Annotated in this window: 59 protein-coding genes and 1 tRNA gene; 32 read left to right on the forward strand and 28 right to left on the reverse strand. The window is 68.5% G+C overall.

Translation table 11 applies throughout. From position 1 onward, the window contains the following. Positions 1-451 precede the first annotated feature (451 nt). Entirely contained in the window at positions 452-772 is a 321-nt protein-coding gene (gene cutA, locus ACFPJ1_RS38065) for a divalent-cation tolerance protein CutA (RefSeq protein ID WP_380111182.1), read from the forward strand. Here cutA and ACFPJ1_RS38070 read toward each other — a convergent pair. Continuing rightward, positions 769-1944 (reverse strand): helix-turn-helix transcriptional regulator, encoded by a 1176-nt coding sequence (locus ACFPJ1_RS38070; protein ID WP_380111183.1) that lies wholly within the window; start codon positions 1942-1944, stop codon positions 769-771. The genes cutA and ACFPJ1_RS38070 overlap by 4 nt on opposite strands. Positions 1945-2710: 766 nt before the next feature. On the opposite strand from ACFPJ1_RS38070, the gene ACFPJ1_RS38075 reads away from it, so the two are divergent. Beyond that, a complete protein-coding gene (locus ACFPJ1_RS38075) occupies positions 2711-3178 on the forward strand; it encodes a hypothetical protein (protein ID WP_380111185.1) in 468 nt (155 codons plus the stop codon). A 319-nt stretch (positions 3179-3497) separates the two neighbouring features. Here the strand turns inward: ACFPJ1_RS38075 and ACFPJ1_RS38080 are convergent, their stop codons facing one another. Both ACFPJ1_RS38080 and ACFPJ1_RS38085 read right to left on the reverse strand, forming a co-directional pair. After that, positions 3498-4073 carry an HD domain-containing protein gene (locus tag ACFPJ1_RS38080; protein ID WP_380111186.1) on the reverse strand — a complete coding sequence of 192 codons (576 nt, stop codon included), beginning with the start codon at positions 4071-4073 and terminating at the stop codon, positions 3498-3500. Between the two features lie 114 nt (positions 4074-4187). Continuing rightward, positions 4188-4556, reverse strand: a complete 369-nt coding sequence (locus ACFPJ1_RS38085) for a DUF2750 domain-containing protein (protein ID WP_380111187.1) — start codon at positions 4554-4556, stop codon at positions 4188-4190. A 58-nt stretch (positions 4557-4614) separates the two neighbouring features. Between ACFPJ1_RS38085 and ACFPJ1_RS38090 the strand changes: the two genes are divergently transcribed. Further along, positions 4615-5157 (forward strand): YciI family protein, encoded by a 543-nt coding sequence (locus ACFPJ1_RS38090; RefSeq protein WP_380111189.1) that lies wholly within the window; start codon positions 4615-4617, stop codon positions 5155-5157. Here the strand turns inward: ACFPJ1_RS38090 and ACFPJ1_RS38095 are convergent. Beyond that, positions 5154-5528 (reverse strand): hypothetical protein, encoded by a 375-nt coding sequence (locus tag ACFPJ1_RS38095; protein ID WP_380111190.1) that lies wholly within the window; start codon positions 5526-5528, stop codon positions 5154-5156. The two genes, ACFPJ1_RS38090 and ACFPJ1_RS38095, sit on opposite strands and share 4 nt — an antisense overlap. Before the next feature lie 300 nt (positions 5529-5828). Between ACFPJ1_RS38095 and ACFPJ1_RS38100 the strand changes: the two genes are divergently transcribed. Next, entirely contained in the window at positions 5829-6719 is an 891-nt protein-coding gene (locus tag ACFPJ1_RS38100) for a DUF72 domain-containing protein (protein ID WP_380111191.1), read from the forward strand. A gap of 41 nt (positions 6720-6760) precedes the next feature. Here ACFPJ1_RS38100 and ACFPJ1_RS38105 read toward each other — a convergent pair whose 3' ends face one another. Continuing rightward, positions 6761-7762 carry a carbon-nitrogen hydrolase family protein gene (locus tag ACFPJ1_RS38105; protein ID WP_380111192.1) on the reverse strand — a complete coding sequence of 334 codons (1002 nt, stop codon included), beginning with the start codon at positions 7760-7762 and terminating at the stop codon, positions 6761-6763. Between the two features lie 357 nt (positions 7763-8119). Between ACFPJ1_RS38105 and fgd the strand changes: the two genes are divergently transcribed. Together fgd and ACFPJ1_RS38115 are read left to right on the forward strand one after the other, a co-directional pair. Next, positions 8120-9124 carry a glucose-6-phosphate dehydrogenase (coenzyme-F420) gene (fgd, locus tag ACFPJ1_RS38110; RefSeq protein ID WP_380111193.1) on the forward strand — a complete coding sequence of 335 codons (1005 nt, stop codon included), beginning with the start codon at positions 8120-8122 and terminating at the stop codon, positions 9122-9124. A 270-nt stretch (positions 9125-9394) separates the two neighbouring features. Beyond that, positions 9395-9796 (forward strand): VOC family protein, encoded by a 402-nt coding sequence (locus ACFPJ1_RS38115; RefSeq protein ID WP_380111195.1) that lies wholly within the window; start codon positions 9395-9397, stop codon positions 9794-9796. A 6-nt stretch (positions 9797-9802) separates the two neighbouring features. On the opposite strand, the gene ACFPJ1_RS38120 is transcribed toward ACFPJ1_RS38115, so the two are convergent. Continuing rightward, positions 9803-10342 (reverse strand): GNAT family N-acetyltransferase, encoded by a 540-nt coding sequence (locus ACFPJ1_RS38120; protein ID WP_132288341.1) that lies wholly within the window; start codon positions 10340-10342, stop codon positions 9803-9805. Between the two features lie 87 nt (positions 10343-10429). On the opposite strand from ACFPJ1_RS38120, the gene ACFPJ1_RS38125 reads away from it, so the two are divergent. After that, entirely contained in the window at positions 10430-11197 is a 768-nt protein-coding gene (locus tag ACFPJ1_RS38125) for an SDR family NAD(P)-dependent oxidoreductase (protein ID WP_380111197.1), read from the forward strand. Positions 11198-11276: 79 nt separating this feature from the next. On the opposite strand, the gene ACFPJ1_RS38130 is transcribed toward ACFPJ1_RS38125, so the two are convergent. Then, entirely contained in the window at positions 11277-11879 is a 603-nt protein-coding gene (locus ACFPJ1_RS38130; RefSeq protein ID WP_380111198.1) for an FMN reductase, read from the reverse strand. Then, positions 11876-13006: an LLM class flavin-dependent oxidoreductase gene (locus ACFPJ1_RS38135; protein ID WP_380111199.1), complete on the reverse strand. Its 1131-nt coding sequence runs from the start codon at positions 13004-13006 to the stop codon at positions 11876-11878. The genes ACFPJ1_RS38130 and ACFPJ1_RS38135 overlap by 4 nt, the downstream gene beginning before the upstream one ends. A gap of 191 nt (positions 13007-13197) precedes the next feature. On the opposite strand from ACFPJ1_RS38135, the gene ACFPJ1_RS38140 reads away from it, so the two are divergent. Next, on the forward strand, positions 13198-13626 hold the full coding sequence (locus ACFPJ1_RS38140) for a hypothetical protein (RefSeq protein WP_380111200.1): 429 nt from the start codon (positions 13198-13200) through the stop codon (positions 13624-13626). After that, complete coding sequence (locus ACFPJ1_RS38145) at positions 13601-14428, forward strand: hypothetical protein (protein WP_380111201.1); 828 nt, start codon at positions 13601-13603, stop codon at positions 14426-14428. Before ACFPJ1_RS38140 ends, ACFPJ1_RS38145 begins: the two co-directional genes overlap by 26 nt. 10 nt (positions 14429-14438) lie before the next feature. On the opposite strand, the gene ACFPJ1_RS38150 is transcribed toward ACFPJ1_RS38145, so the two are convergent. The 3 genes from ACFPJ1_RS38150 to ACFPJ1_RS38160 form a co-directional block, all read right to left on the reverse strand. Beyond that, positions 14439-14783: a tetratricopeptide repeat protein gene (locus tag ACFPJ1_RS38150; RefSeq protein WP_380111202.1), complete on the reverse strand. Its 345-nt coding sequence runs from the start codon at positions 14781-14783 to the stop codon at positions 14439-14441. Between the two features lie 97 nt (positions 14784-14880). Next, positions 14881-15756 (reverse strand): aldo/keto reductase, encoded by an 876-nt coding sequence (locus ACFPJ1_RS38155; protein WP_380111203.1) that lies wholly within the window; start codon positions 15754-15756, stop codon positions 14881-14883. A 55-nt stretch (positions 15757-15811) separates the two neighbouring features. Then, a complete protein-coding gene (locus ACFPJ1_RS38160) occupies positions 15812-16006 on the reverse strand; it encodes a hypothetical protein (protein WP_380111204.1) in 195 nt (64 codons plus the stop codon). Between the two features lie 181 nt (positions 16007-16187). On the opposite strand from ACFPJ1_RS38160, the gene ACFPJ1_RS38165 reads away from it, so the two are divergent. After that, positions 16188-16670, forward strand: coding sequence for a GNAT family N-acetyltransferase (locus ACFPJ1_RS38165; protein WP_380111205.1), 483 nt, complete (start codon positions 16188-16190; stop codon positions 16668-16670). On the opposite strand, the gene ACFPJ1_RS38170 is transcribed toward ACFPJ1_RS38165, so the two are convergent. Then, the gene (locus ACFPJ1_RS38170; RefSeq protein ID WP_380111206.1) at positions 16635-17363 is read right to left on the reverse strand and encodes a phosphotransferase family protein; all 729 of its coding nucleotides are present in this window, start codon (positions 17361-17363) and stop codon (positions 16635-16637) included. The genes ACFPJ1_RS38165 and ACFPJ1_RS38170 overlap by 36 nt on opposite strands. An 89-nt stretch (positions 17364-17452) precedes the next feature. On the opposite strand from ACFPJ1_RS38170, the gene ACFPJ1_RS38175 reads away from it, so the two are divergent. Continuing rightward, positions 17453-17944, forward strand: coding sequence for a hypothetical protein (locus ACFPJ1_RS38175; protein ID WP_380111207.1), 492 nt, complete (start codon positions 17453-17455; stop codon positions 17942-17944). 26 nt (positions 17945-17970) lie between these two features. Here the strand turns inward: ACFPJ1_RS38175 and ACFPJ1_RS38180 are convergent, their stop codons facing one another. The 6 genes from ACFPJ1_RS38180 to ACFPJ1_RS38205 form a co-directional block, all read right to left on the reverse strand. Continuing rightward, entirely contained in the window at positions 17971-19413 is a 1443-nt protein-coding gene (locus tag ACFPJ1_RS38180; RefSeq protein ID WP_380111208.1) for a diguanylate cyclase domain-containing protein, read from the reverse strand. A 196-nt stretch (positions 19414-19609) separates the two neighbouring features. After that, a complete protein-coding gene (locus ACFPJ1_RS38185; RefSeq protein WP_380111209.1) occupies positions 19610-20368 on the reverse strand; it encodes a sugar phosphate isomerase/epimerase family protein in 759 nt (252 codons plus the stop codon). A 79-nt stretch (positions 20369-20447) separates the two neighbouring features. Beyond that, positions 20448-21263 (reverse strand): sugar phosphate isomerase/epimerase family protein, encoded by an 816-nt coding sequence (locus ACFPJ1_RS38190; RefSeq protein ID WP_380111210.1) that lies wholly within the window; start codon positions 21261-21263, stop codon positions 20448-20450. Beyond that, positions 21260-22438: a dihydrodipicolinate synthase family protein gene (locus ACFPJ1_RS38195; RefSeq protein ID WP_380111211.1), complete on the reverse strand. Its 1179-nt coding sequence runs from the start codon at positions 22436-22438 to the stop codon at positions 21260-21262. Before ACFPJ1_RS38195 ends, ACFPJ1_RS38190 begins: the two co-directional genes overlap by 4 nt. Then, the gene (locus ACFPJ1_RS38200) at positions 22435-23598 is read right to left on the reverse strand and encodes a Gfo/Idh/MocA family protein (protein WP_380111212.1); all 1164 of its coding nucleotides are present in this window, start codon (positions 23596-23598) and stop codon (positions 22435-22437) included. Before ACFPJ1_RS38200 ends, ACFPJ1_RS38195 begins: the two co-directional genes overlap by 4 nt. A gap of 73 nt (positions 23599-23671) precedes the next feature. Beyond that, positions 23672-24412, reverse strand: coding sequence for a cupin domain-containing protein (locus ACFPJ1_RS38205; RefSeq protein ID WP_380111213.1), 741 nt, complete (start codon positions 24410-24412; stop codon positions 23672-23674). Between the two features lie 240 nt (positions 24413-24652). Between ACFPJ1_RS38205 and ACFPJ1_RS38210 the strand changes: the two genes are divergently transcribed. Further along, entirely contained in the window at positions 24653-26113 is a 1461-nt protein-coding gene (locus tag ACFPJ1_RS38210; protein ID WP_380111214.1) for a threonine/serine exporter family protein, read from the forward strand. A gap of 65 nt (positions 26114-26178) precedes the next feature. Here ACFPJ1_RS38210 and ACFPJ1_RS38215 read toward each other — a convergent pair whose 3' ends face one another. Continuing rightward, a complete protein-coding gene (locus ACFPJ1_RS38215; RefSeq protein ID WP_380111216.1) occupies positions 26179-27705 on the reverse strand; it encodes a DUF4185 domain-containing protein in 1527 nt (508 codons plus the stop codon). Between the two features lie 293 nt (positions 27706-27998). On the opposite strand from ACFPJ1_RS38215, the gene ACFPJ1_RS38220 reads away from it, so the two are divergent. From ACFPJ1_RS38220 to ACFPJ1_RS38230, 3 genes are all read left to right on the forward strand, one after another. After that, positions 27999-29207, forward strand: coding sequence for a riboflavin synthase (locus ACFPJ1_RS38220; protein WP_380111217.1), 1209 nt, complete (start codon positions 27999-28001; stop codon positions 29205-29207). Between the two features lie 149 nt (positions 29208-29356). After that, positions 29357-29764, forward strand: a complete 408-nt coding sequence (locus ACFPJ1_RS38225; protein ID WP_380111218.1) for a cyclic nucleotide-binding domain-containing protein — start codon at positions 29357-29359, stop codon at positions 29762-29764. Next, a complete protein-coding gene (locus ACFPJ1_RS38230; protein WP_380111219.1) occupies positions 29745-30746 on the forward strand; it encodes an adenylate/guanylate cyclase domain-containing protein in 1002 nt (333 codons plus the stop codon). The genes ACFPJ1_RS38225 and ACFPJ1_RS38230 overlap by 20 nt, the downstream gene beginning before the upstream one ends. A gap of 3 nt (positions 30747-30749) precedes the next feature. On the opposite strand, the gene ACFPJ1_RS38235 is transcribed toward ACFPJ1_RS38230, so the two are convergent. Next, positions 30750-31199, reverse strand: coding sequence for a MarR family winged helix-turn-helix transcriptional regulator (locus ACFPJ1_RS38235; RefSeq protein ID WP_380111220.1), 450 nt, complete (start codon positions 31197-31199; stop codon positions 30750-30752). A gap of 53 nt (positions 31200-31252) precedes the next feature. Between ACFPJ1_RS38235 and ACFPJ1_RS38240 the strand changes: the two genes are divergently transcribed. Continuing rightward, positions 31253-32272: a GNAT family N-acetyltransferase gene (locus tag ACFPJ1_RS38240; RefSeq protein ID WP_380111221.1), complete on the forward strand. Its 1020-nt coding sequence runs from the start codon at positions 31253-31255 to the stop codon at positions 32270-32272. 9 nt (positions 32273-32281) lie between these two features. Then, positions 32282-33001 (forward strand): GNAT family N-acetyltransferase, encoded by a 720-nt coding sequence (locus ACFPJ1_RS38245; protein WP_380111222.1) that lies wholly within the window; start codon positions 32282-32284, stop codon positions 32999-33001. Positions 33002-33017: 16 nt separating this feature from the next. On the opposite strand, the gene ACFPJ1_RS38250 is transcribed toward ACFPJ1_RS38245, so the two are convergent. Then, positions 33018-34253, reverse strand: coding sequence for a DUF1700 domain-containing protein (locus tag ACFPJ1_RS38250; RefSeq protein ID WP_380111223.1), 1236 nt, complete (start codon positions 34251-34253; stop codon positions 33018-33020). Continuing rightward, the gene (locus ACFPJ1_RS38255; protein WP_380111224.1) at positions 34250-34576 is read right to left on the reverse strand and encodes a PadR family transcriptional regulator; all 327 of its coding nucleotides are present in this window, start codon (positions 34574-34576) and stop codon (positions 34250-34252) included. Before ACFPJ1_RS38255 ends, ACFPJ1_RS38250 begins: the two co-directional genes overlap by 4 nt. A 195-nt stretch (positions 34577-34771) precedes the next feature. On the opposite strand from ACFPJ1_RS38255, the gene ACFPJ1_RS38260 reads away from it, so the two are divergent. Then, positions 34772-35704, forward strand: coding sequence for a helix-turn-helix domain-containing protein (locus ACFPJ1_RS38260; protein WP_380111225.1), 933 nt, complete (start codon positions 34772-34774; stop codon positions 35702-35704). 178 nt (positions 35705-35882) lie between these two features. Here the strand turns inward: ACFPJ1_RS38260 and ACFPJ1_RS38265 are convergent, their stop codons facing one another. Together ACFPJ1_RS38265 and ACFPJ1_RS38270 are read right to left on the reverse strand one after the other, a co-directional pair. Further along, complete coding sequence (locus tag ACFPJ1_RS38265; protein WP_380111226.1) at positions 35883-38210, reverse strand: glycoside hydrolase family 95 protein; 2328 nt, start codon at positions 38208-38210, stop codon at positions 35883-35885. Positions 38211-38264: 54 nt separating this feature from the next. After that, entirely contained in the window at positions 38265-40235 is a 1971-nt protein-coding gene (locus tag ACFPJ1_RS38270; RefSeq protein ID WP_380111227.1) for a Xaa-Pro dipeptidyl-peptidase, read from the reverse strand. A gap of 148 nt (positions 40236-40383) precedes the next feature. Here ACFPJ1_RS38270 and ACFPJ1_RS38275 point away from each other — a divergent pair, with 148 nt between their 5' ends. Together ACFPJ1_RS38275 and ACFPJ1_RS38280 are read left to right on the forward strand one after the other, a co-directional pair. Beyond that, on the forward strand, positions 40384-41397 hold the full coding sequence (locus ACFPJ1_RS38275; RefSeq protein ID WP_380111228.1) for a LacI family DNA-binding transcriptional regulator: 1014 nt from the start codon (positions 40384-40386) through the stop codon (positions 41395-41397). Between the two features lie 33 nt (positions 41398-41430). Further along, on the forward strand, positions 41431-42345 hold the full coding sequence (locus ACFPJ1_RS38280; RefSeq protein WP_380111229.1) for a 1,4-dihydroxy-2-naphthoyl-CoA synthase: 915 nt from the start codon (positions 41431-41433) through the stop codon (positions 42343-42345). 12 nt (positions 42346-42357) lie between these two features. Here the strand turns inward: ACFPJ1_RS38280 and ACFPJ1_RS38285 are convergent, their stop codons facing one another. Beyond that, positions 42358-42816: a ricin-type beta-trefoil lectin domain protein gene (locus ACFPJ1_RS38285; RefSeq protein ID WP_380111230.1), complete on the reverse strand. Its 459-nt coding sequence runs from the start codon at positions 42814-42816 to the stop codon at positions 42358-42360. Between the two features lie 98 nt (positions 42817-42914). Here ACFPJ1_RS38285 and ACFPJ1_RS38290 point away from each other — a divergent pair, with 98 nt between their 5' ends. Next, positions 42915-43538 carry a right-handed parallel beta-helix repeat-containing protein gene (locus ACFPJ1_RS38290; protein WP_380111231.1) on the forward strand — a complete coding sequence of 208 codons (624 nt, stop codon included), beginning with the start codon at positions 42915-42917 and terminating at the stop codon, positions 43536-43538. Continuing rightward, entirely contained in the window at positions 43427-44137 is a 711-nt protein-coding gene (locus ACFPJ1_RS38295) for an AAA family ATPase (RefSeq protein WP_380111232.1), read from the forward strand. Before ACFPJ1_RS38290 ends, ACFPJ1_RS38295 begins: the two co-directional genes overlap by 112 nt. Positions 44138-44193: 56 nt before the next feature. On the opposite strand, the gene upp is transcribed toward ACFPJ1_RS38295, so the two are convergent. Beyond that, positions 44194-44835, reverse strand: a complete 642-nt coding sequence (upp, locus tag ACFPJ1_RS38300) for a uracil phosphoribosyltransferase (protein ID WP_380111234.1) — start codon at positions 44833-44835, stop codon at positions 44194-44196. A 189-nt stretch (positions 44836-45024) separates the two neighbouring features. Here upp and ACFPJ1_RS38305 point away from each other — a divergent pair, with 189 nt between their 5' ends. From ACFPJ1_RS38305 to ACFPJ1_RS38325, 5 genes are all read left to right on the forward strand, one after another. Then, positions 45025-45195 (forward strand): hypothetical protein, encoded by a 171-nt coding sequence (locus ACFPJ1_RS38305; RefSeq protein WP_380111235.1) that lies wholly within the window; start codon positions 45025-45027, stop codon positions 45193-45195. A 103-nt stretch (positions 45196-45298) separates the two neighbouring features. Next, positions 45299-45802: a tRNA adenosine deaminase-associated protein gene (locus ACFPJ1_RS38310; protein WP_380111236.1), complete on the forward strand. Its 504-nt coding sequence runs from the start codon at positions 45299-45301 to the stop codon at positions 45800-45802. Between the two features lie 28 nt (positions 45803-45830). Beyond that, on the forward strand, positions 45831-46265 hold the full coding sequence (gene tadA, locus ACFPJ1_RS38315) for a tRNA adenosine(34) deaminase TadA (RefSeq protein ID WP_380111254.1): 435 nt from the start codon (positions 45831-45833) through the stop codon (positions 46263-46265). 13 nt (positions 46266-46278) lie between these two features. After that, positions 46279-46369: transfer RNA gene (locus tag ACFPJ1_RS38320), tRNA-Ser, on the forward strand. Between the two features lie 182 nt (positions 46370-46551). After that, positions 46552-48060, forward strand: coding sequence for a potassium/proton antiporter (locus ACFPJ1_RS38325; protein WP_380111238.1), 1509 nt, complete (start codon positions 46552-46554; stop codon positions 48058-48060). A 33-nt stretch (positions 48061-48093) separates the two neighbouring features. Here ACFPJ1_RS38325 and ACFPJ1_RS38330 read toward each other — a convergent pair whose 3' ends face one another. Further along, positions 48094-48657, reverse strand: coding sequence for a LytR C-terminal domain-containing protein (locus ACFPJ1_RS38330; protein ID WP_380111239.1), 564 nt, complete (start codon positions 48655-48657; stop codon positions 48094-48096). 22 nt (positions 48658-48679) lie between these two features. Continuing rightward, positions 48680-48973: a type II toxin-antitoxin system VapB family antitoxin gene (locus ACFPJ1_RS38335; protein ID WP_020388608.1), complete on the reverse strand. Its 294-nt coding sequence runs from the start codon at positions 48971-48973 to the stop codon at positions 48680-48682. Positions 48974-49104: 131 nt separating this feature from the next. On the opposite strand from ACFPJ1_RS38335, the gene ACFPJ1_RS38340 reads away from it, so the two are divergent. The 5 genes from ACFPJ1_RS38340 to ACFPJ1_RS38360 all read left to right on the forward strand — a co-directional run bounded on the left by ACFPJ1_RS38340 (position 49105) and on the right by ACFPJ1_RS38360 (position 54545). Then, the gene (locus ACFPJ1_RS38340; RefSeq protein ID WP_380111240.1) at positions 49105-49809 is read left to right on the forward strand and encodes a L,D-transpeptidase family protein; all 705 of its coding nucleotides are present in this window, start codon (positions 49105-49107) and stop codon (positions 49807-49809) included. 141 nt (positions 49810-49950) lie between these two features. Then, a complete protein-coding gene (locus tag ACFPJ1_RS38345) occupies positions 49951-51486 on the forward strand; it encodes a helicase HerA-like domain-containing protein (RefSeq protein ID WP_380111241.1) in 1536 nt (511 codons plus the stop codon). A 206-nt stretch (positions 51487-51692) separates the two neighbouring features. Continuing rightward, positions 51693-53015, forward strand: coding sequence for a GGDEF domain-containing protein (locus ACFPJ1_RS38350; protein WP_380111242.1), 1323 nt, complete (start codon positions 51693-51695; stop codon positions 53013-53015). Between the two features lie 145 nt (positions 53016-53160). Continuing rightward, complete coding sequence (locus ACFPJ1_RS38355) at positions 53161-53694, forward strand: SigE family RNA polymerase sigma factor (protein ID WP_380111243.1); 534 nt, start codon at positions 53161-53163, stop codon at positions 53692-53694. Then, entirely contained in the window at positions 53691-54545 is an 855-nt protein-coding gene (locus tag ACFPJ1_RS38360) for a hypothetical protein (RefSeq protein WP_380111244.1), read from the forward strand. The genes ACFPJ1_RS38355 and ACFPJ1_RS38360 overlap by 4 nt, the downstream gene beginning before the upstream one ends. Positions 54546-54579: the final 34 nt, after the last annotated feature.

Raw genomic sequence — 54579 nt, forward strand, 5'->3', positions numbered from 1 at the left:
AATCTCAACCCCGCCCGCGCACAGCAAGCAGCGCACCCACTCCACACGCGAACAGACTGCTCAGCCCGGTAGATGCCGTGCAATTAGATGAGGTCAACGACGGTTACTCGGCGGGCCGAGACAGACCACCGATCGTGCTCGGGCTGGCCGGCTCCTGGTCCTCGCTCAATGCTTCCAAGCCGGTTATGCGGCAGCTTGCCGGCTGACCCCAGTCTGACCCCAACAGGTCCACACCAACCGCCATCGGGACAACCTCGGACCCATGCTTCACCCTGCGCCCAGGAGCTAACCGTCTGTTGCTCGCTCCTACGGACCAGAAGGTTGGGGGTTCGAATCCCTCCGAGCGCGCCAACAAAACCCCAGGTCACCAGGTGGATGACCTGGGGTTTTGTCATGTCCAGCAGCCAATCAGGCCTCAACTCCCCGGCACCGCGGACCTAGACTCAGCGGCATGTCTGGCTACTTGCAGGTCTCGACGGCGACGGCGACTCGCGAAGAGGCGGTCCGGCTCGGTGGGTCGGCGGTTGAAGCGGGTCTTGCGGCCGGCGCGCAGGTAGTAGGGCCGGTCGTCTCGGTCTTCTGGCATGAAGGCCAGTACGGCGAAGGCGAGGAGTGGCAGCTCTTGCTGAAGACGACTGAGCGCAGCTACGCGAAGTTGGAGGCCCACCTCCTGCTGGCGCACTCCTGGAGCAATCCCGAGGTCTGCGCCGTGCCGATCACGATGGGCTCTGCGGGTTACCTGGACTGGCTGGATCGAACGACCAAGGGCTAGCCGCGCGCTCGCTCCAGTACGGCTGCCACCTCGGGGCCACCGTGGTGGGAGAGGCGGCGGAGTACGCCCCGAAGTCGTTCGCCAGGGCGGATGGAGCCGACTCCCGAGGCGAGGTCGAGGGCTTGTTCGGTGACGGTTGCGGCGCGCTCGGGTTCGTTGGCGTCAAGGAGCGCGTGAGCAAGCCAGGTGCTGTAGAGGGCCTTGTCCCGGGCGTGGGTGTCGTCGTACCGGGACAGGGCGTCTTCTAGCACCGGTATGGCGCGGGCGGGCCGGCGCAGTTCGGTGAAGCAGCGCCCGGTCATGATGTCTATCTCCAGCGGGTCGACCCAGAAGACCCAGTCCGGCTCAGGGGCGTGCGACGGTTCGTTGACTGCGGCAACGGCATGGTCGAGTGCCCGCGCCGCGGCCGAGGCCTGCCCGGCCACTGCGTAGGCCCACGCGAGGCGCTCGTGCAGCAATGCGCGGACGCGGGGCGTCGTTCCAGCCCCAGCCTCTGCAACCCTCGTGGACTCGGCGGCGACTTGGCTATCGGCGTTCTCGTAAGCGATAAAAGCCAGAGAGTTGCCTTCAAGGCCGGGGTCGCCGGATTCCCGAGCAGCCGACAGAGCAGACCGGTAATGCCGCCGAGAGTCGGTGTAGCGGCCGGCGTCGAATGCCGCCCAGCCAGCCATCTGTGCTTGTTCGGCGAGGACGCCGGTCAGCGCGCGGGCGGTCGCACTGCTGTAACTGGCGGTCTTGATCAGCTTCTCCGTCGCCGCCATCTCGCTCAGATAGACCTGATAGGTGTCCATGCCGCCGAGATGGTCGTCCAATCGACGCAAGCGAGCCGTGCGTTTATGCAGTTGGAGCACCTGGATAGCGCCGATCTGACTGCCCATGCGCGCCCGAGCGATCGGTGCGAGAGCCAGCGCAGTAGCAAGACCTGCGAAGGCGCGGCGATCCACGGATTCCCCCTCCTCGTCATCAGGTCGGAGTAGGTCGTCAAGCTGTTCATCAGAGACTTGGAGCTTCTGTGCGAGCACCGGCCGTACCCACGGCTGCGGGGCGGTCTTCCCAGCCTCCCAGCGCAACACGGTCGACCGCTCGACACCTAGCGCTTGCGCGAGTCCATCCTGACTGAGGCCGACGGCTCTGCGGCGCACAGCGAGAGGGGTACGTCGAACCGGCCCCACGGATGCCTCATTTCTGCCTCATCCGGCCGCAACTACTTGGTGTTACCTGGGCCGTGCGGCGAGTCAATGCCGAGATCACGAAGGTACCAGCGGGAGGAGGGGTAACCAGCTGATGGTCGAAACGACGACGCGCGATGGTTTCGAGTGGGCCGGGGACAGCCACCAGCCAGTAAAGCGGGACTCGCGCGGCTGGCCGATCTTGAGGCCCTCACGGTCAGGCCCCTGCGACGGCCTGAATCCGGTGACTGGCCGAGGCTGCCTTCTTGGCGACCACCAGGGTCACCACCGAGACGATTCCGGCGCGGAGTGGCTAGACGAGGAGTAGCCCGCACAATCGAGCGGAGCGCGCGTGTCGATCCCTGCATCCGCGTGCGCTCCGCTTCACCATCTCGTCCGCGTGTCGCAATGCGGACGCCGTACCCGGCGCGCCAGCGAACAGCCTGCTCGGACGCGGCCTCCCAGCCGGGCCATTCGCCCGAATCCATTCCCTCCGCTGCTCTGCCGAGTTGACCTTTAAGAATCAAGGCGCCAACGGGACGAACGCTTCCTGTGGTCACTCGTTTGTCCGGCCATCACGACACCGGTCAAGAGTGTGGTGCGTTATTACGGTTTCGAACAAGTTCGGCGCTTGACCTGCGCCGCGCTGGTCCTGGTTTCCGGCTATCAGGGGAGCGGGGCAGATGCGGGGTCTTGCGAACTTATTGTTCACGGGCCAACCTATGGCATGACATTGCCCGAGCCTGACGCGGAGTCATCTTCGAAGTCCTTGGAACTCGCCTACGAGGCGGCCAAACAGACGCTTGCTCATCAGGACAGCACGTTGACTAACATCCGGAACAGGGTCACCGCACTGTTTACGGCGGCAGCCCTAGCCGTTTCGTTCACTGCAGGGGTCGGGCTGATAAGTGGCGATGGCAGGGTTGGCAAGCAGTATCCGGTATGGGCTGGCCTGCTCCTCTTTGTTGTTCTCGTTCTGATGTCGGCGGCCGTCCTGATCGTCCATTGGCCTTCGAAGGGGTGGCACTTCGGGCCAAGTTCCTCAGTCATCCGGGAGAAGTGCGATGCTGGCTGGACTGAGTTGGAGGTCCGTCGGCACGTCCTTGATGCGATGATCGTCGGTTGTCAGGAGAACCGGCCAAAGCTCAAGTTCCGACAGCAGGCGTTCCGTGCGGTAATCCTTCTTCTGTCGTTCGAAGTTCTCCTGATAATGGTTGCGATAACGGCTACGTGGTGAGTGGAGGGGACAGATGACAGAGCAGTGGGACAACTATCGGAACAAGGGTGACAAGGCAGGGAAAGGAAAAGATAGGCCTGAGAAGAAGGACCCGCCCAAGGCTGAGAAACCCAAGGATCGTCCGAGGGGCGACGAGCGGAAGTCGCGCGGCGAGTAGGGGATGCAACCCGGTCAATAGGCATCTGTTACGAGTAGAGATCCAGTTGGATCGCGGAAGAGGATGCCGAGGACTCCGTCGTCAGGGCATGAATGATTCGCCTCGCCCAGTGCGGGCGCTCGGGGCGACCCTTGCCTCTTGCCGGCTATGCCTGGCTCGTCGTCAGCGGTCGCGCCAGGCTAGTGGGGAGACTTGGAGGGCGGCGTCCGCCAGGCGGCGGCCGAAGTCGGTCTTGATTCGGGCGCGGGATGACTCGATCCAGCCGTCGACGCGCTGGTAGCCGGCTTCGCGGTACTCGACTGCCTGCATGAGGCACTCGAGGCGGTCGGCGTCCTTGGCGCAGCGCGCTTCGATGGTCTCCTCGGTCTCGTACTCCAGGACGGCGTCGCGGATGCTCTTGGCCGCGTTGTCGGGAAGCGCGGCTGTCTGGTCAGCCGTGATGCGCTCGTTGCCTGCGACCTCGACGTACGGCCGTGCGCTGTGGGGAATGTCGCCGATGCGGGTTTCCTGCGAGTCATGCCACATGCCTAGGTAGGCAGCACGGGCCGGATCGCCGCCCTCTTCGCTCGCGATCAGTGCAGCGAGTTGAGCCATTCTGAGGCTGTGCTCAGCGACCGACTCGGGGTCGCGCACGCCGACATGCCACCATCCGGCCCGCCGCAGCCGCTTGAGCACGCCCATCTCGTAGGCAAAGGCCACGACACTGGTTGCATCGCGATCGGTGGTCTCGTCGGCCACAGTGGTTCACCTCTCTGTCATCGGCTCGCCAGTTGCAAGCCTGGGGCTAATCCTGCAGGCCGTCGGCTCGGCGTTGCCGCTGAGGTCGAGGTTGGGTCTGGGGCAGCTTCGATGTCAGCCCGGGGACGTTGGGACCGTCGTGGCGTTTAGGCGGGCGATTACCTCGTTGGGGGTGAAGTCGTAGCCCTTTGCGTGGGGGCCGGTCCAGTTCAGGCCGATTAGTAGGCCGTCCTGGCGTAGGGAAGGGAGCCAGCGGTCGCGCCAGCGAGACAGGTCAAGCTCTTCTGAGGCGAGGGTGGAGTAGGTGGGGACTGTCTTGATGATGCGGCGGACGCGGGCCTCGGTGGACCAGAAGGGTTGGGAGCGTTGGCCTTGGGAGTTCATGGGGGCGGGGTAGCCGTCGGCGTCGCGGACGGTCCAGAGGCGGCCGGTGCGGGTGACGTCACGGAAGAAGGCGGCGGCTTGGGCGGCGCTTTGGCTCATGGCTCCATCTTGGCGGAGGACCGCTTCTGCGCCATGTAGTCATCTAGGCTGCGGGGCTGTGGAGTTCTTTGTGTATGGGCGGGATTGGGTTGGGGCGGGCGGGCTCAAGGGGAGGTTGACCGGGGAGCACTGGGATTTTATGGATGGGTATGGGGAGGTGTTGGTTGCTCGGGGGCCGACGTTGACTGGGCAGGGGGATGAGGCTGAGTCGACGGGGAGCATGCACATCGTCGAGTTGCCGGATGTGGGGGCTGCTCGGGCGTTTGCCTATGAGGAGCCCTATTACCTGGGCGGTGTGTTTGAGTCGGTGTTGTTGTGCGGGTTTCGCAACTTGTCGGAGCGGACCATGTGGGACTTTGCCGACGCGGTTGATGGGTATGGGCGGTTTCTGGTGATCAGGATGGACACAGCAGAGATCGCGTCAGTCGTGTCGAAGCACGTGGTTTTGTACGGCGAGTTGCTCGAGCTTGAGGGTGAGGCGCGGCTTGGGTGGGCGGCGCTTGTGGAGGCGCCGGACATGGAAGCTGCGGCCGCGGTGCTGCCGGGCGGTGACGGTCGTACGGAGGTCCATCACTGGTGCTTTGGGGGTAGGTCCTCTTAGGTGGGGATCCAGGTGGGCCACCAGGGTGGGACGTTGCCAGGGCAGATGCCGGGGGACGAGGCCGGCGTACCGGCCCAGGAGTAGAGGGCCAGGTCGGCGATCGTGATCGCGATGACGGCGGCCAGGAACGGGCTGAAGAAGCCCTTGCCGCCTCTGGTGAGCCGGTAGACGAGGGTGAAGAGGACGACGTTCACCACCACCGAGACGGGAAGTCCGACGAAGAGCAGGGTGGAGCCGTTGGCGACCTTGCCGATGTCGACGTTGCACGTGTCCCAGCTCCGCCGCGTCAGCGTCAGCAGCGCGATCGCCGCGCCGCCGCCGATCACCCAGGCCAGGAACGTCTCGCCGCGGCTGCCCTTCGAAATCGCCATGCCGTCACGGTAAGTGCTCGCGGGTCCGACGGCGCACATGAGCGCGCCGGACGGTCGACCTTCGAGCTGGTCGAAGGCCGAGCATCGAGGCGTGACGGACACACCGACGTTGAGGCGCGCCATCATCTCCACCTCGCGCGGGAGCGGCTCGCAGTACTGGGGCCGGATGCGTACGGCGACCCGATCCGAGGTGCCGTTGATCGGATGGGTGAAGCGCTGGACGCAGGATCGACCGAGCCTCTACCGACAAATCCGTCCACCGTCGGCTGATATACGGGCGGGCACTGGCAGAGTGTGCGCATGGATCGTTGGGCCGCCTCGCCGTTCCGGATCGGGATCTCCGGGTGGAGGTACCCGCCCTGGCGCAAGGTGTTCTACCCGGACGGCTTGCCGCAGCGCGCGGAGCTCGAGTACGCCTCGCACCGGTTGAACTCGATCGAGATCAACGGGTCGTTCTACTCGCTGCAGCGGCCGTCGTCGTACCAGAAGTGGTACGACGAAACGCCGCCCGGGTTCATCTTCACCGCCAAGGGTCCGCGGTTCGTCTCGCACATGAAGAAGCTCGCCGACGTGGACGCCCCGCTGGCCAACTTCTTCGCCTCCGGAGTGCTTGCGCTCGGCGAGAAGCTCGGGCCGATCCTCTGGCAGCTGCCGCCCACCCTGGGCTACGACCCGGACCGGCTCGCCGCGTTCTTCCAGTTGTTGCCCAGGACAACGGCCGAGGCCGGCGAGCTGGCCGCCAAGCACGACGACCGGATGAACGATCGCGCCTTGCTCCACAGCACTGTGGACATCCCCATGCGCCATGCGATCGAAGTACGGCATCCTTCCTATGAGAAGGCGGAGTTCGTCGAGCTACTGCGGGAACACGACATCGCGCTGGTCTGCGCAGACACCGCAGGCAAGTGGCCGATGCTCGACGACGTCACCTCGGACTTCGTCTACGTCAGGTTGCACGGCGCCGACGAGTTGTACGTCAGCGGCTACACCGACGACGAGCTCGACCGCTGGGCGGCGAAGGTCCAGACCTGGCAGAAAGGCGGTACGCCGACCGACGGCCGCACGGTGGCTCCGCGCGCGCCGCGCAAGCGCCGCGATGTCTACGTGTACTTCGACAACGACGTGAAGGTCCACTCGCCGTACGACGCCGAGGCGCTCGCCGCCAGGCTCGGCGTCAACCCACTGACCTGAGCGGGGAACCCGGACTGCCCGGATTCCCCGCCCCCGACGGATCAGAAGCCGGTGCGGACCGTACTGCGGTCGTCGGCCAGCGGTACGTCGCTCATACCCGCGCGGGTCTTGTTGCGATACGTCCGGGCCAGTGGTGAGAACGGGTGGTCAGCCGTGCGCTCCATATCGAGCACCGCGATGGACGAACTGCCGTCCGGGACGCACTGCGCGGCCCATTCGCCGTAGGGGTTGATCACGCCGGACGGTATCGCCGGGCTGTGATTGGCGATCACGGCGTAGCTGATCCAGTAGGTGTTGGTGGAAGCGTGCCCCCTGGCCTCGGTGGGGGTCCCTGTGTTGGGCTCGGTCCCGGCGGTGTTGTGCGACACCAGGACACAGTCGACGTCGAGGCGCTCGTACTGGTGGAACAGCTCCGGGAAATGCACGTCCATCCCCAGCGCGCAGCCGAACCGGAACCCGTCGACCTCGAAGGTCACCGGAGCCGAGCCCGGGGTGTACATGTAGGTGATCTTCGTGCTCGACAAGGTGCGCTCGTCGTACCGCGTCGCGACCGCGCCCTGGTCGGAGATCACGTAGTGGCTGTTGTGCGGCCGGGTCGGTTCGGTCAGGCGGTGGACCGAGCCGAGCACGGTCCACAGTTTGAGCTCACCGGCCAGCGCCGCGATCGAGGCGAGCTCTTCGCGGAGCACGTCCCATTCGAAGCGGCTCCAGTCGGCGTCACCGACCTGGTCGGGGCCGTCGACGGACATCACGTACTTGTTGGGGAAACAGGTCGCTCCTTCGGTGAAGTGCACGACCCGGGCACCGGCGGCGCGTGCCTGCCGCATGAGGTGCCGCAGTTCGTTGCCGCTGGCGCGGAGTTGGTCGATGTCGCGCGGGTCGTCGTAGCTGCTCGTCTGAGCGACGGCCAGGCGCAGGGTGGATTCCGGCATCACGTCTCCTGGTGGAGTCGGGCGGAAGTGCCTCAGAGCAGTCGTGTAGGACTCGCCGGTCTTGGCGGCGCGGGCCCGAACCCGACGCTTGAAGTTCCCGTTGGCTGTCATCTGGCCTTCCACGTCCCGAACGGCAGCTCCCCAGCAACCACGCCCGAGACGATCGGACCAGGACAACGACCTGAGACGGTGGTCCCTTTGCCTCCCGATGGACCGTGCTGGGGACGATCGCCGGAGGTGACGCGGAGGACACGCGCGCGACCATGCTGCCCACGCCCCCACCCCGCCGTCAAACCAACACGCCCACCACCCTGGTACTCCGAACCCCGCGTCCCGCAGTACAGGCGGGGATTCCTTTCAGGGCGGATGGGAGTCTCAATCGGGGGTGGTCGGGTGGAACATCCGCAGGCGTGATCGGGTTGGCCTGAGAGAGTGGGGTTGACGGTTCGTGACGAGTTGGGAGTTCAGGTGAGCATTCGCGTCGGGTACAAGGCGTCCGCGGAGCAGTTCGGGCCGCGGGAGCTGGTGGAGTACGCGGTCCGGGCCGAGGAGCTCGGGCTCGACAGTGTGACGGTGTCGGACCACTTCCTGCCATGGCGGCACGAGGGCGGGCACGCTCCGTTCGCGCTGGCATGGATGGCGGCCGTCGGGGAGCGGACCAGCCGGGTGCTGATCGGCACGTCCGTGCTGACGCCGACGTTCCGGTACAACCCGGCCGTGATCGCGCAGGCGTTCGCGACCATGGGCGTGCTCTACCCGGACCGGATCATGCTCGGTGTCGGCACCGGTGAGGCGCTGAACGAGATCGCCGTCTCTGGGCGTGAGTGGCCCGAGTTCAAGGAGCGGTTCGCGCGGCTGCGGGAGGCGGTCGACCTGATCCGCAACCTGTGGACGGAGGAGGGCGTCAGCTCCGACGGGCCGTTCTACAAGACGGTCGACGCGTTCATCTACGACCGGCCCGAGACCCCGCTGAAGATCTACGTGGCCGCCGGCGGACCGCTGGTCGCGAAGTACGCGGGCCGTGTGGGCGACGGGTTCATCGCGACCTCCGGCAAGGGCATGGACCTGTACACCGAGAAGCTGATCCCGGCGGTCAAGGAAGGCGCCGAGAAGGCCGGGCGCACCTTCGACCAGGTCGACAGGATGCTCGAGGTGAAGCTGTCGTACGACCGGGACCCGGAGCAGGCGCTGGAGAACACCCGGTTCTGGGCGCCGCTGTCGCTGACGCCTGAGCAGAAGCACAGCGTGCACAGCGCGACCGAGATGGAGCGCCTCGCCGACGAGCTCCCGATCGAGCAGGTGGCGCAGCGGTGGATCGTCGCGTCCGACCCGGAAGAGGTTGTCGCACAGCTCCAGCCATACCTCGACGCCGGCTTCAACCACCTCGTGATGCACGGCCCGGGCAACGACCAGGAGCGCTTCCTGACCCAGTTCTCGGCGGACGTGCTGCCGCTGCTGCGCAAGCTGGGATGAACCCCGGCCTGCCGGCCCGGAGTACGCGCAAGCCCTCTGCGACCTGGAGACGACGAACGCGGCGGACTATCCCTACACGCCGGCGACGGCGCACACCGCACGGGACCTCGCGGGCACCCAGAATCTTGGCTCGAAGATGGCCGAGTCTTCGGCGCCGGCGGAGCGGGCCTGAACGCCGCCAGCCTCGGCGCCAACGAAGCCCTCGGCTACACCATCACCGAACGCTGGTGCAGCTACTGCCCACCGGCCGCGAACCAATAGCCTCGGGCCATGCCGGACAACTCCCGTACTCCGCAGTCCTACGCGCGGGGTGAGCTCGTCATCGTGGTCGATGTGGCCGAGCTGAAGCGGGCGGCCGACTTCTGGACGCAGGCGCTCGGGTTCGTCCAGGAGGGTGATGCGGGCGGGCGCTATCTGAGTCTGCTCCCTGTGGACGGCAGCGGCATCGAGGTACTGCTGCAGAAGGTCGACGACGAGAAGCACGGCAAGAACCGGCTGCATCTCGATCTGCGGACGCACGATCTCGACGCGGAGGTCGACCGCGTCCGTGCCCTCGGTGCGTCCGTGGTGACCGAGGAGCCGATCGTGGAGTCCGGTTGGACCTGGCACGTGCTCGCCGATCCCGACGGCAATGAGTTCTGCGTGCTCCAGGCGCCGTCTCAGCAGGCCTGAGCGGTCTCAGGTGGTGATGGTCACCGGGCGCTGCGGAGTCTGGAGCGGGTCGGAGGCCAGGCGGGCGTGGCGCTCCACGTCGAACCGCGTGCCGTCGTACGCGAGGCGCTGACGCTCGAGCCCCTCGAACAGGAAGCCGGCGCTCGCTGCGACTCCGCAGGAGGCCGGGTTGTTGGTGCGATGGCCGAGCTCGAGCCGGTAGAGCCCGGCGTCGTGGTGGGCCCAGTCGACTAGGGCGCGCAGCGCGTCCCGGGCGACTCCCTGGCCGCGGATGTCCGCGATGGTCCAGTACCACGTCCAGCCGACCTGGTGCCGGTCGATGTTGGTCACTGCCACACAGCCGATCGGGTGATCGTCGGCGTCGGCCACGGCGTACACGTGTCCGTTGTCCAGGTCCGCGACCCGCCCGATCCAGTCGACAGCGGACGCGGTGTCGCGGATGCCGCCCTGGTTGATCATGTCGGGATCCTGATGAGCGGCGGTCAGCCGCAACGCGTCCGCCACGCGCCAGCGGCGCAGATCAAGCCTCGCCAGGTCATACCCCATTCAACGAGGCTACCGCCGCGCTCGCCCCGGGAAACCTCCGGACGGCGCGTACACGATGACGCAGAGTGGCCCCCTAGGGTTGGGGCCATGACTTTCCTCGACTTCACGAATCAGGTTGTCCTTGTCACCGGAGCGAGCAGTGGGATCGGGGCCGCTGCCGCGGTGGGGTTCGCGGAGACCGGAGCCACCGTCGCGTTGCACTACCACCACAACGAGGAGGGCGTCCGGCACACGCTGAACGCCGTCGCGAGCGCGGGCGGGCAGGCGACGATCCACCAGGCCGATCTGGCGAATCCCGATGCGGCCGGCGCCCTCGTCGACGAGGTGCTCGCGCGGCACGGGAAGATCGACGTCCTGGTGAACAACGCCGGCGACCTGGTCAAGCGCGCGCCGGTGGTCGACGTACCGGACGAGGAGTTCCGCCGGATCATGGACGTGAACCTGACCTCGGTCTTCGCGATGAGCCGTCGGATCGTGCCGGTACTGCGGGCCCAGGGCGGCGGCGCGATCGTGAACGTCACCTCGATCGCGGGCCGCCACGGCGGAGGCGGCGGCTCGGTCGTGTACGCCACCAGCAAGGGCGCGGTGAGCACGTTCACCCGCGGCCTCGCGAAGGAGTTGGCCCCCGACAACATCCGCGTCAACGCGATCTCGCCGGGCGTCATCAAGACCCCGTTCCACGACCGCCACACCGGCGACGAGCAGATGCAGGGCATGCTCGCCACCATCCCGATGGGCCGCGCAGGCACCCCGCACGAATGCGTCGGCACCATCCTCTACCTGGCCTCCGACTCCATGAGCAGCTACGTCACCGGCCAGATCGTAGAAGTCAACGGCGGCCAGTTGATGCCGTAGTACAGGCCGCTTGCCGGCTCAAAGACAAGTACGCCGTACCGCGGTTGCCCGGGTACGGCGTACTTGTTACGGCGGGTTATCAGCCGTTGAGGAGGTCTTCGAACGGGGTTGGGGTGGTGTAGGGGTCGACCGGGGTCGTCTGGTCGTTGCTCATGGCGCTGACGAGTTCGTTGGCGGCGCGTTCGATCCGGGCGTGGAGCTTGGTTGCTCCGGCACCCCAGTCGGTCGAGGCCGCGTAGACGCCGGTCGGGATCGGGTTCGCTTGCAGGTAAGCGAAAAGCGGACGCAGTGCGAAGTCCAGCACCAGCGAGTGCCGCTCGGTCCCACCCGTTGCCGCGAGCAACACCGGCTTGCCGGCCAGGGCCTTGTCGTCGATCACGTCGAAGAACATCTTGAACAGCCCGTTGTACGACGCGCTGAAGGTCGGCGTCACCGCGATCAACGCGTCGGCCGCGACCACGGTGTCCAGCACCTTGCGCAGGCTCTCGGTCGGGAACCCGGTCAGCAGGTTGTTCGTCAGGTCGTGCGCGTGGTCGCGCAGCTCGATGATCTCGACCTTGTACGGCGTCCCGCGGCCGTCCAGGGCATCCCGGACGGCGGCGGTCAGCTGGTCGGCGAGCAGCCGGGTGGACGACGGGACGGTCAGCCCGGCCGTCACCACGGCGATGGTGCGTTCCTTCATCGGGTCCCCTCCAGCCCCACGACCTCCGGGCTCACGGTCTCCAGCTCGCGGGCGCGCTCGGCGGCCGCCTTCAGTGAAGCATGGGTCGGCGCCTCCGGCACGTGGGCCGGGCGCTTCGCCTCGAACTCCTTACGCAGGACCGGAACGACCTCGGAGCCGAGGATGTCCAGCTGCTCCAGCACTGTCTTCAGCGGCAGGCCGGCGTGGTCCATCAGGAACAACTGCCGCTGGTAGTCGCCGAAGTGCTCGCGGAACGACAGCGTCCGCTCGATCACCTGCTGCGGGCTGCCCACCGTCAACGGGGTCTCCCGGCTGAAGTCCTCGAGCGAGGGCCCGTGGCCGTAGACCGGCGCGTTGTCGAAGTACGGCCGGAACTCCTTGACGGCGTCCTGCGAGTTCTTCCGCATGAACACCTGCCCACCGAGTCCGACGATCGCCTGGTCGGCGGCACCGTGTCCGTAGTGCTCGAACCGGCGGCGGTACAGGTCGATCATCTGCTTGGTGTGCGAGACCGGCCAGAAGATGTTGTTGTGGAAGAAGCCGTCGCCGTAGTACGCGGCCTGCTCGGCGATCTCGGGGCTGCGGATCGAGCCGTGCCACACGAACGGCGGTACGTCGTCCAGCGGCCGCGGCGTCGAGGTGAAGCCCTGCAGCGGCGTGCGGAACTTGCCTTCCCAGTCGACGACGTCCTCGCGCCACAGGCGGCGCAGCAGGGCGTAGTTCTCGACCGCCAGGGCGATGCCGTTGCGGATGTCCTGCCCGAACCACGGGTAGACCGGGCCGGTGTTGCCGCGGCCCATCATCAGGTCGACCCGGCCGTCGGCCAGGTGCTGCAGCATCGCGTAGTCTTCGGCGATCTTCACCGGGTCGTTCGTGGTGATCAGCGTGGTCGAGGTGGACAGGATGATCTTCGACGTCTGCGCCGCGATGAAGCCCAGCATCGTCGTCGGTGACGACGGCACGAACGGCGGGTTGTGGTGCTCGCCCTGGGCGAAGACGTCGAGGCCGACCTCTTCGGCCTTGACCGCGATGGCGACCATCGACTTGATCCGCTCGGCCTCGCTCACGGTCCGGCCGGTGGTCGGATCCTGGGTCACGTCGCCGACGGTGAACACACCGAACTGCATCTGAACTCCTTGGTCTCTTCCAGTGACTATTAAAGATTAAACTATCTTGCCGTCCTCAACGGCAGCCCCCCGCCCGGTATTCCATCCTTGCTCACCCGGCCGACGGCCCCGACCTCTTGTCAGACTCCGGTCCGTCCAGTGAAACTAGCTCCCGCCACGCGAAACCTCACCGCCCCGAGGAGCGTCACCCCATGTCACAGAACTCTCCCAAGCTCAGCCGCCGCCTCCTGCTCGGCGGAGCCGTCGCAGCCCCCGCCGCCGGCCTGGCCCTCCCGGCCGCCGCTCGCCCAGCATCAGACGCCGCCGGCCCGGTATCAGCCGGAGTCGGCCAGGCGAAGGATCTGTCGGCGGAACTGCTCGACCAATGGGCCGGGGCCGGCGGAGCACACCCGCTGATCCCGGACATCTCGCACGCCGGCTACCGCGGCGGCGAACGCCCACGCCGAGCTCGCGTCGTCGCCCGGGTCACCGACTTCGGAGCCCACCCCGGCAGTACTGCGGACGCCGCGCCCGCCTTCAACGCCGACGAAGGCGCCGCAGCTCACGACCGGGTCGGGTGGCCAGTACATCCAGTACGCGACGCTGCAGTGGCCGGTGCGGATCGAGGCGGTGCTTGGTGATCGGCTGGTGGGGTTGGCGCAGCCGGTGCGGTACGACCTGCGGCCGGCCTGGCCCTCGCGGCTGCGGGAGATCGGGCCGACGGTGCACGACGTCGGGGTGGAGTCGCTGACGATCCGCAACGAGCTCCGGCCGATGACGATCCACAACCGCCACCCAGGGTCGAACGGCCTTTGTTTCCAGGCGGTTCACGACTGCTGGGCCGACGACGTCCGGGTGGAGAACTGCGATCTCGGCTTCGGTTTCACCACCACCAAGGCCGTCACGCTGACCGACGTCGTGGTCGGCGGCCGGTCCGCGCACCACAGCTTTGCCTGCCGGATGCAATCACATGACAACCTGGTGGACGGCTTCGAGATCGAGCAGTTCACCGTCCCGCTGCCGACCGGCGCGCTGCACCACGGGCTCAACCTGGAGGGGCTGTCGGCCGGCAACGTCTGGCGCCGCGGCCGGATGGCAGAGGGCACTTTCGACACCCACCGGGCGATGCCGTTCGAGAACGCCCGGACCGACATCACCCTGGTGAACAACGGCCGCGTCGGCGGTTCAGCAGCCTCCGGCCCGCTGTTCGGCGCGCGGATCGCCCACTGGAACGTCCGCATCACCAGCGGTTCGCCCTACGCCATCCAACTGGCGGACGTTGCCCCGCGGAGCATCACGGTCGGCCTCCAAGGCCTCACCTCTGACGCCAGCGGTCTACCCCGCGACTTCCCCGGCGACCTCGAGAACGGCACCTACCAGCTGGCGTCCCGCCCGTCGGTCGCCGACCTGTACGCCGCCCAGCGAGCCCGCCACCAGGAGTGACGGACTGGGCTCAGAGGCTTTGAGAGGCCAGGAGGGACTCGTCGCCGGTCAGGGCGGCGGCGATCCGGCGGTGCATGGTGGCCTCGTCGGCGCGGGAGAGGCGTTCGAGGGTGCGGGCCATCAGGAGATGGGCGTAGGACTCCGTGGGAGCCCGGTCGAGGATCTCGACGAGGTGCGCCTCGGCGGGCTTGAGGAGGGCGGAGTGGAAGTAGGCGCGGGCCAGAAGCAGCCGCGTGCCGACGTCGTCCGGGGTCTCCTCGACGATTGGGAGCAGCGCCTTGATCGCGCCGCGGTAGTCCCGTTCCTCGAAGTACTGCTGGCCGAGGCCGTAGCTCAACGCGCGCATGTCTTCCATCGTGAAACCTCCGTCTCGGCTGAAGAACAACGGCAGCAGTAACGCCCCGCAGTACCGGCCTATTCCGGCGGTACTGCGGGGCGTGGGGCAGAGGTGATCAGGCGGCGTCGAGGGCGGCGACCTGCTGCGGGGTCAGCGTCACGTCGATCGCGGTGTAGGAGTCGCGGATGGTCTCCGGACGGCTCGAACCGGGGATCGGGATGACGTGCGGCGACTTGGCCAGCATCCAGGCCAGCGTCAGCTTTTGCGGGCTGATGCCGAGCTCGGTGGCGATGCGGTGGAAGGCGGGATGCTTGTCGCCCAGGTCACCGGCCTTACTGATGCCGCCGAGCGGGGACCAGGGGAGGAACGCGATGCCGAGCTCGTCGCACAGCTCCAGCTCGGGCTCGCTGGACCGGAAGGCCGGCGAGAACTGGTTCTGGACCGAGACGAGGCGGCCGCCGAGGATCTCGTTGGCCAGGCGGATCTGGTCCGGGTTCGCGTTCGAGATGCCGGCCATCCGCATCTTGCCCGCGTCGAGCAGGTCCCGGATCGCGCCGATCGACTCCTCGTACGGCGTCTTCGGGTCCGGCCGGTGGAACTGGTAGAGGCCGATCGCGTCGACCCCGAGCCGCTTGAGGGACGCCTCGGCGGCCTGCTTGAGGTAGTCGGCTGAGCCGTTCAGCGTCCAAGAGCCGTCGCCTGGGCGGAGGTGGCCGCCCTTGGTCGCCACCAGCACGCCGGAGGTGTCGCCGCCGTACGTGGCCAGCGCCTTGGCGATCAGCGTCTCGTTGTGGCCGTCGTCCGTCGCGGTCAGGTGGTACGCGTCGGCGGTGTCGATCAGCGTGATCCCCGCGTCCAGCGCGGCGTGGATGGTCGCGATCGACCGCTCCTCGTCGGGCCGGCCCTCGATCGACATCGGCATACCGCCGAGGCCGATCGCGCTGACCTCGACGTCGCCGATCCGGCGGGTCTTGTTCGTTTCAGATGCCATGCGTCCAGCCTTGCGCGGCCCGAATCAGTATTCCAACAGGAAAAACCACTAAGAGTCAGTGCTGCTGACGATGAATGCTGCCGGGGAGGCGGTCGGCGGACCGCCTCCCCGGTGCATGCTCAGGCGAGGTGCACGTGCGGTTGCGGTCCTCGACGACGTAGGTCGCGCGGGTGCTGATCGGCGCGTCAGGCCGGCTCACGAACGGAACGACCCGGACGTCCGAGCGCCAGCGATGCTGGTCGACCGTCACCCGCACGTATCCGCGCTGGGAGTTGAAGAACTTCAGGTGCGGGTTGGCCGCCAGGAACTGCTGGCCCTGGTCGGTGGTGTCGGACCCGCTGCCGCCGCGATGACTGTGGATCGAAGCTCAGGTAACCAGTGCCGTTGATCGGTCGAGCGAGGTCAACAGGTGACACGGCAGGATGGGGCGCATGCAGAACGATGAGCGGATCCGCCGGGCCCGGCCGGACGACGTACCGGCAATCGTCGACCTGGTCTACGGGCTGGCGGAGTACGAGCGGGCGCCGGACGAGTGCCGGCTGACCGCGGAGCAGTTGCAGGCGGCCCTCTTCGGGGAGAAGCCGGCCGTCTTCTGCCATGTCGCGGAGACCGGTGGCGAGGTGGTCGGCTGCGCGCTGTGGTTCCTGAACTTCTCCACCTGGCGCGGCGTGCACGGCATCTACCTGGAGGACCTCTTCGTCCGCCCGGAGCAACGCGGTTCCGGCCTGGGCAAGGCCCTCCTCATCGCCCTCGCCCAGGAATGCGTCGCCAACGGCTACGAACGCCTCGAGTGGTCCGTCCTCGACTGGAACACCCCGGCCATCGACTTCTACAAGTCCCTCGGCGCCCTGCCGCAGGACGAGTGGACCACCTTCCGCCTAACCGACGTCGCCCTGACGCAGCTCGGCAGCTAGTACTGCGGAGTGGGTGCGGGTCCACGCCTCGGTTTGGCGGAGTTGGGCGGGGATGTCCAGAGCGACCAGGCGGGCCATCGCCGGGTTGCCCTCGGCCGCCTCGGATTCGATGCCGGTCCAGCTGCGGTGTTGCCACCAGAGGATCGTCTCGATCAGGTCTGACGTGTCGGCCGGGCCGTAGCCGTCGAGCAGGGCCCGCCGTTGGGTAGCGACGTGGGCTGGAGTGCCGGGAGTGGCGTACTGCCAGCAGATGAAGGCGATGTCGTGGATGCGGCGGCCCGGGGCGGCGATGTCCCAGTCGATGAAGGCGATCGCCTCGGTGCCGTCCTCGGAGTACACGGTGTTCTTGGGGGAGAGATCGTTGTGGCAGACGACCTCCTGGTCGCCCACGAGCGCAGTACCGGCTGTGAGGTCGTGGAACTCGCGGACCAGGCGGCCGACGGAGCGCAGTACCGGGTGGGTGGAGATCGTGGGCTTGCGCGGTTTCTGCCAGGCGACGTAACCGTCGATGAAGCTGAGGATCTCGCGGCCCTCGTCGTCGATCCCGAGGAACCGCGGGGCGCCGGGCCACTCGTCGAGGGCCCGGAGCAGGTCGTGTACGAAGGGAGCCCGCCCGGCCGGCTCGCGCCTTACGGTGTCGCCCTTGCGGATCACCACGGTCACGAATCCACCTGGCAGCGGTTGCTCCTCCACGTCCCTACCCTCTCCCAGCCGTGACGTTGACCGCACTTCCTTTGTGTCCGGGTACGCCGAACGGGGCCGGCCGTGATCTAGTCGGTCCCGTGGAACGACCTGGGAACGAGATGAGCCAGCAACTGATCAGCCGGATCGCGCAGGTGCTGTTCTGGCTGGCGCTGGGTGGAGTCGTCGTCGGCTACCTGATCGACACCCAGGGGGCGGAGCCGCTGGTCCTCGGGATCGCCGCTGTGGTGGTGGCGCTGAGCGCATTCCTGGCGCTCAGGAGCTTCCGGATGGGGGTCCGGTACGGATCGGAGGGGATCGAGGTCCGCGGCTTGGTGCGGAGCCGGCGGATCCCGAGGGACCAGATCATCCGGATCACCGACTTCCCGGCGGTCCGCTGGCAGTCGGCGTCCGGCAAGGCCCGCTGGACCCCGATCTTCGCGTTCTACGGAGTCGGCCAGCTCGCGTCGATCGAGCGCTACAACCAGTTCTGCATCCTCCGCCTCAAGACCTGGGACGAAGACCGCCACAGCAAGCCCCGCCCCAACCCCAACAACCCTCGCCGCCCCCGCAAACCCCGTCGCGACAAGTAGCGGCCGAGCGCCGGGGCCGTCGTGGGTCAGCGGCGGTGGTGGCGTTTGGCCTCGTACATGGCGTTGTCGGCGGTGCGGAGGAGTTCGTTGAGGTCGGAGGCGTAGGGGCTGACGATGGCGGTGCCGATGCTGGCGGTGACCGGGACATCGATGCCGTCCAGCGGACGGCCGATGGCCTCGCTGATGCGGCGCGTCAGCACGTCGAGGTCGTCGCCGTCGATGTCCTCGGCCAGGATCGCGAACTCGTCGCCGCCCAGTCGCGCCACGGTGTCGCCGTGCCGGACCTCGGTGAGCAGCCGGTCGGCGATCTCGCGGAGCGCCTTGTCGCCGGTCTCGTGCCCGTACTTGTCGTTGACCTGCTTGAAGTGGTTCAGGTCGCAGAACAGCAGCGCCCCGCGCCGCCCGGTCTGGCGTGACCGCTGCAGTGCCGAGCTGAAGTGGTGCTGCAGCAGCCGCCGGTTGGGCAGGCCGGTGAGCGGGTCGTGCGCGGCGTGGTGCCGCAACTCCCGCTCCTCGTCCTTGCGCGCGGTCACGTCGTCGATCTGGATCAGGATGATCTGCGGCTGATCCTTGCCCTGGTCGACGATCGCGGCGGTGCCGCCCAGCCAGATGTCGTTCCCGTCGGTCCGCCGGAAGGTCCGCTCGAACCGGTACGGGCCCTTGCCGGTGCTGAGGCGCTCGATCTCCCGGTCGGTCTGGTCCGAGTCCTCGTCACGGAGGTAGTCCACGAAGGTGGTCCCGACCAGTTGGCCGGGGGTGTACCCGGTGATCCGGCAGAAGGCGTCGTTGACCCGCAGTACGCGACCTGCTTCCGGGCCGTCGAAGGCGATCGTGGCCATCCCGTTGCCGGCGCCCTCGAAGACGAGCCGGAAGGTGGTCTCGCTGGCCTCCAGCCGGGCCTTCTCGGCGAGCAACTGGTCCGTCAGCCGGGCCTTGTCGATCGCCAGTCCCGCCTGGGTCGCGAAGATCTCCAGCAGTTCGCGGTGGATCGGGCCCGGGCGACGCTGGTCCTCCGGCAGGTCCACCGCGAGCATGCCGACGAGCTCGCCGTTCGGGGAGTACAGCGGCGCGAACAACGCGTCCAGGGGATGCCAGGCGGCGGGATCCTCAGAGACCGGGATCTGCGGCACCCAGCCGATCACCTCGCCCTCGGGCAACCGCTCGTGCGGGACGAACCGGAGCCCGCCCCACTTGTCCGCGATCTCGAACTCGGCGTCGAAGATGTCGGCGGCGCTGACGGTGCCGAGCAGGGCCTCCCTGGCCTCGGGCGACCCCGCGACGGCGATCACCTCGAACTTTCCGTCGGGGTGGCGCAGGTTCAGCACCGCGATGCCGAAGCCGAGGCCGGTGACGACCCCGTCCACCACCGCCTGCAGGGTTTCGGCCAGGCTGCGCCCGGCGCCCATCCGGGCGCTCACCTCGTAGAGACGGCGTACTGCCGTCATCCGCACAGTGGGCTCGTTCTGCACGTGTGTCTCTCCGGCGTCACGGCGATCGGCGGCCTCACGAGGCCCCCGCCGTGGTGAGGGCCTCTTTACAGAGTGACAGATCGAGCCAGCCGGACAACGTTCTCCGGCACCCCGAGGTCGACCGAGTACGCCGGACGGGAGTCGTGTATCTGCTGTCAGTGACGAGAATACGCCTGCCGGTACGGACAGTGAGCGGTCAGTACCTCAGCTCCATCAGCGACCGGTAGCTCGTCCGGGCCGAGACCCAGGGATCCGTCGGCGCGTCGTGCTCGACCAGCCACTGCTCGACGCCGCCCTGCTCGGCCAGCGCGAACATGGCCGGGAAGTCCAGCCGGCCGGCGCCGACGTCCTCCCACGACCCGTCCGCCGCCATGTCCTTGACGTGCAGCGCGGGGAACCGGCCCGGGTGGTCGCGGAAGTAGTCGACCGGGTCCTTACCGCCGTTGACCACCCAGTACAGGTCCAGTTCGAAGCCGAGCAGGTCGGGCTCGACCTCCTCCACCAGGATGTCGAACAGCACCTGGCCGTCGACCTCGGCGAAGTCGTGGCCGTGGTTGTGGAAGAGCAGCTTGAGGCCCGCCTCCCGCGCGGCCTTCCCGGCCAGCGTGAAGGCGGCCGCGGCCTCGCGGAAGCCCTCGACCGTGCGCAGTTCCGTCGGCAGCGAGGGGACGACGATCCACTGGCCGCCCAGCGTCCGTACGTCGGCCAGTGCGCCGTCCCAGTCCTCCGTCAGGCAGTTGTACCCGACGTGCTCGAGCACGATCTTCAGTCCGGCGTCATCGGCGAAGGACCGGATCTCGGCCGCGGAATGCCCGAACCGGCCACTCACCCCGACCGTCCGGTAGCCGATCTCCGCCAGCCGCTTCAGGGTGCCGGGGTAGTCCTCGGCGAGGGGGCCGCGCATGGTGTAGAGGTGCATGCCGATGCCGTCGGCGGGAATGGTCCGGTCGCTCATACGGAGTGCGCTCCTTCGAGTGAGGGATTCTTGTGTCGCTTCGGGGATGCTTCGGTGTGGTGTGGTGAAAGTTATTGCGTCAGGCAACGTGTTCCCGGTAGCGGGCGAGGGCCAGGTCGAACACCTCTTGCCCCGGCGCGTCCCAGAGGTCCTGGTTGAAGATCTCCACCTCGACCGGGCCGTCGTACCCCGCGGCGTCGCAGGCCTCGCGCAGCCGGCGCAGCTCGATCGCGCCGTCGCCCATCATGCCGCGGCCGAGCAGGGTGTCCGCCGGCAGCGGGACCACCCAGTCGCTCACCTGGTACGAGCAGATCCGGTCGCCGGCCCGCTCGATCTGCCGGTACACGTCCGTGTCCCACCACAGGTGGTAGGCGTCGACGATCACGCCGACCTGCGAGGACGGGAACTGCTCGGCCAGGTCGAGCGCCCCGCCGAGGGACGTCACCACGCACCGGTCGGAGCAGAACATCGGGTGCAACGCCTCCACCGCGAGACGCACCCCCCGCTCCTCCGCGTACGGCGCCAGTTCGGCCAGGCCGTCCCGAACCATCGCCCGAGCGCCCTCGAGATCCCGCGATCCGGCCGGCAACCCGCCGCTGACCAGCACGAGGACGTCGGTGCCGAGCGTGGCGGCCTCGTCGATAGCGCGGCGGTTGTCCTCGATCTTGGCCTGCCGCTCGGCCGCGTCCGTCGAGGTGAAGAACCCGCTCCGGCACAGGGAGGAGACCCGCAGCCCCGCGTCGGCGACGAGCTTCGCGGACCGCTCGACGCCGTACTCCTGGATGGGTTCGCGCCACAGCCCGATCCAGGACAGCCCGGCTCCGGCGCTCGCGGCGACGACCTCCTCGAGCGACCAGTACTTGGTGGTCGCCTGGTTCAGGCTGTAGCGGTTCATGCGTCGACCCCGCCCACGACCAGCAGCTTGCGGAAGCGGTCCACCGCGAGCTCCGGGTTCGTCAGTACTCCGGCCGCGTCGGCCAGGCGGAAGGTGTCCGCGAGGTGCGGCAGCGACCGCCCGGTCTGCAGGCCGCCGACCATGCCGAACCCGGGCTGGTGCCCGTTCAGCCAGGCGAGGAAGGCGATCCCGGTCTTGTAGTAGTACGTCGGCGCCGAGAAGATCTGCCGGGCCAGCGGCACGGTCGGCGCGAAGATCTCGTCGTACTGCGCGAGGTTGCCGTCGTCCAGCGCCTTCAACGCGGCCGCCGCGGCCGGGGCGATCGCGGCGAAGATCCCGAGCAGGGCGTCGCTGTACCGCTCGCCGTCACCACGGATCAGCGACGGGTAGTTGAAGTCGTCCCCGGTGTAGAGTCGGACCCCCTCGGGCAGGCGGTTGCGCAGGGCAACTTCCTTCGAGGCGTCGAGCAACGAGACCTTGATGCCGTCCACGTGGGTCGCGTTCTCGTTGATCAACTCGACGACCACATCGGCCGCGGTGTCCATCGAGTCGCTGCCCCAGTAGCCCTCCAGCGCCGGGTCGAACATCGAGCCCAGCCAGTGCAGGATCACCGGTCGCGACGACTGGCTCAACAGCCGGTCGTAGACCTTGCGGTAGTCGCCGGGCGATCCGGCGGCCGCGCACAACGCCCGGCTCGCCATCAGGATCGGCTGCGCGCCGACCTCCTCGGCCACGGCGAGCTGCTCCTCGTATGCCGCGATCACGGCATCGAGCGGATGCACACTGGCCGCGAGTTGATCGGTGCCGACGCCCACCGCGATCCGCTTCGTCGTACCGTCGTCCGCGCGGGTCGGCGCCTCGGCGGCGGAGCGGCGGATCAGGTCCTGGGTGGCGGGCCAGTCCAGCCCCATCCCGCGTTGGGCGGTGTCCATCGCCTCGGCCACGGACAAGCCCAGCGACCACAGATGCCGCCGGAACTCCAGCGTGTGCTCCCAGTCGATCACCGCAGGTGCCCCCGGCGAGTTGTCCGCCAGCGGATCCGGCACCACGTGTGCCGCCGCGAAGGCCAACCGGCTGGTCGCGGGCATGTAGTTGCCGTGGGCAATAGGTTGACCGACGAGCTGGTAGGTCTGCAGACCACCGGCACCGTCGGGAAGGCGCAGGGACAACGTCATGCCTTGTCCTCGAGGTCGAGCGGCGGAACCTCCAGCTTGCGACCCTCGCGCCACGACTGCAGACCGAGCTCCGCGAGCTGGACGCCCTTGGCGCCTTCGACGAAGTCCCAGGTGAAGGGCGCGTCCTCGACCACGTGCCGCAGGAACATCTCCCACTGCACCTTGAAGCCGTTGTCGAACACCTCGTTGTCCGGCACCTCGGCCCACTGGTCGCGGAACGAGTACTCGGCCGGCAGGTCCGGGTTCCAGACCGGCTTCGGGGTGGCGGACCGGTGCTGGGCGTGGCAGTTGCGCAGCCCCGCGACCGCGCTGCCCTCGGTGCCGTCCACCTGGAACTCGACCAGCTCGTCGCGGAACACCCGGGTAGCCCAGGAGGAATTCAGCTGCGCGACGACGCCGCCCTCGAGCTCGAAGATCCCGTATGCCGCGTCCTCGGCGGAGGCGGTGTACGCCTGCCCCTGCTCGTCGTACCGGGTCGGGATGTGGGTGGCACCCTGGCAGTAGACGGACTTGATCGGACCGAAGATCTGGTCCAGCACGTACCGCCAGTGGCAGAACATGTCGACGACGATGCCGCCGCCCTCTTCGCTCTTGTAGTTCCAGGCCGGGCGCTGCGCCTCCTGCCAGTCGCCCTCGAAGACCCAGTAGCCGAACTCGCCGCGGATCGAGAGGATCTTGCCGAAGAAGCCGCCGTCGACCAGCCGCTTCAGCTTGCGCAGGCCGGGCAGCGACAGCTTGTCCTGGACGACGCCGTTCTTCAGGCCGGAGTCCCGGACCAGCCGGGCCAGGTCGACGGCCGCCTCCAGGCCCTCGGCGATCGGCTTCTCGCAGTAGATCGCCTTGCCGGCCTCGACCGCCGCGCGCACGCCCTTCTCCCGGAGCTGGGTGAGCTGGGAGTCGAAGTAGATCTCGACGTCCGGCTCGGCCAGCGCCTCCGACAGGTCGGTGGTCCAGCGGGTCAGCCCGTACTGGTCCGCGATCCGGCGGAGCTTGAGCTCGTTGCGGCCGACCAGGATCGGTTCGGGGATGATCATCGACCCGTCCGCGGCCGGCAGGCCGCCCTGCTCGCGGATCGCCACGATGGAGCGCTCCAGGTGCTGGCGCAGGCCCATCCGGCCGGTGACGCCGTTCATCACGATGCCGACGCGTCGCTCGTTCACTGTGCTGCCTCTCTTCGGCGCATCGTCTGCGCTGGTCCGTTACGGGGCGGTCGAGTCGAGAAATCGGTGCGGCTCATGGGCGGTCGCCTACGTCGTAGACGTCGAGGCGGCCGCACATGCCGTGGCGGCCGAGCTCGGTGGGCGCGGGGATCTGGTGGAGCTCTGCCGTCTGGAGGTGCGGCGCCTTGCCCGCCTCCAGCGCGTCCAGGGCTGCACCCGTCTCGTCAGCCAGCCGGCGGGCCCCTTGCTCCCACCGGCGCCGCCAGTCCCCCAGCTGTGGCCGGACGATCCGGACCGCCGCCTCGTAGAACGCCTCGAGCGCGGCGGGACCGTCAGCGTCGTACGCGGCACGCAGAGAGGCGAACCCCTGCAGCGCGAGGTCGCGCCGGGCCATCGCGGACGGCGTACGGGCTTCACCCTCGCCGGTGAGTGTGGTCGCCTTCAGATAGGTCTCGCGGTCGGCCAGGTGCTCGGGCGGCAACGTCAGTACGGCGTCGCCTGCCTCGGGAAGCCCGGAGTTCGACATCAGGGTCAGGATCTGCAGGCCGCCGCCGTTCACCAGCCGGTGGATCGTGCCGGGGTCGAACCACACCACGGTGCCCGCCTGCAGCGGGGTCTCGGTGAACCCCTTCGGGTTGAGGGTCTGGACCGCGCCGGAGCCGGCGATCACGTAGTACCCCTCGGAGCAGGCCAGGTGCACGTGCGGGGTGCCGCCGGCGAGTCCGTCGGGAGCCTCGATGTCGTACACCTTCAGGAGCGAGATGCCGATGCCGCCGGGCAGTGCCGTCGCCGTGCCGGGGCCGTACTCGCACATGCCAGCCTCCTCGTCCGTTGCCTTGGAAAGGGCTTTCCCAGGCTCGTGACCGCAACCTTAGGTGGGCCTTCACGGTGAGTCAACCTGTTGGGAAAGAAGTCTGGAAAGCGGTTGCACCCCCAACTGTCCGGAGTTGGCCACCATCGCGTCCGGAGTCGGCCGGCACTGTGTCCGGGCCAGCGGATGGGGTACGGCGTACCGACGGGCGTTAGCGTCGTCGCAGGAGACGGAAGGAGCACGGTGGCCCAGCGCGGTGAGCCAGCGAACGAGCGGGTGCAGGACGAGGTGCGGGACGAGCGGCGGGACGCGGCGCGAGACGGGGTGAAGGGCGAGGCGCGGGACGGGGCGCGGGATGAGCAGGTCGAGGTCTATCGCACCCTCGATCTGGCCCTCCGGGTCGGCGAGGTCGTGCTGTCCAGCGGCGCCGGTACGGCGGACGCGACCGCGACCATCCTCGCCGTCACCGCGGCCGGCGGGTTGCGCAGTTGTGAGGTGGACATCACGTTCACCTCGATCGCGATCTCGTACCAGGCCGGGCCGGATGTCGCCCCCGAGACCCACGTGCGCGTCGTCCGCTACCGCGGCCAGGACTTCTCCCGCCTCACCGCCGTCGACCTGCTGGTACGCCGGTTCGCCCGTGGTGACGTGACCCGGGAGGAGGCGAGCCGCGAACTGGCGCGGCTGGTGTCCGCGGGTCCGCCGTTCCCGCGCTGGAGCTCGGTGATCGCCTGGGGTGTGATGGCCGGCGGCGCCACCCTGTTGCTCGGTGGTGGCTGGCTGATCACGCTCGTCGCCTTCGTCACCGCGACGGTGATCGAGCTGAGCAACCGCTGGTTCAGTCGCCAGCGGCTGCCCGCGTTCTACCAGCAGGTGGCCGGGGCGTTCGTCGCCACCGCGGTGGCGCTGATCCTCTATGCGCTGCACGCGCCGGTGAAACCGTCGCTGGTCGTCGCCGCGGGCATCATCATGCTGCTGGCCGGGATCGCCCTCACCGGTGCCGTCCAGGACGCCATCACCGGGTATTACGTGACCGCGGCCGCGCGAAGTCTGGAAGCGATGTTGCTGACCGGCGGGATCATCGCCGGCGTCTCGCTGGGGATCAGCATAGGGATCAAGCTCGGGCTACCGGTGGCGATCGAGGCGCAGACGATCCAGCTGGCCAACCTGCCGATCATGGTCGGCTCGGGAGCGCTGATGGCGGTGGCGTTCGCCTACGCGTCGTACGCGCCGCTGCGGTCGCTGCTGCCGATCGCGATCGTCGGTGCGCTGGGCTCGCTGGCGTTCACGCTGATGACGCGCGCCGAGTTCGGCCCCGCCTGGTCGACCGCCGCCGGCGCCTTCGTGGTCGGTCTCGGCGGCTACTCGTTGGGGCGTCGTTCCGGGGTTCCACCGCTGGTCGTGGTGGTCTCCGGCACTGTGCCGTTGCTGCCCGGACTGACCATCTACAAGGGTTTGTACGAGTTGACGACCCAGGGAAACCTGATTGGCATCGTCACTCTGGTGACCGCCGTGGCGATCGGGATCGCGCTGGCCTCCGGGGTCATCCTCGGCGAGTACGTGGCGCAGCCGATCCGCCGCGAGGCCCGCCGGCTGGAAGACCGCCTGGCCGGCCCACGCCTGGTCGGCCCACGCCGCCCAGTACAGCGGCGCACTCCCCGCTCCCGCTCAAGCACCCGCCGCAAACGCCGAGCCGCAGCCTGACTCAGCGTCGTTCAAGCCGCCGGGTCTGCGGCTGCAGGTCCTGCGTGCCGATGGCTGACGGCGCATCACTCGAGTTCCTCGAGCACCACGTCGTCGAGCTGGAACCAGACGTCCTGGCCGTGCCCGAAGAAGCCCGCGTAGGGCTGGATCAGGGACTCACGCCCGGTCTCGACCTCCACACTGACCTTCGTATACTCCGGATGCGCGCCGCCGGGCTTCTCGGCCAGCACCTTGCCGCGGAGCGTGCGGACTCCCAGCACGGTCTCGGTGTTGTTCTCCGCGGTGCGGACCCAGGCGGACAGCCGGTAGCGGTGATAGGGGCGCACGGCAACATTCTGCTGGAGTTGGTGCGACGCGATCGAGTCGCGCAGGAACGCGTTGTTCGTACCGCTGTGACCGAGGTCGGTCTTGTCGATGCCGCCTTGGCCGTTCAGTTGCCAGGGTGGTGTCGGCGTCGGCCCGGCCTGCGCCTCGAAGCCCGGATCGGTGACCAGGTTGGTCTTGAGCCCGTCGTCGCTGAGCTTGGTGTGCATCAGGAACACGTTGTACGGATCCCACTGCGACATCGTGAAGTAGAGGTCCGGCCCGGACGACCAGGGGTGCATGAAGGTCCCGTAGAGCCCGGGGAAGTCGGCACCCCGGACAACCACCTGCTCGCCGGACCAGGGCCCGGTCAGCGACGCGGACGATCGCAGTACCACCGACGCTCGCTGCTCGTCGAGGTACATCATCAGGTACTTGCCGAGGTAGGCGTTCCACTGCACGGAAACCTCGCTGATCGGCCCGACAGCGATCGGTACTGCGGCGCTGACGCGGCTCGACCAGGCCTTCCCGTCCCAGTAGCGCCAAGCATTCTTCGAGAGCACCTGCTTCTCGGGAACGCGGGCCAGGTGGGCGTTGCCGAACCGCCCGTTCGGCGTACCGATCATGTAGAGGTAACCGCCGTTGCGGACCAGGGCGTTCATCTGGAAGTTGTCGTCCCAGGCCTTGGTGTTCGGCCAGACCGCCTTCGGGTCCTTCGTCCAGGTCTCGCCGTTGTCGTCGGAGTAGGCGAAGCCCGAGTAGTTGGTGAACCAACTGCCCGCCGGTCCCCAGTAGTTGACCGACATGTACTGCACGTACTGCCGCTTGCCGACGGAGATCCCGGCAGTCGGGATGACGGTGTGCTCGTCCCGGTTGACCTTCTTGCAGTCGAGGAACTGCTTGGCGTGGCCCGGCCAGTCCTCGGCCGCGCTGTCCAGCGTCATGCCGTCGGCCAGGTTGCGGTCCAGGCTGCGGAACAGCAGGTTGCACCGCCAGTCGATCGTCGCCGGGTCGCCCGCGCCGCCGCCCGGACCGGTCCAGCCGCTGCCGTAGCTGTCGCCGAAGGCGGTCAGGATCTCGCCGGAGCCGTTGTCCCAGAGGATGCCGAGGTCTGTCGCCTTGAGCTGGAACCGGGCCTCGGTGTCGTTGATGGAGTCGGGCCCGGTGAGCTTCGCGACCTGCTCGGCAGGGGACGGTACGGCGGACGCCTGGGCGACGGGTGGTGGGTTGGCCGGCAGCAGCGCGGCACCGAGCAACAACGGCAGGATCAGGACGAATCGCTTCTGCATGCGCAAACTCCTCGGGGCGGTCCAGCGCGCGGGAAATCGATTTCTCCACACCGTAGCCAGGACCGCCCCCAGGGTCAACGCCTCGGTCGGGTCGCCCGGGCGGGAGGCTGTGCTTTACTGCTGCTGGTGCGATTCCAAGGTGTGGCGGCAGGGAGTGATCCCGGGCCCGCCGGCTTCGTCAGGTCGACGGAGTGACCCGGCAACGACCGGGGCCATGCGGTGATACCCCGCTCCTGCTCGGATCCGCCCGGGTCCCTGGTTGATGATCTCTCTCACCCAGAGGTAGCGAACGCATGTTCACAGGACTTATCGAGACCACCGCCACCGTCGCCGAGGTGCGCGCGGACTCTCTCCGTATCAGCGTCGATCCGGAACTCCCACTGGTTGCCGGCGGCGCCGTCTGCCTGGACGGCGTCCGGCTCACGATGGAGTCGGCAGCCCCGGGCGAACTGGTGGCCACCGTCACCGACGAGACCCGCCGCCGGACCACCCTCGACCGGATCACCGCCGGTACTGCGGTCCACTTCGAGCTGCCCCTGGCAGCCGGTGACCGGATCGACGGTCATCTCGTCCAGGGGCACGTCGACGGCGTCGGCAAGGTCCTCCGGGTCGACGACGAACCCGCGGGACGCCGGCTCTGGATCAAGCCGGGCGACCGGTTGCTGGCCCGGCTGGTGGCGAAGTCCTCGGTCGCGCTGAACGGCGTGAGTCTCACCGTCGCCGAGGTGCTGAAGGATCGGTTCTCCGTGGTCCTGGTGCCGACCACGTTGGCGAAGACGAATCTCGGCAGCCTCGGCGCTGGTGATCGGGTCAACCTCGAGAGCGACCTACTCACCCGGATGGCTCGCGAAGGACACGGGCCCGAGCTGCTCGAGGCGGTCGCTCGCCTGCCTTGGGCGGGCCACCTGAGCGGGCCGGTAGGAGTACAGAAGGTGGTCGCGCAACTGGCGGCCGGTGGTGGCGTGGTGGTCTGGGATCCAACGCTGGAAGGCGAAGCGGACGTGGTCTTCGCCGGCGAGCGGTTCCGGCCGGAGGCGATGACCTTCCTGCTCACGCAGGTCTGTGGGCATACGACGATTCCCTGCGGTGCCGAGGTGTTGAAGCGGCTGGAGATCCCGAGGATGCCCGGCGAAGGGGATCGGCAGGGAACGGCGATGCATGTACCGGTCGACCTGGCGTCGCTGCCGGGCACTGGGGTGAGTGCCGCGGACCGGGCGGCGACGATCCGGCGGCTGGCTGACCCGCACGCCCAGGCCGAAGACTTTCTGAAGCCCGGCCACGTGTTCCCGTTGGCGGCCCGGCCCGGATTGCTGGCCGAGCGGCGTGGCCACACGGAGGCGACCGTTGCGCTGTGTGTCGCGGCCGGGCTGGCGCCGGTCGGCGTGTGCTGTGAGGTGATGCGGCCGGACGGAGTGATGGCGGATGCGGCCGACCTCGAGCAGTTCGCGCTGCGCTGGGACCTGCCGATGATCGACGTGCACGACCTGGCCCGGTGGCTGTGATGAAGGGCTCCGACCTGTACGACGATCCGGTGTTCCTCGCGGGGTAAGCGCCCGGCAGTGACCCTGGACTGAATCAGCCGTTAGAGTTACCGACTGGAAACATCGGCCTGCTATCGCTGGGTCATCCCCGGCGGGCTCGGAGGATCGACGTGGCACTGGGTAGGACGTCCCCGCGGGACCTGCCGCTGTTCGCGGACCTGTCCGGACGGGAGATCAAGGACATCTTCCGCGCCGGTGAGGAGGTCTCGGTGCCGGCCGGCTGGTCGCTCATCCTGGAGCAGACCCCACCTGATGCCGCGTACCTGATCCTCAGCGGTACGGCGGCGGTCCGGGTCAAGGGCGAGCAGATCGCCGAGCTCGGCCCGGGCGACATCGCCGGCGAGGTGGCGGTCCGGCAGAACCGGTTGCGGACCGCAACCGTGACGGCGAAGAGCCGGCTGCAGCTGCTGCACTTCACCCGGGAGAAGTTCGACGACCTGACGGACCGGCTGCCGAACTTCCGCGACGCCATCGACGCGACCATCGCCGAGCGGCGCGGTGACAAGTCCAGCTCCTGACCCGGAGGCGCTGCCCGAGCCGGATCTCGGGGCGCTGCAGAAAGACTTCGAGCAGGCGCTGCTCGGCGGCGAGCGCAAGTTCACCCGGATCGAGGTGTCCGAGCGGGCCGGGGTCTCGAGCGAGCGCGCCGAGCGGATGTGGCGCGCGCTCGGATTCGCCACCGTGCCGGACGACGAGGTCGCCTTCACCGACGGCGATGTCGAGGCGCTCCGGCTGGTCGCGGCGCTGGAGGACGACGGTTTCATCGACCCGGCGGTCGAGTCGTCCTTGGCCCGCAAGCTCGGCCAGACCCAGTCCCGGCTGGCCTCCTGGCAGTCCGCGATGTTCCTCGAGCTGCTGGGTGCCTCGAAGCTGAAGGCGGACGACGCGATCGAGGTCGCGTCATTGTTGCTCCCGGCAATGGAACGGCTGCAGACCTACGTCTGGCGACGGCACCTGGCCGCGGCGGCGGGCCGTGCGGTGGCCGGCTCCGACGAGCTCGCCCGCGGTATCCGGGTCGTCGGCTTCGCGGATATCGTGAGCTTCACCCGGCTGACCAGGCGGCTGTCCGAGCTCGAGCTTGGCCGGCTGATCGAGCGCTTCGAGGGCCTGGCCGCGGATGTGGTCGCGCTGAAGGGCGGCCGGGTGATCAAGTCGATCGGCGACGAGGTCCTCTTCGTCACCGACACCCCTGCGCAGGGCGCGGCCGTCGCCCTGGCCCTGCAGGACAAGATGCGCGAGGCCGGCGACCTGCCCGACCTCCGGATCGGCCTCTCCTACGGCAGCATTCTGATCCGCCTCGGCGACGTGTACGGCGAAGTTGTCAACCTGGCGTCCCGCCTGACCTCGGAGTGCAAGCCCGGCCGCGTCCTGATCGACCGCGAACTCGCCGCCGCCCTGGACGGCCACCCGTCGTACCGGCTGCGCAGGCTCCGCCGGGTCTCAGTCCGCGGCTACCACCACCTCACGCCGTACGCCCTGCAGCGCATCGAAGAGTCCTGAGGCTCAGTCGGGCAGGTCCGCGATACGGGTGGAGATGCGCTCCAGGAGAGCCAGTTCCTCCGGGCTGAGGTGGTCGATGAAGCGGTTCCGGACCGAGTCGAGATGCCCGGGCGCCGCGGCCGCCAGTACTTCGAAGCCGTGGTCGGTGAGGTGGTAGATCGAGCCGCGGGCGTCGGCGGGATCCGGCTCCCGCTCGATCAGGCCGCGAGCCTCCATCCGGGCCGCGTGGTGCGACAGCCGGCTGCGGGACCACTGCATCTTGTCCGCGAAGTCCTTCAGGCCCCAACGCCGGCCGGGCTTTTCCGACAGCGTGCTGAGCACCTCGTAGTCGGCGGTAGAGAGCCCGAGCTGGTTGAGATCCCGCGCGAGGCGGGACGGGACGACGGTCAGCAACCGCCGGACGGCCCGCCAGGCGCGTTCTTCGTCGGTGTCGAGCCATCGGGTCCCGGTCACGCCTTCGATCCTACTTCTTTGACATATCAAAGAACATGGCTAAGCTCTTTGACATGTCAAAGAAAGTACTCGTGGTGGTTGCCAGCACCCGGCCCGGACGGCTCGGTCCGGCGGTGGCGTCGTGGTTCATCCGGGCCACGACCGGTACGGCGATGGACCTGGGCGTCGAGGTGGACGTGGCTGACCTCGCCGAAGTGGGGCTGCCGTTCCTCGACGAGCCGGAGCACCCGGCGACCGGCATCTATCAGCACGAACACACGCGGGCCTGGAGCCGGCGGGTGGCGGCTGCCGATGCCCTCGTGTTCGTGACGAGCGAGTACAACTTCGCGATGCCCGCCACGCTGAAGAACGCCTTCGACTACCTCAGCGCGGAGTGGGCGTGGAAGCCCTGCCTGTTCATCGGCTACGGGAACACCTCGGCCGGGACGCGCGGCGTACAGATGGCTCGTGGTGTCGCCACCTCGCTGCGGATGCTCTCGATCGGTGGCGACATCTTCCTGCGGATCGCGGACGACCTGAGCGACGGAACCGTGATCGAGACGGAGCGGCTGGCGGCTCGCGCGAAGGATGCGTTGACCGAGTTGACCCGGGTCGCCGACGTACTGCGCCCGCTGTACCGGGCCGATCTGGAGATTGTCCCCGCTGTGCCGGGTGACGTGCCGGAGTTGCTGGTGTTGCAGCGGTGCTGCTGGGTGGACGAGGCGATCGTCAACGAGACGCTCGATCTCCCGGCGCTGGTGGAACCCGAGGACGAGGTGCGTGCGGCGTTGCGGGTCTGGACGACCTGGTGCGTGCGATCCGGCGGGCGACTGGTCGGATCTGTTCGCGCCAAGCGGGACGGAGACACCTGGAACATCGGGCGACTGATGGTCGCTCCCGATCAACGTCACAGCGGGCTGGGCCGCCGGCTGCTCAGCTTCGCCGAGAGCCAGGCGCCGGTCGGCGTCACCGAGGCGACGCTCTTCACCGGTGCGCGGAGCGAACGCAACCAGGCGCTCTATCAGAAGGCCGGCTACTCGCTGTTCACCGAGAACGCCCCAGCGGGTGCGGTAGGCCTGAGGAAGCCCCTCTAAGCTGGCCCGGTGCGGGAGGTTTCGACAACAGCTGAACTGATCCGGGTATCCGGCGACGACCCGATGATCATCTGGTCCGGACAAGGAGATCTCGGGCGCTCCGTGAGGGCGTGGCACGACGGGGACGCGGTGGCGGTGGCGTCGCCCGAGCTGTCGAAACGGGATCGCCTGTCGGTCCGCGGCCCGATCGATCGACTGGCTCCGCTCGTCGAGCAGGTGCTTGCCGAGGTCGGGACCACCTTCCGGCCGTTCGGCGACGAACAGGTCATCCGTGAACTGGCCGAGCGCGTGCCGGGGATGACGTTCGCGGCCGCGTTCGGGTGGATGGACACCGCGGAGCTACCGGTGGAGACGACTACGGCCGCTTGGCTCGACGGCGACACCGGGGTCGAGGAACTACTCGCCGAGGCAGCTCCGGGCTCCTACGCCTGGCCCGGACGTCCCGGCGTACTGCGGTGGGCTGCTGCCACGGGCGAGGCCGGGGAGTTGCTGAGCATCGCGGCTGATGCGTGGAGTGCGCCCGAGGTGGGTTTCCTGGCAGGAGTGGCGACGCGGCCGTCAGCGCGAGGGCAAGGGCTGTCGCGCGAGGTGTGCGGGTTCGTCACGGCGGAGCTGGTGAAGCGGCACGGCCGGACCGGGCTGATGGTCGACCGAGACAACGCGCCCGCGATCGCCGTCTACCGCAAACTGGGCTACACGTACCGCGGTGTCGCAGCGGCGCACGTATAGCCCTGGTCTGGTGCCCTCAGCGGGTCGGCGAGATCGTCAGCGTCACACTCGGGCGCGGTGAGCCCGGCGCGGTCGTGCTGGGAGTCGTCGACGGCTTGGTGCTCGTTCCGGCCGACGGTGATGGCTTTGCCGTCGGAGTGGGTGGGCTGGAGACGGGCGCGGCCGGCGGGATGAACGGTGCCTTGTCGCTGTCCTTGCAGTTGTCCGGGCTGGAGTTGCCCTCGGAGTCCGGGAGGATCATCGCCTGCGGGAACTGGTTGCTCTCGGTCGGACGGGTGCCCGTGGGGTCCGTGCCGTAGTACCCGACGCAGTCCCGGATCTCTACGTTGAGCGGTTTGCCGTCCTGGTCGTAGAGCCGGACCTTGACCTGCCGTCCCTGCTCGTCGAACGGGTAGATGTTCCCGATCTTGGTGCCGTCCATCGCCAGGCCGGACGCGTAGGCGTAGTCGGTGCCCGAGCTGCCGCGGTAGCCGTTGTAGCTGCTGCTGAACAGGCCGTAGGCGGAGCCGCCGACGAAGCTGAAGGCCAGCCAGGCGGGCACGATGACCGTGGCGACCACGTTCAGCGGGACGACGTACCAGAGCCAGCGGCGGTCCTGCTGGGTCCGGCGGCCGATCCAGACCGACACCGCGGCGCCGGCCAGGGCGCCGACCACCGCGACCGCACCGGCCCCGAACAGGGCGAAGAACCCGCCACCGCCGACGACGCCGCGCGCCACCCACCAGACCGGCTGGCCGATGCTGACCAGCTCCTGCCGCAGGTTCGGCGGGATCTGGTCGACCAGGTTGCGGATCGAAGCGGCCAGCCGCTGCCCCTGGGCGGTGTCCAGCACGATCCGCGGGTCGTTGCCGCGCAGCGCCCGGACCCCGAGGAAGGCCGCGCCGAAGAGCGTGATCAGGCCGAGCAGGATGAAGACGGGGGAGATCCCTCCGATCACCACCAGGAACGGCCCGACGGTCGCGGCGATCAGTCCCCAGCGCAGGGCGGGCCAGCCGGCCTGGTCGGACGAGGGCTCGGTCCGCGGCGGATACCCGGCCGCCGTGCGGAGCTCATCGGCGTACTGCCTCGGGGTGCCGAGGCGTTCCTGCAGGGCCTCGGCGGTCGGCTCGGCCCCGAACTCGGTGGCGACCTCGGCTAGGTGCCCGCTGACGTCGTCGAGCACGTCCTCGAGCTCACCCGGAGGCAGGTCGCTCAGCTCGGTGCGGACCTGGGCCAAGTACATCGCGACCGCTCCGGTGAGTGTGCTGTTCACGCCGCCTCCTCGATCAGCAGCACCGACATGGTGTCGGCTAAGTGGTTCCACGTCTTGGTGGACTCCGCGAGCAGGTCGCGGCCGATCTTGTTGAGCCCGTAGTACTTGCGGTGCGGCCCTTCCTCGCTGGGCTGCACGTACGACGTCAGCGCGCCGGCCGCGAACAACCGCCGCAGCGTGCCGTACACCGAGGCATCCGCGACGTCCTCGAGCCCTGCAGAGCGCAGCCGGCGGAGTACGTCGTACCCGTAGCCGTCCCCGTCGCGCAGCACGGCCAGAACGGCGAGATCCAGCACGCCTTTGAGCAGTTGGCTCGTGTCCACCGCGGTCCACCTCCGATATCGGCGCACCGCAAGGACCGGACCCCTCAGACCGATCCTCGCGGTGCTCTGCCGACCACACTACTACACATGGCGGAGTACTCCGCCATCCTGTTTTACTCGCGTCGTTGCCGGGCCGCGGGGAGCTGAGCACAATCGATCAAGTCCGGGTGCCGCCGGACGGGGGAGAGTGAGGACATGAACTCCACGGACGTGTTCGCCGCCTTCGTCGAGGTGGTCGCAGAAAGTCTCGACGAGCCGGCCACGAACGGCGCCGACCTGGCGCGCCGGGCCTACCTGTCGCGCTGCCACCTGACCCGGGTGGTCACCGCCGCCATGGGCGAGTCACCGTCGGCCTTCCGGCGCCGGGTGCTGCTCGAGCGGGCGGCGTACCGGCTGCTCGCGGAGGACGTCGGGGTGCTCGACCTCGCGATCGACGCCGGCTACGGCTCGCACGAGGCGTTCACCCGCGCGTTCGGCCGGGCGTACGGGATGTCACCGCGCGAGTGGCGCCGGGAGCCGTCGCGGCGGTTCTTCCTGGCGGCGCCGAGCGGAGTTCACTTCCATCCACCGGCAGGCCTGCGTCTGCCCGCACGGAAAGAGGCGAGAGGAATGGACGTACTGGTCAGGATGGTGGAGCACCACGTCTGGCTCACCGGCGAGTTGATCGAGCGCGGGAGCCGGCTGGACGCGGCGGCGCTGGACCGGCCGATCGAGCTGTCGGTGGAGGGCATCGACGACGACGTTTCGATCCGGTACCTGCTGGACCGGCTGGTCTGGCAGGAGGAGATGTGGCTCGCGTCCGTCGCCGACCGGCCGTTCCAGGTGCCGGACTGCGCGCAGCCGGTCACCACGTCGATCTCCGAACTGCGCAGCCGGCACGCCGACGCGGGGTCGCGGTTCGTTGCCTTGGTCACCGCACTCAACGAAGAGGGCCGTTTCGACGAGAGCTTCGTGGACACCACCTGCGAACCACCGCGGGTGTTCACCTACGGCGGCATGGTCGCGCATGTGCTGACCTTCGCGGCCCACCGCCGTTCGTTGCTGATCGGCGCCTTCTACACCGCCGGAGTCACCGACCTCGGGTTCGGCGACCCGATGCACTTCGTCGCCGACGGAACACCTAGCTAGGAGGTAGCTCACAGCTAGTGCCCTGCGTCGGATGTTCTTCGGCGCTTGCGGCGCCCAGGCACGCACCTCGCGGCACTGGCCAATCATCCACGATGCTCCGCATCGAGGACGCTCGTCCAGCACCGCGATGCACGCACCTGACCACCGCAATCACTCAAACAACATCCGACGCAGGGCACTAGGCGGCAGTGATCTCCACGGTCGCGCCCGCGGCGATGGTGAGGTCGAGCAGCTCGTCACCATGGCGGACCCGGACACTTGCCTCGTTGGGGCTGGTGATCCGGGCCGTCGCCAGGCGGCCGTCCTGCCAGCTGACGTCGACGACGAATCCGCCGCGAGCCCGCAGGCCGTGCGCCGAACCGTCCCGCCAGCTGCTGGGGAGCGCGGGGAGCAGTTCGATCTCCTCGCTCGTCGATTGGACGAGCAGTTCGGCGATCCCGCCGGTGCCGCCCGCGTTGCCGTCGAACGAGTAGATGTTCTGCTCGGCGCCGGCGATCCCGCCGGCGGAGTACGACATCAGGTTGTGTTCGCTGGCGTCACCGACCAGGCCGAGCAGGTGTCGCAGAGCTTGGTCACCGTTCAGCAGGCGGGCGTAGTAGGTCATCAGGTTCGCCTCGACCCACTCCGTCTGCTCCCAGCCCTCGGCGCTCTGCCGCCGCTCGATGGTGACCTCGGCCGCGCGCGCCAGCTCAGGGGTCAGTCGCGGAGTGATCTGGCGCTCCGGGTACAGCGCGATCAGGTGACTGGTGTGGCGGTGGCTGGGCACGGCTTCGTCGAAGTCGACCAGCCACTCCTGCAGTTGGCCGTGCTTGCCGATCTGGAAGGGCGGCAGCTTCTTGCGCGCGGCTTGCAGCCGGTCTCGCAGCTCTTCGTCGACACCCAGCAGGCCAGACGCCTCCGTGCAGATCCTGAAGAGTGCCTCGATCAGCACGGTGTCGCAGGTCGCGCCCATCGACAGCGAGCACTGGTCGCCGTCCGGCGAGAGATACCAATTCTCCGGCGAGTCCGACGGGCCGCTCAGCAGTTGGCCGGTCGCCGGGTCTTCCGTCAGGTAGGCGAGGAAGAACTCGGCCGCGTCCCGGAGTACTGGGTAGGCGCGGTCGGCGAGGAAGCCGAGGTCGCGGTTGTACTCGAAGTGTTCCCACAGTTGAAGGGAGATCCAGATCCCGCTGGTCACATGCAGACCCCAGCCGAGTCCCCATCCCGGCGCGGAGTATCCCCAGGCGTTGGAGACGGTGTGGGAGACCCAGCCGGGTGCGCCGTACATCTGCGCGGCGGTCTGCTGCCCGCTCGCGCGGAGTCCGTCGATCAGGGTGAACAAGGGAAGCTGGCACTCGCCGAGTCCGGTGATCTCGGCGGCCCAGTAGTTCTGCTGCGTGTTGATGTCGAGGTGGAAGTCGTTCGTCCAGGGACCACCGGCCGCCCGTCCGTCGTTCCAGAGTCCCTGCAGGGCAAGGGGGAGCGGCGAATCGGCGCGCGATCCCGCGATCGTCAGATAGCGCCCGTACTGGAAGTACAGCGCGAGCAACTCCGGGTCCTCGCCACCCTTGGCAAGCAAGGCTCGTCGCTCATCGGTGGGCAACGCCTGTACTGCGCTGTCGCTGCTGCCGAGGTCGAGACCGGCGCGGGTCATCAGCGGGGTGTAGTCGTCGAGATGCGCCTGCTTCAGGGCCTCGTAGCCGACCGAGGAGGCGTGCTCCAGCAGGCGGGTCGGACGCTCGGCCGGATCCTCACCGAGCCAGTCGGAGCCGACGGCGACCAGGATCGTCGCGGCGGTGGCATTCCGCACCACCAAGTGGTTGCCTTCAGCCACAACCGTGCCGTCGTCGGGCAGCACCTGGGCGCGGAGATCGAGCGCCGATCCGACCTTGCCGTTGCTGTGGAGTTCCTCGAAAGCGTTGCCCTGCAGGCGAATCGTGTCACCCTCGGCCGTCACCTGACCCGGGATGGTGTCCTCGGAGAAGGACAGTTCGAAGCTCAGAGCACGAGCTGTGTCTGCACTGAGGCGCAGGACGATCACCCCATCGGCATGCGACGAGAACACCTCACGCTCGAAGGTGATCCCGTCCCGCTGGAACGTCGTCCGAACGATCGCGTCCTGCAACTCGAGAGACCGCTCGTACTGCGTCGGCTCACCCTCGGCGTCGAAGGCCACCTGCAGTTCGGGGAGCGGGACGTTCGTGCCGAACGAGGTCGGCGTGCCGAGCAGGTGTTCGCCCGCCAGGGACTGCGCCTCGGCGTACCGGCCGGTGAGGAGGAGGTCGCGGATCGTGGGCAGGTGCTCGAGCGCGGTCGGGCTCACGTCGGTGTCCGCGGGCGCGCCGGACCACGCGGTGGATTCCGACAACTGGATGCGCTCGACCCGGTCGCCCGAGTAGACCATCCCGCCCAGCCGGCCGTTCCCGATCGGCAGGGCCTCGAACCACCTGGTCGCGGGGCGGGAGAACCACAGCCGTCCCGGCGTGCTCGACCCGGCTACGGCGTGGACGACCTCGTGCTGGCGCATGCGACCTCGGCTCCCGTCGTGGAGGGGCTTACTTCACCGAGGTAAGTATGACAGTCAGCGCAGCGGGTCGTGCAGGTCGGGGCGCTCGCTCGGGGTGGTGATCCGGACCTGGATCGGCTCGGCCTTGGTCGGGGCGGAGACCTTGCCGACGGTCATCGGCAGGTTCAGCTTGCTGTTCGCCAGGTCGATGTCGATGGAGGCGCCGGTGTCGTTCGGAGTGGTCCACTCGGTGTCGCTCAAGGTCACCGCGAGGCCGAGCACCCGGCCCTTCGGGATCACCTGGTCCTGCGCCCGCAGCGGCACCGTGACCGTGCTCCACTTGCCTGGCGTCAGCGGCTTCGGCTTGCTCAGCGAGGCGCTGTGGGCCGCGTCGATCCAGCCGCGGCTGACGATGCCGTGGTCACTGTCCTCCGTCAGTTTCTGCACGGTGAAGTAGCACGCGTCGTCGTACGCCGACTGCGGCCCGACGCACGTCTCGACACCGGTCCGGCGGACACCGGAGTACCGCTCGGCCTGTCCGTACTCGACCAGGCGCGCGGTGATCGGCGTGGTGGGCGAGTCGGCCCTGATCCGCAGTGTCACCGTCGGCGTGCCGCTGACCCGGATCGCGGCCGGCAGTGGCGCGGACAGGAACATCTGCCGTCCGGCGATGACGTCGGACGGGGTGGCAACGATTGTGTCCTCGGTCAGCGTGGGGTCGTCCGTCACCGTGACGGTTCCCTTGCCGGAGGCACCTAGTTTGCCGGCCGCCAGCGGCACCGGCACGGTCTTCGGCGAAGCGGGCCAGGTGTTGTAGTTCTTCCAGACGTCCGGTGCTGTCTCGACGGTCGCGATGGGCTCGCGCATCACGTCGTTCTGCAGGCCCTGCAGCCAGAAGTCGAACCACTTGTGCAGTTCGTCCACCCACTCGTCGCGGCGGAACTCGAAGGGGTCGACGTGGTCCTCGAGGCCGAGCCAGATCTTGCGCGGGACCTTGTTCTTGCCCAGGGCATCCCACCACTGGGCGAAGTGGTTGGTCTGGACGTTGTAGTCGCTCAGGCCGTGCGTCAGGAAGACCGACGCCTTCACCTTGCGGGCGTCCTTCAGGTAGTCCCGCTCGGCCCAGAAGGCGGTGTAGTCACCCGTCGCGTCGTCGTCCTGCTCGCCCAGATCGGCCCGTACCGCGTCGCAGGCGGGCGTGTCGTGACCGACGTAACCGCCAAGCCAGGGCATGTAGTCGACCGAGTACGGCACGCCGCCGGAGCGGGAGTAGTCGTACCAGGAGGAGATCGCCGAGATCGGCACGATCGTCTTCAGCCCGCGTACGCCGGTCGCGGCGACCCCGTTGGCCAGGGTGCCGTCGTACGACTTGCCGATCATGCCGACCGAGCCGTTGGTCCAGGTGGCCTCGACCGGCCGGCCGTCGCCGGTACGGGCGGTGTTCCGGCCGTTCAGCCAGTCGATCACCGCGACCACGGAATCGATCTCATCCTTGCCGCCGACGTCACCGCAACCGGTGGAACGGTTGGTGCCGACGATGTCCACGCCGACCACCGCGTACCCGCGCGGGACGAAGTAGTTGTCGTAGTACAGCGGCATCTTCTGGATCACGCCGGACTCGTCGTAGGTCTTCTTCTCGCTCTCGTTGCCGCGTCCGCAGCAGGAGTAGTACGGCGAGGCGTCCATGATGACGGGGATCCGCAGCCCGGCGGCCGCGGTCTCGCGCGGCCGGACGATGTCCACCGCGATCACGTCGTCGGCGCCGTCGGAATCGGTGTCCATCGTGGTGTCGACGTAGACGGACTCGCGGATCGCGCCGGCGTAGTCGTAGACCGGCTGGGTGCTGCGCGTGCGTGGATCCACATGCGGCGGCACGCCGGCGGCCGTGCTCGCGGCAGCGGCGTCGTCGGCGATGGTCGGGGCGGCAGCGCTTGGTGCGTCAGGCCCATCCGGGATCCGGGCGGCTGTTGCGGTACCAGTTGCGGTTCCGAGGCAGAGCACGGTGGACGAGACCAGGATCGTCACCCCGGCGCGGACGGTCGTCATGGCTGGGAAGGCTAGTCATTCCCGGGCCGCAAAGCCAGGCTCTGGGAACATTCCGCGCCACTTCTCCGCGACACAGCGTGATGATGACACCACTTCCGATAGTGTGACCGCCACCCAGGGGGAGCTGTACGGAAGGTGGGTATCCCAGATGAACATGCGAGCACCGGTGACACTGCTCGATGTGGCACAACGCGCGGGTGTGTCCGTGGCGACCGCTTCACGCGTGCTGAACGGCGGCGACCGAGTGCCGCGCCCGGAGTTGCAGGAGCGCGTCCGGGAAGCCGCCGCCGCCCTCGGATACACGCCGAACGCGCAGGCGCAGGCGTTGGCGAAGTCGTCCACCAACGTGGTCGGCATCCTCGTGCACGACATCGAGGACCCGTACTTCGCGGCGATCGCGAACGGGGTGATGCGCGCCGCCGACGAGCGCGGTCTGCTGGTGATGATGGCCAGCACTTTCCGTGACGCCGATCGTGAGATTGCCTACCTGTCCTCGTTGCGCGCACAGCGCGCCCGTGCGGCGGTGATGATCGGTTCGCGGCGCACCGATGCCGAGGGACTCGCCCGGACCGCGACCGAGATCGAGACGTTCCTCAACTCCGGCGCCGGCCTGGCCCTGGTCAGCCAGTCGGGCATGCCGGCGCACACGATCGAGCCCGACAACCGGGCCGGCGCGGCCGAGTTGGCCCGTGCGCTGGTCGGGCTTGGCCTGCGCAAGTTCGGCATCCTCGGTGGGCCGGAAGGACTGGCCACCGCGCGGGACCGGCGGGACGGATTCGTCGAGGGTCTGGCCGAGGCCGGCCTGCAGGCTGTGGCCGTGCAGTACGGCGAGTTCACCCGCGACGGTGGATACGCGGCAGCCCTGGAACTCCTTGACAGCAAGGCGGATCTCGACTGCCTGTTCGCGGTGAACGACGTGATGGCGGTCGGCGCGATGTCCGCCCTGCGCGGCCGAGGCATCGACGTACCGGGTGATCTCGGGGTGGCCGGGTTCGACGACATCGCCACCCTGCGGGACGTCTGGCCGGGGCTGACCACCGTGCGGTTGCCGCTGGAGCAGATGGGCCGCCGGGCGCTGGAGCTCGCCGTCGGTGGCGGCGAGCCGGAGACCGAGACGTTCAAGGCCGAGGTCGTACTCCGGGAGAGCACCGGACGGCGCTGAGGTGCGCCGGCCGGGCTGAAATATGCTCGGCAGGTGACCGAGCCCGTGCACGTCTCCGAGATCTTCGACCCGTCGGCCTGGAAAGAGGTCGACGGGTTCGACCTGACCGACATCACCTACCACCGCGCGGTCGACGCCGGGGTGGTGCGGATCGCGTTCAACCGGCCCGAGGTGCGCAACGCGTTCCGGCCGGCAACGGTGGACGAGTTGTACCGCGTGCTCGACCACGCACGGATGTCGACCGACGTCGGCTGCGTGCTGCTCACCGGCAACGGGCCGTCCCCGCGTGACGGCGGCTGGGCGTTCTGCTCCGGCGGCGACCAGCGCATCCGCGGCAAGGACGGCTACAAGTACGCCGAGGGCACGACGGCCGACACGATCGACCCGGCCAAAGCGGGGCGGCTGCACATCCTCGAGGTGCAGCGGCTGATCCGCTTCATGTCGAAGGTGGTCATCTGTGTCGTTCCCGGCTGGGCCGCCGGTGGCGGGCACAGCCTGCACGTCGTGGCCGACCTGACCCTGGCCTCGGCCGAGCACGCGCGGTTCAAGCAGACCGACGCGGACGTGGCCTCCTTCGACGGCGGCTTCGGTTCGGCGTACCTGGCCCGGCAGGTCGGACAGAAGTTCGCGCGCGAGATCTTCTTCCTCGGCGACGAGTACTCCGCCGAGGACGCGTACCGGATGGGCATGGTCAACAAGGTCGTGCCGCACGCCGAGTTGGAGGCGGTCGCGCTGGAGTGGGGCAAGAAGATCTGCGCGAAGTCGCCGACAGCCCAGCGAATGCTGAAGTACGCGTTCAACCTGATCGACGACGGACTGGTCGGCCAGCAGATCTTCGCCGGTGAGGCGACCCGGCTCGCCTACGCGAGCGACGAGGCCGCCGAGGGCCGCGACTCCTTCCTGGAGAAGCGGCCCGCCGACTGGTCGCCGTTCCCGTACGCCTTCTGAACCGCTAAGGCTTCAGGCCTTGCGCCACTTCTGATTGCTGGTGCCGGCGCAGGACCGGAGGACGAGGCGGGCGCCGTTGCCGGTGGAGACGGCGGTGACGCACTTGTCGGCGGTCGGGTTCACCAGGTCGTGCGCGGCGTTCAGGGTGAACTTCTGCGCCCAGCCGCCGTTGCAGTTCACCAACTGGATCTGGGTGTTCTCGTCGGTGGACGCCCAGGCCAGGTCCATGCACAGCCCGAGCGATCGCACCGTGCCGTCGGAGTTGAAGGACCACAGCTGGTTCGAGCTCCGTGCGCAGTCCCACAACTGCAACGGAGTGCCGTCCTTGCCGAGGCCGCTCTGGGCGTCCTTGACGTCGACGCAGCGGTTGGAGCCGTAGTTCTGCACGAGGACACCAGAGGTCGCAGTGTTGCCCGCGGCAACGCGCGGCTTGCTGCCAGCCGTCGTGGTGGTCGCCTGCGGAGGATTCACCGCGGTCGTCGTTGACGTCTTCGGCGGGTTCTGAACCTGCGGACGGTTGTTCGTCCTGCCTGTCACCGGCGTGCCCGCGCACTCGCGCGGCCGGCATCGTGGTCGAGGCGGGTACCGCAGAGATCGAGAGCACCTCGATCGAGAAGAGCGGCGGCTCCGGGCTGGTCGTGTGGTCCGGCGCGAGCCCGGTGGTCCGGGACGTGTCGGTCTCGAAGGCAGCGAAGAACGGGATCTACCTGGCGGAGAAGGCCGCAGGGACCTTCACGAGCTGCGATGTCGTCGGGAGCGGGTTCCCGGCGTTCCACTTCGGCAAAGCCGCCGCTCCGGTGTTGAAGCACTGCCGGATCCGGGACTGTGCCGGGGCTGTCGGCGAGGACGAGGGCGCGACGCCGACCTTCGAGGACTGCACGGTGGACGGGATCCCCATGACACCTGCTGCAGCCGCGCTGCCGGTCGGAGCGCCTGCGGGAGCACCGGTCCCGCTGGATATTGCGGAGGCGCCCGAGGAGGAGACGCTCGAAGACGTGCTGGCCGAGCTCGGAGAACAGATCGGGCTCGAGCGGGTCAAGCGGGACGTGTCGTCGATGGTGAAGCTGAGCAGACGGTCAGGATGCGCCAGGAGGCAGGGCTGGCCGCGCCGCCGCTCAGTCGCCACCTCGTCTTCGCCGGCAACCCCGGTACCGGCAAGACCACGGTCGCTCGGCTCTACGGCCGACTGCTGAAGGCGCTGGGCCTGCTCCGGCAGGGACACCTGGTGGAGGTCGACCGGTCCGCACTGGTCGGCGAGTACGTCGGGCACACCGGTCCGAAGACGGCCGCCGCGTTCAACCAGGCGCTGGGTGGGGTGCTGTTCATCGACGAGGCCTACTCGCTGGCGCCGGTCGGGGGCGGCAACGACTTCGGCGCCGAGGCCGTAGCGACTCTGATGAAGCTGATGGAGGATCACCGCGACGACGTCGTGGTGATCGTCGCGGGCTATCCGGCCGACATGTCCCGCTTCATCGGGTCCAACCCCGGTCTGTCGTCGCGGTTCACCCGCACGCTGCTGTTCGAGGACTACTCTGCGTCCGAACTGGTGGCGATCGTGGAGTACCAGGCCCGCGAGCACCAGTACGACCTGACGGCCGCCGCCCGGGACGAGCTCACCCGGTTCTTCGAGCAGTTGCCGCGCGAGGAGGGGTTCGGGAACGGCCGGTCGGCGCGGCAGGTGTTCCAGCAGCTGACCGAGCGGCAGGCGCACCGGCTGGCCGAGCTCGCCGTACCGACAGCGGAGCAGTTGGTCAGCCTGGAAGCGGTGGATCTACCCAGCTTCAACATCTGAACCCTTGCGTCCGAAGTACCGAGGTCTATAGCCCTCGGTACTTCGGACGCAAGCGGTTACTGGGCGACGCCGTACAGGCGATCACCGGCGTCGCCCAGGCCGGGGACGATGTAGCCCTTCCCGTTCAGGTGCGAGTCCATCCCGGCGATCACCAGGTTGCAGGGGATGTGCAGGTCGGCGAGCTCGCGCTCGATCCGCTCGACGCCCTCGGGAGCCGCCAGCAGGCAGATCGCGGTGATGTGGTCGGCGCCGCGGTCCACCAGGAACTGGATCGCCGCAGCCAGCGTGCCGCCCGTCGCGAGCATCGGGTCGAGTACGTAGCACTGCCGCCCGGACAGGTCCTCCGGCAGCCGTTCGGCGTACGTCGAGGCGGTCAGGGTCTCCTCGTTGCGGATCATGCCGAGGAAACCGACCTCGGCCGTCGGGAGCAGCCGGGACATGCCCTCGAGCATGCCGAGGCCGGCCCGCAGGATCGGCACCACCAGCGGCTTCGGGGCGGTCAGCTTGATCCCCTGGGCCTCGGCGACCGGGGTGGTGACGGTGATCGGGCCGGTCCGGACGTCCCGGGTCGCCTCGTACGCGAGCAGCGTGACGAGCTCCTCGGTCAGCCGCCGGAAGGTGGGCGAATCCGTCCGCTCGTCCCGCAGTGCGGTGAGCTTGTGGGCGACGAGCGGGTGGTCCACGACGAGGATCTGCATGGCCGGAACGCTACCGTCGGCGATTCGCCGCCGGGAAGCTAGTGCCCTGTGTCGGTCTTCGGCTCCAGCACACGCCGAAGGACCGACACAGGGCACCGGCGCGCTGTTAGCGTTGGAACGCAGTCGATTTAGGTCAGCCGGCCCCCGCCCCAGGGCGGCCTCTCCCGAACCGACGAGGACGTGGCGCCCGTGAGCGAGGACACCGGCAAGTCACCCGAACAGCTCGATCGGCTGCGGCGCCGCGCCGCCTTCCTGCGCGAACTGGAGGAAGCCCGCGCCCTCCGCGACCGGATCGCCCCCCGAAGAGCCCGAGTCCGCCAGATCCGCGCCGCCATGCGCCGAGCCACCTACCACCACTGACCCCGCCTACGCCGGGTGAGGTGTGGGTCTCGGAGTGACACCGATTTGCTGGTGAACGTGTGAACATCTCCCGCCTGACGCGGGAGTCTGCGACGATGAGCGCGTGTCTGATCCCACGGCTGGGCCGATGACCACCACCACAGAGCTCGACTTCGCAGTCGCTGCTTACACCGAGGATGGGGACTGGCTCGTCACGCCGCTGGCGCTGCGCGGGGAACCCGACCTGTCCGCGCTGGTCTCCGCGCTGCGGCGCTACCCCGGGGACCAGGGGGTGCTCGGGATGATCTCCGTCGACGAGGACTTCTTCATCCTGCTCCGGGTGATCGGCGGCCGGGCCCGGCTGCTGATCTCGGACGTCACCGCCGCGACCGAGTGGCCGCTGGCCAAGCAGGTGGTGGACGAGCTGGACATCCCGCTGGCCGATGACGACGACGAACAGGTACCGGCCGGGGACCTGGCCATCATCGCCGACCTGGGCATGAGCGCGATGGACCTCGGCGCGCTGATCGACGACGTCGACCTGTACCCCGAGGAGATGCTCGAGGAAATCGCCGAGGCGCTCGGCTTCGGCAACCAGTTCCACGAGGCGCTCGAAGCCATTGGCTAACCCAGCACACCAGGCCTGGGCCCGGCTGATGCGGCTGGCGCTGGACGAGGCCGAGCTGGCGCGGGGGAGCGCCGACGTACCGATCGGGGCGGTCGTGGTGGACGCCGACGGGCAGGTGATCGGGCGCGGGCACAACGAGCGCGAGGCGACCGGGGACCCGACCGCGCACGCCGAGGTACTGGCGATCCGCGAGGCGGCGAAACACGTCGGTGAGTGGCGGCTGACCGGCTGCACGCTGGTGGTCACGCTGGAGCCCTGCACGATGTGCGCGGGGGCGATCGTGCTGTCCCGGCTGGACCGCCTGGTCTTCGGCGCGTACGACGAGAAGGCCGGCGCGGTGGGGTCGCTCTGGGACGTCGTGAGGGACCGCAGACTGAACCACCGGCCCGAGGTCGTGGGCGGTGTGATGGCCGACGAGACGGGTGCACGGCTACGCGATTTCTTCACAGGCCACAGGTCTTGATAGCCTCTGCGGCGGTGGCGTGTCCGAGCGGCCGAAGGAGCGCGCCTCGAAAGCGCGTGAAGGGTATCCCCCTTCCGAGGGTTCAAATCCCTCCGCCACCGCCAACCACCTTCGGGTGGGAGTTACGCCGGAGACCCTGATGCTGTGTGATGCGTCAGGGTCTCCGTTCTTCTCCGGCCGGTCGCGGTGGTCCGTTCATTTGTGACATGAATCAGTTCGGCGCCGATGATTCGTTGCCGGAGGCACGGCTCCACTAAGCTGCAGTCCCCCGACCTTGAGGGCCGCTGTGGACGTCCATGATCTCGACAGGATCCTGCTCGCCGGTGCCGCGGTGCTGCTGGTGGCGATCGTCGCTGTCCGGCTCTCCGGCCGCCTCGGTCTCCCGTCGCTGCTGATCTACCTCGGCATGGGGTTGCTGTTGGGCGAGTCCGGGCTGGGGATCCAGTTCGAGGACGCGGAGCTCGCGCACGCGCTGGGGTTCGCCGCGCTCGTGATCATCCTGACCGAGGGCGGTCTGACCACCCGGTGGAACGAGGTCCGCCCGGTGATGCCGCTGGGCGTAACACTGGCGACCCTCGGCGTCGCGATCAGCGTCGGCGTGGTCGCCTGCGTGGCCCACTTCATCCTCGGTCTCGACTGGCAGATCTCCGTCCTACTCGGCGCCGTCACGTCGCCCACCGACGCCGCCGCCGTCTTCTCCGTACTCCGTAAGGTCCCGATCCGGCCGAGGTTGCGCGGAGCCCTGGAAGCCGAGTCCGGTCTGAACGATGCCCCGACGGTGCTGCTGGTCACGCTGGTCAGCACCGGCGGCCTCGGCGACCACGGCCTCCCGTACTTCGCCGGCCTGGTCGTCTACGAACTCGTCTTCGGCGCGCTGTTCGGCCTGCTGATCGGCTGGGCGGCGGTCGGCCTGCTCCGCCGGGTGGCGCTCGGCTCGGCCGGCCTGTACCCGCTCGCGATCGTCTCGATCGCCTTCCTCTCGTACGCCGGGGGCACGGTGCTCCTGCACGTCTCCGGGTTCGCTGCGGTGTACGTGACCAGCCTGGTCATCGGGCGGGCGGAGTTGCCGCACCGGATGGCGACCAAGTCGTTCGTCGACGGGATCGCCTGGCTGGCCCAGATCGGCCTGTTCGTGATGCTCGGCCTGCTCGCGTCGCCCAGCAAGTTCCGGCTGAACGATGTGCTGCTGGCGCTGGTGATCGGGATCGCGGTCACCGTGGTCGGACGGTTCGCGGCGGTGGCGATCTCGGCGACGCCGTTCAGGATCCCCTGGAACGAGCAGACCTTCATCGCCTGGGCCGGGCTGCGCGGCGCCGTACCGATCGTGCTGGCGACGATCCCGCTGGCCGAGCAGGTCCCGCAGGCGGATCGCGTCTTCAACGTGGTGTTCGTGCTGGTCCTGCTGTTCACGCTGCTGCAGGGGCCGTCCCTGCCGTGGCTGGCGAAGCGGCTGGGGGTGCTCGACGAGAACGCGGCCCAGGAGGTCGACATCGACGTGGCGCCGCTGGAGTCCCTGGGCGCGGACATGCTGCAGGTCAAAGTCCCGAGCGAGTCGAAGCTGGCCGGCGTCGAGATTGGCGAACTCCGCCTGCCTCAGGGCGTCTCGATCTCCCTGGTGATCCGCGGCACTCGCGCCTTCGTCCCGGACCGCCGTACGGTCCTGAGAGCCGGGGACGCCCTCCTGGTCGTCGCTCCGAGCAGCCTCCGGGAGCAAACAGTCCGCCGCCTCCGGGCAGTCAGCCGAGCCGGCCGCCTAGCCGGCTGGTTCGGCGAGCGAGGCCGCGAAAAGCTCTGACCGTCGCACCCCGGAAGCAGCTGCGGGGACGGGTCAGTTGGGGTTCTGGCCGGAGGGGATGGGCTGGGTGCCTCGGACGATCGGGAGGCAGTGGGTGCTGCCGGCGGGGACGCCGATCGACGGGGTGCCCTTGACCTTCAGCGTCTTGTAGCCGGGGCCGACGATCAGGTCGACGGTGTGGTCCGGCCGGTTGTCGCCGACGGGCGCGGCCTTCTGGGTCAGCTGACCCGCGACCAGTTGCAGCTCGGGCGACTTGTCGGTGGTGCCGCGGACCGCGACGACGTCGACCTTGTCACCCTTCGGCTCGTTGGCGATCTTGCCGATGTTGAAGCCGCGCTTCTTCAGCTCTTCCGCCACCGCGGCCGCAGTACCGGCCTTGGCGCCGCCGTTGTAGACATTCACCACGACCTGCTTCGGCACCATCCGGTTGTTCGGCAGTGTCTGGTCGACGCAGTTCGCCTCGGCGCTGCTCTTGGTGAGGGAGTTCCACCCCCACCAGGCGCCGCTGACCAGGAGGCCGAGCAGCACCACCATGGTGATGGGCGTCCGCCAGTGGATCCGCGAGTGTGGCCTCGGCTGCGGCTGGAGAGCGCTCATCTGGTCCCCCGACTCATTCGACTTAATCCACGACCAGTACCCGTGCGTGCAGAACCAAACGCTGTTGCAGGGCCGCGCGGAGGGCCCGGTGCAGCCCGTCCTCGAGGTACATCTCCCCCTTGAACTCGACCACGTGGGCGAACAGGTCGCCGTAGAAGGTCGAGTCCTCGTCCAGCAGCGCGTTCAGGTCGAGAGTGCCCTTGGTCGTGACGAGCTGGTCGAGTCTGACCTGCCTCGGTGGCAGCACAGACCAGTCCTTCGGCTTGTACCCGTGGTCCGGGTACGGCCGCTCCTCCCCGACGCGCTTGAAGATCACCCACCGAAGTCTAGCGGGGGAACAGGTCCTACGAGATGGTCAGGAATGTCACCGGGAAAGTCGTGACCAGGACTCAACCTTTTGAGCCTGGTAGGCGTCCCAAAGGGATCGGGCACTAGTAGGGGGCAAAGATGAGAGTTCTGACCAGGCTAGGGGTGGGGGCCGCGACGCTGGTGGTCGCGGTCGTGGGGATGACGATCCCGGCGGACGCGCTGACCATCACCCAGAACAAGGCGGCACAGACCCGGTTGAACCGGCTGGGCTGCACGGCCGGACCGGTGGACGGCAAGGTGGGGGCGATGACCCAGGCGGCCACCGTGCGGTTCCAGTCCGCGAACAAGATTTCCCAGAGCGGCAAGCTCGCCGGTACGACGTACACCCGGCTGATGGCGTCCACGGCCAAGCGGTGCGACGTACGACCGGTGCCGGCGGGGACCGGCGGCGGTCGCCGGATCGTGATCAGCCAGGGGCAGAACTGGGTCTGGCTGATCGATGCCTGGGGCAAGGTCGTCCGGCAGGGCGGCATCATCGACAACCCGATCTACCTGAAGCCGGGGACCTACAGGAGCGGCGCCAAGTGCGGCCGGGCCGCCAAGATCAGGAGGAACACCGACGGCGCGAGCCTGTACCTGAACAACTTCGTCCGCTTCGCCCCGTGCGGGATCGGCTTCCACCAGATCCCGACGTACAAGCGGACCGGCGCCCAGATCCACGCCGACTGGCTGCTCGGCACCAACGCCAGGGCCTCGCACGGCTGCATCCGCGTCTCCAAGGCGATGTCGGGCTACATCTGGTCCTTCACCACCACCGGCACCCGGGTCGTCGTCATCCGCTGACCCGGTCCGACCGGCCACGTGCCCTGAGCCCGGAGTACCGGCGACTCCGCGCTCAGGGCACTGTTTTGCCGGTCCAGGGCACTAGCATCTCGAACGCACGGGGAGTGTGTTCCCTTCGTTCGTTCGAGAGGCATCACAGACATGGCCGAGACACCCGACGTCGTGGAGACCGTCAAGCAGGGGTACGCGTTCGAGGGGCCCGCGATCGAGCTCGGCGCACTGCTGGTCGACGGTACGCCGAACCCGGCGGCCGCGGTCCGGATCCCGCTGTCGATGGTGAACCGGCACGGCCTGGTGGCCGGCGCCACCGGTACCGGCAAGACGAAGACCCTGCAGCTGATGGCCGAGCAGCTCTCGGCGGCGGGGGTCGCGGTGTTCGCGGCGGACATCAAGGGTGACCTGTCCGGCATCTCGCAGCCCGGCGAGGAGAGCGAGAAGCTGCTGGCCCGGACCAAGGCGATCGGCCAGGAATGGACCGCCACCGGCTTCCCGACCGAGTTCTACGCGCTCGGCGGTCAGGGCTCGGGCATCCCGATCCGGGCCACCATCACTTCGTTCGGCCCAATGCTGTTGTCCAAGGTGCTCGGTCTGAACGACGTCCAGGAGTCCTCGCTCGGGCTGATCTTCCACTACGCCGACAAGCAGGGGCTGACCCTGCTGGACCTGAAGGACCTGCGCGCGGTCATCACCCACCTGACCAGCGACGAGGGCAAGGGCGACCTGAAGGAGCTCGGCGGGCTGTCCGCGGCGACCGCCGGGGTGATCCTGCGGTCCCTGATCGGGTTCGCCGACCAGGGGGCCGAGGCGTTCTTCGGCGAGCCTGAGTTCGACACCGCGGACCTGATGCAGGAGCGCGACGGCAAGGGGGTCGTGTCGCTGCTGGAGCTCCCGAACCTGCAGGACCGCCCGGCGCTCTTCTCCACCTTCCTGATGTGGCTGCTGGCCGACTTGTTCCACGACCTGCCCGAGGTCGGCGACGTGGACAAGCCGAAGCTGGTCTTCTTCTTCGACGAGGCGCACCTGCTCTTCAACGACGCGTCGAAGGCGTTCCTGGACTCGATCGCGCAGACCGTGCGGTTGATCCGCTCCAAGGGCGTCGGCGTCTTCTTCGTCACCCAGACCCCGAAGGACGTGCCGGACGACGTACTCGCGCAGCTCGGTTCCCGGGTACAGCATCAGCTCCGGGCACACACCCCGAACGACGCGAAAGCGCTGAAGGCCACGGTCTCCACCTTCCCCAACTCGTCGTACGACCTGGCCGAGGTGCTGACCCAGCTCGGCATCGGCGAGGCGATCGTGACGGTGATGAACGAGAAGGGCGCCCCGACCCCGGTCGCGTGGACCCGCCTGCGCGCACCCCAGTCCCTGATGGCACCCGCCTCCGCCGAGCAGCTCACCGCCACGGTCCAGGCGTCGCCCGGGTACGCGAAGTACACCGAGGTCATCGACCGCGAGTCCGCCTACGAGAAGCTGGCCGCCAAGGTCCAGGCCGGTGCCGCCCAGGCCGAAGCGGAAGCCAAGTCGGAGCCGCAGCCCAAGTCCGCTCCCCGCTCCCAGAAACAAGAAAAATCCATGGTCGAGCAGGTAGTGGGCTCCTCCGCCTTCAAACAGTTCGCCCGCTCCGCCGGCCGAGAAATCATCAGAGGCCTCTTCGGCTCCGCCCGCCGTAAACGCTGACTCGCACCTCCGTCCGCCGCGACCTTTTCGGTACTGATTGGTGTTGTTTTCGAGCAGGATCGAAACGGTCACGCTAGGTGGTTCGATTGTTGATTGTTGATCAAACGACTGACCCATCAACCGGTTGACTTCGTTTCCAACTGGTTATCCACAGCGCGCCGTCGCGGATTGGGACTGATCCCTCACTCGTCGTACCGTGAGGGGTAATGGTTGCGCAGAGTAGGCGAGCGGTACGGCATTGGGCGCTCTGGACCCTCACGGTCCCGGCGTTCGGAGTGGTCGTGCTCGTGGACCTCGCCGCCATCGCCTACGGGGTGAAGGCGTTCGGCGAGCTCCCCTCCTGGCGCGGCATCGACGTCGTGCTCGCCCTGACCATCTCGGCCCTGATCGCCGTCGAGGGCGCCCGTCGGGTCGAGAGCCGTCGCCGGCGCGGCGGACCACTGCACAAGGACCTGGCCCCGGCCTGGATGATCGCCGCCGCCATCGTGCTCCACCCGGCCCTGGCGATCCTCGTCGCGCTGCTGCTGCGCATCTGGTGGCGGATCAGAGCCGGCAAGTGCATCCCGTACCGCTGGGCGTTCTCGACCGCGGTCCACGTGCTCGCCGTCGGCGCTGCCCACGCGGTCTTCGTCTCCGCGCGAGACCTGACCGACTCGAGCGGACTGGGCCTGGTCGTCTCGATGGGAGCCGCCGCAGCCGCCTACGTCACCACGGACACCCTCCTCTGCGGCCTGGCGATCTCCCTGATCGTGCCGGGCAGCAGTCGCCGGGACACCGTCGGCGGCAAGGACGACCTCTGCGTCGACGCCACCGCAGCCACGCTGGGCTGTCTGCTCGCTGCCGCGACACTGGTCAGCCCGTGGTTCGCGTTCGTCGCCATCCCGATCACCCTGACCGCCCAGCGCGCGTTGCTGCTCGGCCAGTTGGAGTCCGAGGCGCAGACCGACTCGAAGACGAACCTCGGCCGGGTCGACTGGTGGCGCCGCCGGACCGACGAGCTGCTCCGCCGGTCGCGGACGCAGCGCGAGCCGATGGCGGTGCTGCTGATCGACATCGACCACTTCAAGCAGGTCAACGACCGGCACGGCCACCTGGTCGGCGACGAGGCTCTGCGTGCGGTGGCGACGATCCTGCGCAGCACCATCCGGACCAAGGACGTGATCGGACGGTTCGGCGGCGAGGAGTTCGTCATCGCCCTCCCCGACACCGATCTGGACGACGCGACCGTCACGGCTGACCGCCTCCGCTCCGCCGTCGCCGCGAGCCCTCTCGCCGCCATGTGCGCCGGAGCACTCGACGAGCCTGACCTGGATCCGGACACGTTCCGGCTGACCGTCTCGATCGGCGTCGCCGTCTACCCGGCCGACGGCACCACCGTCGACAACCTGCTGCTCCGCGCCGACCGCGCCATGTACGCCGCCAAGGCCGCGGGCCGCGACCGTGTTCGCCTGGCCGCCGACCTGCTCACCGCCGACCTGCAGCGGCACACGTTGCGCCAGACTCCCGCCGACAATCTGCAACCCCGCTGACACCAGCCGCCACCGCGGATCGCTGCAGCCTGCCGCTCCCGAAACCGGCCGCCAAACGAGAGACCTGGCGGGCCGCTGAGCTGCGGCAGAACCTTTTGTGGGGTGGGGGCGTCTTCAGCAGCGGAAGGTGACGACGGGAGAGGGTATGCAGCGGTCTGAGAGCCGCGACGAGGATTTCACGGCTTTCGTGCTCGCACGGTCCGCGCGGTTGGTGCACATCGCGCGGATGCTGTGCGGCGACGCCGCGCTCGCCGAGGACCTCGTCCAGACCGCGCTCGAGAAGGCCTATCTGCGCTGGGACCGGATCGAGCTGGGTGACCCGTTCGGCTACGTCCGGCAGGCCGTGGTCAACCAGCACCTGTCCTGGGTCCGGCGCCGGCCGTGGCGCGAGCGGCCCAGCGGTCATGCGGCCGAGCTGGATCAGAGCCTCGGCTCGTACGTCGTCGACCCGGGCGTGGCGGTGGATCGCAAGCTGGCGATCGCCGGCGCCCTGCGGGTGCTGACCAGGAGGGAGCGGGCGGTGGTGGTGCTGCGGTACTTCGAGGACCTGACCGAGGTCCAGACCGCGGCGACCCTCGGTGTGGCGGTCGGGACCGTGAAGAGCGCGAACTCCCGCGCCCTGCTGAAACTCCGCGCTGCCCCGGAACTGAGCGGCAGTTACGTGGGAGACCAATCATGATCGACGACGAGCTGAGGGACGCCCTCCGCTCGGACGACGGCATCGAGCCGCTCGACCCGGCCAAGGTGATCACCGGCGCCCGGCGACGTCGCCGCAAGCGCGATCTGACCACAGGCAGCCTCGCAGCGGTCGCAGTACTGGCAGTTGTGGTGGGCGGAGTCATCGCGACCGACGGTGCGAACAGCGGTGCGCCCGTCGACCCACCTGTTGTCGGTACGCCGAGCAGTACCCCGTCGGCCCGTACTTCAACGACGCCACGCGCGGCGAGTACTCCGGCGATGTCGGCGGCGCAGTTGCTTGCCAACTGCAAGGTTGCCCTGACCGAGGAGGATCCGAAGCCCGGCGCGAACGCGACACAGCAAGCTTTGCTCGAATCACCTCAGGGTTCGGTGCTGGTCATTGCCGACAGCAAGTATTGGGGGGCCTGCGACAACGGGTACATCTCCGAGGGTGAGGCTCAGGTGTCAGCGCGACGGCCGGCTGGTCTCGCGACGCCGAGTCCGGAGGACACGGACGCCTTCGCTGTCGCGCAGAATCGCCTCACCCAGCCGAGCGGGAACTACGACGACTTCGAGTACTACTGGGCGGCAGGTCGCCTGCCGACGGGAGTGAAGACGGTCAGGTACACCTTTCCGGACGGCAAGACTGTGGACGCTACGGTGCAGGGCAAGTACTGGCTGATGCACTACTGGTCGTTGCAGCATACGCCGGGTGGCTCGGAGGGTGGGGCGACGCCCGGGGCGCCGGAGAGGATCCGCGTCCGGCTCCTGGCCGCGGACGGCACGGTGGTGAACGACTTCCGGCTGGCGGAGCCCGAGCAGATCTGCGCGCAGATCACCCACGGCTGCTGAGATCCCTGCCAATACAGAATCCCCAGCGCAGAAC

Source organism: Kribbella qitaiheensis (assembly GCF_042657745.1).
Taxonomy (GTDB): domain Bacteria; phylum Actinomycetota; class Actinomycetes; order Propionibacteriales; family Kribbellaceae; genus Kribbella; species Kribbella qitaiheensis.

Coding starts and splice junctions, on each gene's coding strand:
- cutA (WP_380111182.1), top strand. CDS start 452: ATGTCTGGCTACTTGCAGGTCTCGACGGCGACGGCGACTCGCGAAGAG.
- ACFPJ1_RS38085 (WP_380111187.1), bottom strand. CDS start 4,556: ATGAGCCAAAGCGCCGCCCAAGCCGCCGCCTTCTTCCGTGACGTCACC.
- ACFPJ1_RS38095 (WP_380111190.1), bottom strand. CDS start 5,528: ATGGCGATTTCGAAGGGCAGCCGCGGCGAGACGTTCCTGGCCTGGGTG.
- ACFPJ1_RS38100 (WP_380111191.1), top strand. CDS start 5,829: ATGGATCGTTGGGCCGCCTCGCCGTTCCGGATCGGGATCTCCGGGTGG.
- ACFPJ1_RS38105 (WP_380111192.1), bottom strand. CDS start 7,762: ATGACAGCCAACGGGAACTTCAAGCGTCGGGTTCGGGCCCGCGCCGCC.
- ACFPJ1_RS38115 (WP_380111195.1), top strand. CDS start 9,395: ATGCCGGACAACTCCCGTACTCCGCAGTCCTACGCGCGGGGTGAGCTC.
- ACFPJ1_RS38120 (WP_132288341.1), bottom strand. CDS start 10,342: ATGGGGTATGACCTGGCGAGGCTTGATCTGCGCCGCTGGCGCGTGGCG.
- ACFPJ1_RS38125 (WP_380111197.1), top strand. CDS start 10,430: ATGACTTTCCTCGACTTCACGAATCAGGTTGTCCTTGTCACCGGAGCG.
- ACFPJ1_RS38130 (WP_380111198.1), bottom strand. CDS start 11,879: ATGAAGGAACGCACCATCGCCGTGGTGACGGCCGGGCTGACCGTCCCG.
- ACFPJ1_RS38135 (WP_380111199.1), bottom strand. CDS start 13,006: ATGCAGTTCGGTGTGTTCACCGTCGGCGACGTGACCCAGGATCCGACC.
- ACFPJ1_RS38140 (WP_380111200.1), top strand. CDS start 13,198: ATGTCACAGAACTCTCCCAAGCTCAGCCGCCGCCTCCTGCTCGGCGGA.
- ACFPJ1_RS38150 (WP_380111202.1), bottom strand. CDS start 14,783: ATGGAAGACATGCGCGCGTTGAGCTACGGCCTCGGCCAGCAGTACTTC.
- ACFPJ1_RS38155 (WP_380111203.1), bottom strand. CDS start 15,756: ATGGCATCTGAAACGAACAAGACCCGCCGGATCGGCGACGTCGAGGTC.
- ACFPJ1_RS38165 (WP_380111205.1), top strand. CDS start 16,188: ATGCAGAACGATGAGCGGATCCGCCGGGCCCGGCCGGACGACGTACCG.
- ACFPJ1_RS38185 (WP_380111209.1), bottom strand. CDS start 20,368: ATGAGCGACCGGACCATTCCCGCCGACGGCATCGGCATGCACCTCTAC.
- ACFPJ1_RS38190 (WP_380111210.1), bottom strand. CDS start 21,263: ATGAACCGCTACAGCCTGAACCAGGCGACCACCAAGTACTGGTCGCTC.
- ACFPJ1_RS38195 (WP_380111211.1), bottom strand. CDS start 22,438: ATGACGTTGTCCCTGCGCCTTCCCGACGGTGCCGGTGGTCTGCAGACC.
- ACFPJ1_RS38205 (WP_380111213.1), bottom strand. CDS start 24,412: ATGTGCGAGTACGGCCCCGGCACGGCGACGGCACTGCCCGGCGGCATC.
- ACFPJ1_RS38215 (WP_380111216.1), bottom strand. CDS start 27,705: ATGCAGAAGCGATTCGTCCTGATCCTGCCGTTGTTGCTCGGTGCCGCG.
- ACFPJ1_RS38220 (WP_380111217.1), top strand. CDS start 27,999: ATGTTCACAGGACTTATCGAGACCACCGCCACCGTCGCCGAGGTGCGC.
- ACFPJ1_RS38240 (WP_380111221.1), top strand. CDS start 31,253: ATGTCAAAGAAAGTACTCGTGGTGGTTGCCAGCACCCGGCCCGGACGG.
- ACFPJ1_RS38260 (WP_380111225.1), top strand. CDS start 34,772: ATGAACTCCACGGACGTGTTCGCCGCCTTCGTCGAGGTGGTCGCAGAA.
- ACFPJ1_RS38265 (WP_380111226.1), bottom strand. CDS start 38,210: ATGCGCCAGCACGAGGTCGTCCACGCCGTAGCCGGGTCGAGCACGCCG.
- ACFPJ1_RS38270 (WP_380111227.1), bottom strand. CDS start 40,235: ATGACGACCGTCCGCGCCGGGGTGACGATCCTGGTCTCGTCCACCGTG.
- ACFPJ1_RS38275 (WP_380111228.1), top strand. CDS start 40,384: ATGAACATGCGAGCACCGGTGACACTGCTCGATGTGGCACAACGCGCG.
- ACFPJ1_RS38295 (WP_380111232.1), top strand. CDS start 43,427: ATGCGCCAGGAGGCAGGGCTGGCCGCGCCGCCGCTCAGTCGCCACCTC.
- upp (WP_380111234.1), bottom strand. CDS start 44,835: ATGCAGATCCTCGTCGTGGACCACCCGCTCGTCGCCCACAAGCTCACC.
- tadA (WP_380111254.1), top strand. CDS start 45,831: ATGCGGCTGGCGCTGGACGAGGCCGAGCTGGCGCGGGGGAGCGCCGAC.
- ACFPJ1_RS38330 (WP_380111239.1), bottom strand. CDS start 48,657: ATGAGCGCTCTCCAGCCGCAGCCGAGGCCACACTCGCGGATCCACTGG.
- ACFPJ1_RS38340 (WP_380111240.1), top strand. CDS start 49,105: ATGAGAGTTCTGACCAGGCTAGGGGTGGGGGCCGCGACGCTGGTGGTC.
- ACFPJ1_RS38345 (WP_380111241.1), top strand. CDS start 49,951: ATGGCCGAGACACCCGACGTCGTGGAGACCGTCAAGCAGGGGTACGCG.
- ACFPJ1_RS38350 (WP_380111242.1), top strand. CDS start 51,693: ATGGTTGCGCAGAGTAGGCGAGCGGTACGGCATTGGGCGCTCTGGACC.
- ACFPJ1_RS38355 (WP_380111243.1), top strand. CDS start 53,161: ATGCAGCGGTCTGAGAGCCGCGACGAGGATTTCACGGCTTTCGTGCTC.
- ACFPJ1_RS38360 (WP_380111244.1), top strand. CDS start 53,691: ATGATCGACGACGAGCTGAGGGACGCCCTCCGCTCGGACGACGGCATC.